At 45.2% G+C, this 57671-nt stretch carries 54 protein-coding genes, 1 tRNA gene and 1 other RNA gene; 29 read left to right on the top strand and 27 right to left on the bottom strand.

Annotated features, from left to right (window positions below; all coding sequences use genetic code 11):
* The first annotated feature begins 63 nt into the window (after positions 1–63).
* Genes ACYVE4_RS08515 through ACYVE4_RS08505 form a run of 3 tightly spaced genes read left to right on the top strand, consistent with a single transcriptional unit; the run spans position 64 to position 2856 of the window.
* On the top strand, positions 64–1023 hold the full coding sequence (locus ACYVE4_RS08515; RefSeq protein ID WP_461039044.1) for an isopenicillin N synthase family dioxygenase: 960 nt from the start codon (positions 64–66) through the stop codon (positions 1021–1023).
* A 44-nt stretch (positions 1024–1067) separates the two neighbouring features.
* Positions 1068–2273 (top strand): chromate efflux transporter, encoded by a 1206-nt coding sequence (gene chrA / locus ACYVE4_RS08510; protein WP_461039043.1) that lies wholly within the window; start codon positions 1068–1070, stop codon positions 2271–2273.
* Positions 2274–2319: 46 nt separating this feature from the next.
* Positions 2320–2856 (top strand): GNAT family N-acetyltransferase, encoded by a 537-nt coding sequence (locus tag ACYVE4_RS08505; protein ID WP_461039041.1) that lies wholly within the window; start codon positions 2320–2322, stop codon positions 2854–2856.
* Positions 2857–2992: 136 nt separating this feature from the next.
* Here the strand turns inward: ACYVE4_RS08505 and ACYVE4_RS08500 are convergent, their stop codons facing one another.
* Complete coding sequence (locus ACYVE4_RS08500) at positions 2993–4372, bottom strand: AAA family ATPase (protein WP_461039040.1); 1380 nt, start codon at positions 4370–4372, stop codon at positions 2993–2995.
* A gap of 64 nt (positions 4373–4436) precedes the next feature.
* Positions 4437–5525: a hypothetical protein gene (locus ACYVE4_RS08495; RefSeq protein WP_461039038.1), complete on the bottom strand. Its 1089-nt coding sequence runs from the start codon at positions 5523–5525 to the stop codon at positions 4437–4439.
* A gap of 275 nt (positions 5526–5800) precedes the next feature.
* Here ACYVE4_RS08495 and ACYVE4_RS08490 point away from each other — a divergent pair, with 275 nt between their 5' ends.
* Entirely contained in the window at positions 5801–6235 is a 435-nt protein-coding gene (locus ACYVE4_RS08490) for a DUF3592 domain-containing protein (protein WP_461039037.1), read from the top strand.
* A 73-nt stretch (positions 6236–6308) separates the two neighbouring features.
* Here the strand turns inward: ACYVE4_RS08490 and ACYVE4_RS08485 are convergent, their stop codons facing one another.
* The 4 genes from ACYVE4_RS08485 to ACYVE4_RS08470 all read right to left on the bottom strand — a co-directional run bounded on the left by ACYVE4_RS08485 (position 6309) and on the right by ACYVE4_RS08470 (position 11496).
* Positions 6309–7007 (bottom strand): hypothetical protein, encoded by a 699-nt coding sequence (locus tag ACYVE4_RS08485; protein ID WP_461039035.1) that lies wholly within the window; start codon positions 7005–7007, stop codon positions 6309–6311.
* A gap of 83 nt (positions 7008–7090) precedes the next feature.
* Complete coding sequence (locus ACYVE4_RS08480) at positions 7091–8392, bottom strand: adenylosuccinate synthase (protein WP_461039033.1); 1302 nt, start codon at positions 8390–8392, stop codon at positions 7091–7093.
* Positions 8393–8584: 192 nt separating this feature from the next.
* Positions 8585–9094 carry a Fur family transcriptional regulator gene (locus tag ACYVE4_RS08475; RefSeq protein WP_460997323.1) on the bottom strand — a complete coding sequence of 170 codons (510 nt, stop codon included), beginning with the start codon at positions 9092–9094 and terminating at the stop codon, positions 8585–8587.
* 131 nt (positions 9095–9225) lie between these two features.
* Positions 9226–11496, bottom strand: coding sequence for a RelA/SpoT family protein (locus ACYVE4_RS08470; protein WP_460997322.1), 2271 nt, complete (start codon positions 11494–11496; stop codon positions 9226–9228).
* Between the two features lie 260 nt (positions 11497–11756).
* Here ACYVE4_RS08470 and ACYVE4_RS08465 point away from each other — a divergent pair.
* The 4 genes from ACYVE4_RS08465 (at position 11757) to ACYVE4_RS08450 (ending at position 15056) form a co-directional block, all read left to right on the top strand.
* Positions 11757–11838: transfer RNA gene (locus tag ACYVE4_RS08465), tRNA-Leu, on the top strand.
* Between the two features lie 107 nt (positions 11839–11945).
* Complete coding sequence (gene tig / locus ACYVE4_RS08460) at positions 11946–13307, top strand: trigger factor (protein WP_460997321.1); 1362 nt, start codon at positions 11946–11948, stop codon at positions 13305–13307.
* A 130-nt stretch (positions 13308–13437) separates the two neighbouring features.
* The gene (gldC, locus tag ACYVE4_RS08455) at positions 13438–13791 is read left to right on the top strand and encodes a gliding motility protein GldC (protein WP_460997192.1); all 354 of its coding nucleotides are present in this window, start codon (positions 13438–13440) and stop codon (positions 13789–13791) included.
* Between the two features lie 62 nt (positions 13792–13853).
* Positions 13854–15056, top strand: coding sequence for a thioredoxin family protein (locus ACYVE4_RS08450; protein ID WP_460997191.1), 1203 nt, complete (start codon positions 13854–13856; stop codon positions 15054–15056).
* Positions 15057–15133: 77 nt separating this feature from the next.
* Here ACYVE4_RS08450 and ACYVE4_RS08445 read toward each other — a convergent pair whose 3' ends face one another.
* From ACYVE4_RS08445 to ispG, 4 genes are all read right to left on the bottom strand, one after another.
* On the bottom strand, positions 15134–15685 hold the full coding sequence (locus ACYVE4_RS08445; protein WP_460996836.1) for a tetratricopeptide repeat protein: 552 nt from the start codon (positions 15683–15685) through the stop codon (positions 15134–15136).
* Between the two features lie 65 nt (positions 15686–15750).
* Positions 15751–16101: an MmcQ/YjbR family DNA-binding protein gene (locus tag ACYVE4_RS08440; protein WP_460996835.1), complete on the bottom strand. Its 351-nt coding sequence runs from the start codon at positions 16099–16101 to the stop codon at positions 15751–15753.
* Complete coding sequence (locus ACYVE4_RS08435; RefSeq protein WP_460996834.1) at positions 16098–16286, bottom strand: DUF6728 family protein; 189 nt, start codon at positions 16284–16286, stop codon at positions 16098–16100. The genes ACYVE4_RS08440 and ACYVE4_RS08435 overlap by 4 nt, the downstream gene beginning before the upstream one ends.
* A gap of 70 nt (positions 16287–16356) precedes the next feature.
* Positions 16357–18375 carry a (E)-4-hydroxy-3-methylbut-2-enyl-diphosphate synthase gene (gene ispG, locus ACYVE4_RS08430; protein ID WP_460996833.1) on the bottom strand — a complete coding sequence of 673 codons (2019 nt, stop codon included), beginning with the start codon at positions 18373–18375 and terminating at the stop codon, positions 16357–16359.
* Positions 18376–18640: 265 nt separating this feature from the next.
* On the opposite strand from ispG, the gene ACYVE4_RS08425 reads away from it, so the two are divergent.
* Positions 18641–19024, top strand: a complete 384-nt coding sequence (locus ACYVE4_RS08425; RefSeq protein WP_460996832.1) for a hypothetical protein — start codon at positions 18641–18643, stop codon at positions 19022–19024.
* Positions 19025–19080: 56 nt separating this feature from the next.
* Here the strand turns inward: ACYVE4_RS08425 and ACYVE4_RS08420 are convergent, their stop codons facing one another.
* Entirely contained in the window at positions 19081–19953 is an 873-nt protein-coding gene (locus tag ACYVE4_RS08420) for a lysophospholipid acyltransferase family protein (RefSeq protein WP_460996831.1), read from the bottom strand.
* 121 nt (positions 19954–20074) lie between these two features.
* Here ACYVE4_RS08420 and ACYVE4_RS08415 point away from each other — a divergent pair, with 121 nt between their 5' ends.
* A complete protein-coding gene (locus ACYVE4_RS08415; protein ID WP_460996830.1) occupies positions 20075–20722 on the top strand; it encodes a WbqC family protein in 648 nt (215 codons plus the stop codon).
* 70 nt (positions 20723–20792) lie between these two features.
* Entirely contained in the window at positions 20793–23321 is a 2529-nt protein-coding gene (locus ACYVE4_RS08410) for an ATP-dependent Clp protease ATP-binding subunit (RefSeq protein WP_460996829.1), read from the top strand.
* 116 nt (positions 23322–23437) lie between these two features.
* Here the strand turns inward: ACYVE4_RS08410 and ACYVE4_RS08405 are convergent, their stop codons facing one another.
* Both ACYVE4_RS08405 and ACYVE4_RS08400 read right to left on the bottom strand, forming a co-directional pair.
* The gene (locus ACYVE4_RS08405; protein WP_460996828.1) at positions 23438–25192 is read right to left on the bottom strand and encodes a GMC oxidoreductase; all 1755 of its coding nucleotides are present in this window, start codon (positions 25190–25192) and stop codon (positions 23438–23440) included.
* 112 nt (positions 25193–25304) lie between these two features.
* A complete protein-coding gene (locus tag ACYVE4_RS08400; protein ID WP_460996827.1) occupies positions 25305–26063 on the bottom strand; it encodes a phosphatidylinositol-specific phospholipase C/glycerophosphodiester phosphodiesterase family protein in 759 nt (252 codons plus the stop codon).
* A 236-nt stretch (positions 26064–26299) separates the two neighbouring features.
* On the opposite strand from ACYVE4_RS08400, the gene ACYVE4_RS08395 reads away from it, so the two are divergent.
* From ACYVE4_RS08395 to ACYVE4_RS08385, 3 genes are all read left to right on the top strand, one after another.
* A complete protein-coding gene (locus tag ACYVE4_RS08395) occupies positions 26300–27508 on the top strand; it encodes an outer membrane beta-barrel protein (protein WP_460996826.1) in 1209 nt (402 codons plus the stop codon).
* Between the two features lie 206 nt (positions 27509–27714).
* Positions 27715–28461 carry a 3-oxoacyl-[acyl-carrier-protein] reductase gene (fabG, locus tag ACYVE4_RS08390; protein WP_460996825.1) on the top strand — a complete coding sequence of 249 codons (747 nt, stop codon included), beginning with the start codon at positions 27715–27717 and terminating at the stop codon, positions 28459–28461.
* A 131-nt stretch (positions 28462–28592) separates the two neighbouring features.
* Complete coding sequence (locus ACYVE4_RS08385; protein ID WP_460996824.1) at positions 28593–30710, top strand: VWA domain-containing protein; 2118 nt, start codon at positions 28593–28595, stop codon at positions 30708–30710.
* Between the two features lie 56 nt (positions 30711–30766).
* Here the strand turns inward: ACYVE4_RS08385 and ACYVE4_RS08380 are convergent, their stop codons facing one another.
* From ACYVE4_RS08380 to ACYVE4_RS08370, 3 genes are all read right to left on the bottom strand, one after another.
* Complete coding sequence (locus tag ACYVE4_RS08380) at positions 30767–30952, bottom strand: CsbD family protein (protein ID WP_460996823.1); 186 nt, start codon at positions 30950–30952, stop codon at positions 30767–30769.
* A gap of 58 nt (positions 30953–31010) precedes the next feature.
* Entirely contained in the window at positions 31011–32174 is a 1164-nt protein-coding gene (locus ACYVE4_RS08375; RefSeq protein WP_460996822.1) for a flavin-containing monooxygenase, read from the bottom strand.
* A gap of 71 nt (positions 32175–32245) precedes the next feature.
* On the bottom strand, positions 32246–32692 hold the full coding sequence (locus ACYVE4_RS08370) for a DUF2147 domain-containing protein (RefSeq protein WP_460996821.1): 447 nt from the start codon (positions 32690–32692) through the stop codon (positions 32246–32248).
* Positions 32693–32893: 201 nt separating this feature from the next.
* Between ACYVE4_RS08370 and ACYVE4_RS08365 the strand changes: the two genes are divergently transcribed.
* From ACYVE4_RS08365 to ACYVE4_RS08350, 4 genes are all read left to right on the top strand, one after another.
* Positions 32894–33415 carry an acyl-CoA thioesterase gene (locus ACYVE4_RS08365; protein ID WP_460996820.1) on the top strand — a complete coding sequence of 174 codons (522 nt, stop codon included), beginning with the start codon at positions 32894–32896 and terminating at the stop codon, positions 33413–33415.
* Between the two features lie 67 nt (positions 33416–33482).
* Positions 33483–34754, top strand: a complete 1272-nt coding sequence (locus ACYVE4_RS08360; protein WP_460996819.1) for a dicarboxylate/amino acid:cation symporter — start codon at positions 33483–33485, stop codon at positions 34752–34754.
* A gap of 171 nt (positions 34755–34925) precedes the next feature.
* Positions 34926–35387, top strand: coding sequence for a hypothetical protein (locus ACYVE4_RS08355; protein WP_460996818.1), 462 nt, complete (start codon positions 34926–34928; stop codon positions 35385–35387).
* A gap of 242 nt (positions 35388–35629) precedes the next feature.
* Positions 35630–37684: a M3 family metallopeptidase gene (locus tag ACYVE4_RS08350; protein WP_461040365.1), complete on the top strand. Its 2055-nt coding sequence runs from the start codon at positions 35630–35632 to the stop codon at positions 37682–37684.
* Positions 37685–37866: 182 nt separating this feature from the next.
* On the opposite strand, the gene ACYVE4_RS08345 is transcribed toward ACYVE4_RS08350, so the two are convergent.
* Both ACYVE4_RS08345 and ACYVE4_RS08340 read right to left on the bottom strand, forming a co-directional pair.
* Positions 37867–38412 carry an HD domain-containing protein gene (locus tag ACYVE4_RS08345; protein ID WP_460996817.1) on the bottom strand — a complete coding sequence of 182 codons (546 nt, stop codon included), beginning with the start codon at positions 38410–38412 and terminating at the stop codon, positions 37867–37869.
* Positions 38413–38455: 43 nt separating this feature from the next.
* The gene (locus tag ACYVE4_RS08340; protein ID WP_460996816.1) at positions 38456–41122 is read right to left on the bottom strand and encodes an MGH1-like glycoside hydrolase domain-containing protein; all 2667 of its coding nucleotides are present in this window, start codon (positions 41120–41122) and stop codon (positions 38456–38458) included.
* Positions 41123–41511: 389 nt separating this feature from the next.
* Here ACYVE4_RS08340 and ACYVE4_RS08335 point away from each other — a divergent pair, with 389 nt between their 5' ends.
* Positions 41512–41730 (top strand): VF530 family protein, encoded by a 219-nt coding sequence (locus ACYVE4_RS08335; protein ID WP_460996815.1) that lies wholly within the window; start codon positions 41512–41514, stop codon positions 41728–41730.
* Positions 41731–41767: 37 nt separating this feature from the next.
* Here ACYVE4_RS08335 and ACYVE4_RS08330 read toward each other — a convergent pair whose 3' ends face one another.
* Together ACYVE4_RS08330 and ACYVE4_RS08325 are read right to left on the bottom strand one after the other, a co-directional pair.
* Complete coding sequence (locus ACYVE4_RS08330; protein ID WP_460996814.1) at positions 41768–42949, bottom strand: serine hydrolase domain-containing protein; 1182 nt, start codon at positions 42947–42949, stop codon at positions 41768–41770.
* A gap of 87 nt (positions 42950–43036) precedes the next feature.
* Positions 43037–43594, bottom strand: a complete 558-nt coding sequence (locus tag ACYVE4_RS08325; RefSeq protein ID WP_460996813.1) for a DUF6580 family putative transport protein — start codon at positions 43592–43594, stop codon at positions 43037–43039.
* Between the two features lie 287 nt (positions 43595–43881).
* On the opposite strand from ACYVE4_RS08325, the gene ACYVE4_RS08320 reads away from it, so the two are divergent.
* The 3 genes from ACYVE4_RS08320 to ACYVE4_RS08310 are packed head-to-tail and all read left to right on the top strand — an operon-like array spanning position 43882 to position 45886.
* Entirely contained in the window at positions 43882–44184 is a 303-nt protein-coding gene (locus ACYVE4_RS08320; protein ID WP_460996812.1) for an autorepressor SdpR family transcription factor, read from the top strand.
* Positions 44185–44214: 30 nt separating this feature from the next.
* Positions 44215–44868 carry an SdpI family protein gene (locus ACYVE4_RS08315; protein ID WP_460996811.1) on the top strand — a complete coding sequence of 218 codons (654 nt, stop codon included), beginning with the start codon at positions 44215–44217 and terminating at the stop codon, positions 44866–44868.
* A gap of 49 nt (positions 44869–44917) precedes the next feature.
* Entirely contained in the window at positions 44918–45886 is a 969-nt protein-coding gene (locus ACYVE4_RS08310; protein ID WP_460996810.1) for an alpha/beta hydrolase family protein, read from the top strand.
* Between the two features lie 11 nt (positions 45887–45897).
* Here the strand turns inward: ACYVE4_RS08310 and ACYVE4_RS08305 are convergent, their stop codons facing one another.
* Positions 45898–46539: a hypothetical protein gene (locus ACYVE4_RS08305; RefSeq protein WP_460996809.1), complete on the bottom strand. Its 642-nt coding sequence runs from the start codon at positions 46537–46539 to the stop codon at positions 45898–45900.
* 167 nt (positions 46540–46706) lie between these two features.
* On the opposite strand from ACYVE4_RS08305, the gene ssrA reads away from it, so the two are divergent.
* From ssrA to ACYVE4_RS08285, 4 genes are all read left to right on the top strand, one after another.
* Positions 46707–47081: a transfer-messenger RNA gene (ssrA, locus tag ACYVE4_RS08300) on the top strand.
* 127 nt (positions 47082–47208) lie between these two features.
* On the top strand, positions 47209–48399 hold the full coding sequence (locus tag ACYVE4_RS08295; RefSeq protein ID WP_460996808.1) for a tyrosine-type recombinase/integrase: 1191 nt from the start codon (positions 47209–47211) through the stop codon (positions 48397–48399).
* Between the two features lie 131 nt (positions 48400–48530).
* Entirely contained in the window at positions 48531–49433 is a 903-nt protein-coding gene (locus tag ACYVE4_RS08290; protein ID WP_460996807.1) for a hypothetical protein, read from the top strand.
* A gap of 206 nt (positions 49434–49639) precedes the next feature.
* On the top strand, positions 49640–49843 hold the full coding sequence (locus tag ACYVE4_RS08285; RefSeq protein WP_460996806.1) for a hypothetical protein: 204 nt from the start codon (positions 49640–49642) through the stop codon (positions 49841–49843).
* A gap of 153 nt (positions 49844–49996) precedes the next feature.
* On the opposite strand, the gene ACYVE4_RS08280 is transcribed toward ACYVE4_RS08285, so the two are convergent.
* Entirely contained in the window at positions 49997–50869 is an 873-nt protein-coding gene (locus ACYVE4_RS08280; RefSeq protein WP_460996805.1) for a lysophospholipid acyltransferase family protein, read from the bottom strand.
* A gap of 125 nt (positions 50870–50994) precedes the next feature.
* The gene (locus ACYVE4_RS08275) at positions 50995–51219 is read right to left on the bottom strand and encodes a hypothetical protein (protein ID WP_460996804.1); all 225 of its coding nucleotides are present in this window, start codon (positions 51217–51219) and stop codon (positions 50995–50997) included.
* A 395-nt stretch (positions 51220–51614) separates the two neighbouring features.
* Between ACYVE4_RS08275 and ACYVE4_RS08270 the strand changes: the two genes are divergently transcribed.
* A complete protein-coding gene (locus ACYVE4_RS08270; RefSeq protein ID WP_460996803.1) occupies positions 51615–51815 on the top strand; it encodes a hypothetical protein in 201 nt (66 codons plus the stop codon).
* 107 nt (positions 51816–51922) lie between these two features.
* Here the strand turns inward: ACYVE4_RS08270 and ACYVE4_RS08265 are convergent, their stop codons facing one another.
* Entirely contained in the window at positions 51923–52198 is a 276-nt protein-coding gene (locus ACYVE4_RS08265) for a hypothetical protein (RefSeq protein WP_460996802.1), read from the bottom strand.
* 298 nt (positions 52199–52496) lie between these two features.
* On the opposite strand from ACYVE4_RS08265, the gene ACYVE4_RS08260 reads away from it, so the two are divergent.
* Positions 52497–52775 (top strand): hypothetical protein, encoded by a 279-nt coding sequence (locus tag ACYVE4_RS08260; RefSeq protein WP_460996801.1) that lies wholly within the window; start codon positions 52497–52499, stop codon positions 52773–52775.
* A 227-nt stretch (positions 52776–53002) separates the two neighbouring features.
* Positions 53003–53203 carry a DUF4113 domain-containing protein gene (locus ACYVE4_RS08255; RefSeq protein WP_460996800.1) on the top strand — a complete coding sequence of 67 codons (201 nt, stop codon included), beginning with the start codon at positions 53003–53005 and terminating at the stop codon, positions 53201–53203.
* Here ACYVE4_RS08255 and ACYVE4_RS08250 read toward each other — a convergent pair.
* The 3 genes from ACYVE4_RS08250 to ACYVE4_RS08240 all read right to left on the bottom strand — a co-directional run bounded on the left by ACYVE4_RS08250 (position 53154) and on the right by ACYVE4_RS08240 (position 57305).
* A complete protein-coding gene (locus ACYVE4_RS08250; protein ID WP_460996799.1) occupies positions 53154–53627 on the bottom strand; it encodes a response regulator in 474 nt (157 codons plus the stop codon). The two genes, ACYVE4_RS08255 and ACYVE4_RS08250, sit on opposite strands and share 50 nt — an antisense overlap.
* Positions 53628–53679: 52 nt before the next feature.
* Complete coding sequence (locus ACYVE4_RS08245; protein ID WP_460996798.1) at positions 53680–54120, bottom strand: hypothetical protein; 441 nt, start codon at positions 54118–54120, stop codon at positions 53680–53682.
* A gap of 926 nt (positions 54121–55046) precedes the next feature.
* Positions 55047–57305: an esterase/lipase family protein gene (locus ACYVE4_RS08240; RefSeq protein WP_460996797.1), complete on the bottom strand. Its 2259-nt coding sequence runs from the start codon at positions 57303–57305 to the stop codon at positions 55047–55049.
* Positions 57306–57671 lie beyond the last annotated feature (366 nt).

The raw sequence follows: 57671 nt of genomic DNA, 5'->3' as shown, positions 1-57671 counted from the left end.
CGCTAGGGATTGCGTCTCTATTTTTGGTTAACTTTTGTATTTTTGTAAAAATTGAATTAGTCTATGTTGACCGAAGAATTATACAATGAAATTCCGTCGTTAGATCTGGCGGATTTCACTTCAGGCGATCCTGATCGTAAGGCTAAATTCGTGCAGGATCTTGGCCGGGCTTTCAATCAGATTGGTTTTGTTGCAATCCGTAATCATGGTCTGACAGATGAATTGACCAAACGACTATACGACTCGTCTCAAAAATTTTTCTCTTCGCCCGATAGTGTCAAGCAGAAATACGAACATCCCGAACTCAATGGGCAGCGCGGTTACATTGGAAAAGGAAAAGAAACGGCGAAGGGTTTTAAAGTAGCTGACTTAAAGGAGTTTTATCACATTGGCCAGCCCGATCCAGAAGGAGATATGCCTGCCAATGTTTTTCCCGAAGAATATCCGGAATTTAGTGAGGCAACTGTAACCGCTTATCGTACGCTCGAAAACGCTGGGAAACAATTGTTGAGAGCCATTGCGCTTTATCTGGAACTGCCAGAGAATTATTTTGACGATAAAGTCCGGAATGGCGACAGCATTCTCCGGGCGCTACACTATTTCCCGCTCGATCCCGAAACCACGCCAGACGGAGCCGTTCGGGCAGCCGCGCATGGGGATATTAACCTAATTACACTATTAATGGGCGCATCGGCTGATGGATTGGAAGTACTCCGCCGGGATGGGAAATGGATTGGCATTACAGCGTTGCCCGATCAGGTTATCGTAAACGTTGGAGATATGCTCGACCGATTGACAAATCACAAACTGAAATCCACGATCCATCAGGTAGTGAACCCGCCACGCGAAAAAATGAACCAGTCGCGCTATTCGATTCCGTTCTTCATGCACCCACGCGCCGAAATGGATTTAACCAGTCTGGAAAGTTGCATTGATGCCCAGCACCCAAAAATCTATGTTGACATGACGGCGGGTGAATTTCTGGATGAGCGATTAATGGAGTTAGGACTTAAAAAGAAATAGTCAAAAATAGTCAGGTCAATCCTGACCGTTTTAACTCCTAACCCATGATCCCATACCTGACCGCTACTCCTCCCGTGCGACGAATCCGATACATCATCTTTCTGAAGGATGTACTGATTCTGGCTGTCACGACCTTTGGAGGGCCGCAGGTGCATCTGGCCATGTTCTACGAACGGCTGGTAAAAAAACGTCGCTATCTGACGGAAGAAGAACTGTTGGAATTAAATGCGTTAGGGCAGGTATTGCCGGGGCCAACATCCACACAAACCATCACGGCGTTAGGGTTTAAAATTGGTGGTCCAAATTTGGCCTATTTAACGCTACTCATATGGATACTGCCCGCTGCGAGCATTATGACCGTAGCCGCTATTGGGATTTATTATCTGGAACGGCATCAACTGTCGCTACACTTTACTCGTTTTATTCAGCCGATGGCCGTTGGCTTTATGGTTGTAGCCGGTTATCGGATCGGGCAGAAAGTGATCAATGATAAAATCAGTCTGGCTTTAGCACTTACTGCAACCCTGGCAGGATACGTATTTCACTCGCCGTTTATGACACCTGTTGTCATTGCTTTAGGTGGACTTACTACGGCACTCACTTACGAAAAACAACAGCGAATGACAAAAGAGCCCCTGCGTGTGCAGTGGGCTAATTTTTTTCTGTGGCTGGGTGTGTTTGTTACGGCGGCTTTATTAGGGGCTTTTACACATTCATTACCTGTTCGGCTATTCGAAAACTTTTATCGGAACGGCAGTTTTGTATTTGGTGGAGGACAGGTACTGACGCCGATGCTGTACAATGAATTTGTCGCCTTTAAGCGATATCTGACGCACGAAGAGTTTTTGTCGGGGCTAGGGCTGGTTCAGGCTATGCCGGGTCCCGTTTTTTCGTTTGCTTCGTACATCGGAGCACTCTCCATGCGCGGGGCTGGTATTAATGGGCAGCTTTGGGGAAGTTTAGTGTCAACAGCCGGAATTTTTCTTCCCGGTACATTTCTGATCTTCTTTGTTTATCGCTTTTGGGGACAATTAAAACGATATCGGGTCGTGCGGGCATCGCTGGCTGGTATCAATGCCGCTAGTACAGGATTAACAGCAGCAGCAGCGATTGCCCTCTTCGAACCAATGGCTCCGCACTGGCCATCTGTTGCGGTTGTGGTGATAACGATCGCCATGTTGTTGTACACCAAAACTCCGCCCTACGTACTAATTCTCTGCGGTTTAATTGCCGGATTTTTTATTCCGTAGAGGCTATTAGTTGATTCGTTTCTTTCGTGTCGCCTTATCTTCGGGCATGAATTCAATTCTTCTCTTTTCTAAAAGGCTTCTGTTCATCGCGGCCAACCCTACATTGTTAGAAGCTGAATTATCAGGAGCACACTCGTTGGCAAAACTTCTAAATGTGGCAATCCCAACAGACTGGCCTCCCGGCGAATACGATCAGGGCGCTATTCAGTTTTTTCTAGATCAATTATCGACTGGAGGACAGGGAGCCGAAGGGTGGTATGCCTGGTATGTGATTTCCTATCCGACGAATGCGATTCCAGCTACCTTAGTTGCGAGTGGAGGGTATTTTGGCCCGCCGACTACTGAGGGGACGCTTGAAATTGGGTATTCAGTTTCCGAAGAATGGCGACGAAAGGGTATTGCTACAGAACTTGTTGAAACACTAATTAATCACGGCTGGAAACAGACAGGCGTCAAGCAAATTATTGCCCATACATTGCCTGACAATCAAGCTTCAATAGGTGTTTTAACGAAAAATGGATTCTTACAAATCGAAAGTGACGATCCCGAAAAGCTTTGCTTTGAGTGGAAGCCAGTAGGATAACCAATTTTGTCATGCGGAGAAACGAAGCATCTTAACGTCTCCTTGCGCTTGGATATAGCTACTTTGAGATGCTTCGTTTCTCCGCATGACAAAAACAATTTTAACTAGGTATGTTGATCTACCTAATCATTAAGTTCTAAAGCTCATCTGACAAAAACTTACGAATGGTTTGATGAGGTCGTAACCCATTCGTTTTGCCGTTGGCGCCGTTAATGGGTTGATTTCCATTACCGTTGGTACGAGGTTCGTCTGTACGCTTACGGCTACCATTCTGTAAAGAAAGCATTTCTTTACGAAGCTGCCGGTGCTCATCGTCGCTCATGTCATTCCGAGTGGCTTCTCCTTGTCCGTATCCATCGTTGAAATTGCTGATTCGGCTGTCAGTTTGCGCCAATTTGAGTTCAGCCAGTAATTCGGCTAAATCCGCAGTAATCGACTGACGTTGCGCTTTCAATTCGCTGAGTTCAGGCAGTAAATCGAGCTCGTGTTGAAGTACATTTTGTTGGGTACGTTGTTGAGCAAGTTGCTCTTCAATAGGAGCGATTTTTGCATCTAATCGCTTGATACGCCGACGCAATTTCCAAAGCTTAATATCAGCCTGAAGCCATCGGAACCAGAATGCCGATAATACAGGCAAGGCAATTCCTAAACAAACTGCCCCTGCCAGCGCGAAAAGAATACCACTTAGCACGAATGACAGCAACGCCCATGGACTATTCACTAAGGCTAGATTCAATTCACTGGATTCGCTTAACTGCTTCTCAATCTGATTCATCGTCCTTGGACTCAAAGCTTGAGTTGCCGACGTAGGATCAGGATTTACCTGAAGCTGCCGAATGGATTTGTTAATAGCTGCTTTTAACTGATCAGTTCGATAAGCTTCGTAACGGAACCAGCCTAATACAGCCAGGGTCAATACAGAAAATACGGCTAGGGCCATTTTAAAGCGACTGTATTTCTGGGTATTGTGTTCCGGATCTTCCTGATACGGTTTCTCGATCAGTCGGTCATAAGCTGGTTTCAGTAGAATCGATACCATAGCCAGACCAACCGCGAAGGCCCAGGCTTCATTCGTATTTCGAATGTTGAGAGCGTAGGCAACAATTTCGTGTGAGATAATCAGATCACCCGCCAAAAACGAAATACCGGCAATCAGAAACAGAATTCCAGCTAGTAACGAGTAGTCGGGGGCAGCTTTGGTTCGGCGTTCACGCAGATTATCCCGATCTGTTTCTAAGGCTTGTTTGTCTGATTCATACTGCTTTACCTGCCTGTCCAGACGATCGACTTCGAGCGTGTGCGTTTGCAGCTTACCAAACGCTGTCCGATTCGCTTCCGTCGTTTCAGTTAATTTTTGCTCCGTATTGGCCAGTTCGGTTCGCTTTTCCTGAATTCGTTCGGAAAGCCAATCCGTATTGATCTGGCTCGATAAATAGCCTTCGTATGTTTCCCGATTGACTCCCTCCACACCACTCGCGTAGCCATGTTGGAAATCGGGATTATTTGTTGGTTCCATATTCAATTATAAGTGATGAATGATAATCAGGCATTCTTATTAAAACTAAGTAGCGTAGAATTCATCAATCATAATTTATCAGTAGGTTTCGTTGGCCTTCCGAAAGCCGATCACGCAGGCTTCGGGCGAGTTCAAACTCGCTTATAAATAGATGAACAAACGCATCGCGCTGAGTGTTCAAACGGGCCAATGCAGCTTCTGCCTGATTTAGATCTGTTACCACGGGCCACTTCTGGGTTCGTATGTGGTCAATCTCCTGATTCAGCCGCGAAATCTCTCCTTCCCAAATGGGTAGATTTTGGGCTTTGTTAACTACTAACTCGCGATTTTGCTGGATAATTGAGAAATCGTGCTGGAGAAGTGACAATGTGCTAAGTAGTAATTTCCCGGAGAGTAGAAAAACGAAAAATACGAATACAAAAAGGCTAATCGCTTGCCATAGGGGTTTCGATTGTAGGGCATGAGCCAAGACAAACAAGGAAGCCGCCAACGGAAGCCCTATTTCTTCGAGCAACCGACGGAGACTCAATCGTGAGTTTAGCTCATAAAAAAAGGAAACCTGCCCAAAAAGATTGAACATCCCGGCCAGAAATACGCCAATTGCAATCCAGTGGTTTGGGAAAACCGGGCGGAGAGTCTCGTCAATTAAAAAGAAAGCTCCAATGGAAAGAAAAACAGACAATGTAAAACTGAACCCATTTCGAACCAGGTTGTTTGTAACTGGTTTCTTACCGCGTAAATCATTAATCTGATCGCGAAGCGTCGAACTATGGTGTTCACGTTGCTCAATCAATCCATTCAGCTCGCGAATTTTTTCTGTATGTTGTTCTATAGATTCGGTCAGTGGAGCAGACTGCTGACCAAAATAAGCTCGTATCTGCGCAACCTTAGTATCAGGTCGTGCTTCTGAAAGTCCGAACAATACACCTTCGTCGCGTAAACTAGCTTCGTCAGCCAGCCAATCCGGTAAGACTTCTACCTGATAAGTAGGAATAGGCGGTGTATAGGCAAGGAGCTCACTGGTTAGTTGGCCAATAGCTGAATTATCCAGAGATGCAGAGATGGGTATGGACGCAGCAACGGGTGCTGCTGAAACAGACGCAGACTTATTGCGGGTAGAAAAGAAGGAACGAAGTCGTGTAATTAGAGTCATTCTCGAAGCCGGAAAGCTACCGGGCGACTGGGTCAGGTTGTTAACAAGAAAACGACTGTAAATTCGCAAATAGTACCCTATTGATGCAAGCGATTTAGGGATAGGTGGGGAATATTTTCGTTCGATGTGCAGTCAATAGCGAAAATGGTTATTGACAGGGAAATACGACAACTTATTGGTTCAAAGCAGCTAGTTGTTGACTTTCCTTCGTTTTTAGGCTCATTTTAGAAGAATTTCGTGGCATACTCCCTTCTCCGGGAAACACGCTATCAATCATGAAATTACCTGCCGGTGACTTGTTTATTTTCCTCTTCTTTTCAATTGGCGTACTGTTTCTCAGTATTGCGTATTACATCTATTATTCAAGTCAGCAGTTAATTAAGGAGTGGATAATGACCAAAGGAGTCGTCATTGGCATGCATCGAATGAAACCGCGCGAGTATCCGGTGGCTCCCTCCATTCGCTATCAGACACAAGATGGACGCGAGCGGGTTTTTCATAGCTCGGAGGGCCGAAATCCACCAGCCTATCAGATTGGCGACGAGGTTACGATGTATTACGATCCGGGTAATCCCGAAAAGGTGCAGTTGGAAGGTGATTATTTGATGGTGTACGTGATGGGAGGTTTTGGAATAGTATTTCTACTATTCTCAGTATGGGAAATTGGAAGTTCTACGGCTGCTATCTGGAAATGGCTATTTTCTACCTGATCGGATTTATTTGTTGACCACGTTCTCTCACATTCGATCCCTTTCCCGACTGAAAGCCACAATAATTAGCTAATTAGCGGAGGAAGATACGTTGTAAAGCGCCCCAGAGACGTTTCTTTAATTGCTGATCAGCTTCGATAGTTGGCAGCGAATCGGCCATAAGAAAGGTAATTCCCTCAAAACGAACCGGTGCATAGCGGTCCATCATAATATCGAGATTAATTCGCTCAAAGGGTACACCAAATGTAATGAAGTGATTAATGTATTTGCCACGCAATAATTCCGGGAAATCCATCTCGTGAACTCCATGAATATTTAATAAATCGACGCCCGCAATATTCAGATTTACGGCTTTCAGAATCTTTTCCAGAAAAAGCAGATTGCTCGGATCTAACTCTTCGTCAGCGAGTAACAATACTTTATGGTTTAAAGGCGGCAATTTTGGTTTTTGCTGAATAGGTGGAGTGATAGAAGGCACTGTTGGGCGAGGAGTAGATGCAGGTAATACCTCTGGCTGCTTTGATTCTTGTTCAGTATTGATCGAAACTGGCGTTTCTGGCAAGATCGTATCCACTAAAATAGTCTCTTCAACGCCCACTTCTTTGAATGATAACGCATCAAGATCAGCCAACAAATTAGATGTATCAGCTAAATCTGCTTGTTCCTCTAAGACAATTGTAGAATCGACAGTCTGGCTACTCCACGACTCATTCGCCAATCGATAAAGTTGATCGGTCTGATAAAAAGTCTGGTAAAAGTTTGTTGCTGACATGTCGGAAACTCAAAGAGAAAGTACACACTTTAGAAAGTGTTCCCCTCTCCTAAAACAGGAGAGGGGCTAGGGGTGAGGTGCTGCTACGCAATAACTGCCTGACGGTGAATAATGGCCTCTCGGTCAGGGCTGGTAGAGATAAAGTTGATTGGCAATCCCAGCGTGTCTTCTAAAAAATAAACGTATTCGGCCAGTTCTTCAGGAACGTCGCTAAAGGAACGAATATTGGTCAAATCAGCCTGCCAGCCTTTGAATGTTTTATAAATGGGTGTTACTGCTGTATCACAAAGATCATAGGGCAATTGCTCTGTAGTACTTCCATCCGGTAATTGATAGTGCGTACAGACCTTTATCTCGTCGAATATATTCAACACATCGACTTTCATCATCACTAATTGAGTCACCCCATTAATCATGATGGCGTATTTTAACGCTGGCAGATCAAGCCAGCCACATCGCCGTGGTCGACCCGTCGTTGCGCCAAACTCACGCCCTTCCTGCCGAATTCGCTCTCCGGTTTCATCAGAAAGTTCGGTTGGGAATGGACCACTACCAACCCGTGTGCAATATGCTTTAAAGATGCCGTATACTTCACCAATCTGCCGGGGAGCCACGCCCAGACCCGTACAGGCACCAGCAGTCATGGTATTAGACGACGTTACGAAAGGGTACGAACCAAAATCTATATCAAGCAGCGACCCCTGAGCGCCTTCGGCCAGTATTTTCTGACCAGTCGATAAGGCGTCGTTGATCGTATATTCACTATCGGTCAATTTGAATTGCTTCATGAACTCGACGGCGTCGAAAAACTCCGTTTCGGCCTGAGGCAAAACAGAAGCATAATCGAAGTTATTCTGCTCCAGAATGACTTTATGAATTGACACTAACTTATCGTATTTCGCTCGAAAATTTGGCGAAAGAATATCCCCGACACGTAATCCTTGACGAGCTACTTTGTCCTGATACGTTGGGCCGATGCCACGTAAGGTTGAGCCAATTTTTGATTCTCCTTTTGCTTGCTCATAAGCCGCATCGAGCAATCGGTGCGTAGGTAAAATAATAGATGCTTTACGGGAAATCTGAAGCTTGTCTGTCGGTGTATCCTGGACAAGGCCAAGGTTGAATTTGGCTAGTCCGTCAATTTCTTTTTTGAAAACAATTGGATCGAGAACAACTCCATTGCCGATGATATTCAGGATATCATCCCGAAAAATGCCAGACGGAATCTGGTGAAGAACGTGCTTCAAACCATTAAATTCGAGTGTGTGGCCAGCATTCGGACCACCCTGAAAACGGGCTACTACCTGATATTGGGGAGCCAGAACATCAACAATTTTACCCTTACCTTCGTCGCCCCACTGGAGGCCTAATAAAACATCAATCATTCTAATTGGGCCGTAATACGGCTATGGTTACGCAAATTCTTGAATACTAGTAAACTGAATAGTTAGCTTTTGATGAAGGTCCCAAAGAGTAAGCGCCATTGGGATGGAGTAAGCAAAAGAGATGTATGATATAGAATGTATAAGGTGGGTTGCTGGTCATACATCATACATTCTATATCATACATCTCTTTCCTATTCCGCCATAGAAGCAGAGATGCCCTGCGGCTCTTTTTCTGCTAATTCCCGATTTTCACAGAAATCGCGGGCGCAGGAGCCGTAGAAAATTAGCGAGTGGTGCATGACGTTGAATTTCAGCATCTCACCAACCATGTTCTGGATATTCTGGACACGTGGATCACAGAATTCCATCACTTTATGACAGTCAGTACAAATCAGGTGATCGTGCTGGCGATAACCATATGATTTTTCGTACTGAGCCAGGTTCCGACCAAACTGATGTTTTGTTACCAGATCGCAGTCAACCAATACATCTAAGGTATTATAAACGGTTGCCCGGCTAACCCGGTACTTTTTATTTTTCATAGAGATGTATAACTCATCGACATCAAAGTGATCCTGACGATTATAAATCTCTTCGAGTATGGCGAACCGCTCTGGGGTTTTTCGCAGGCCTTTCCGTTCAAGATAAGCCCGGAAAATCGATTGGGCAGCGTCTAAATTTGATTGTGTCGGCGCAGGCATATCCGATTTCGATTAAATGAAAGTACAAAGGTAGAAGTTTATGGTTCTAGGTTTCAAGTTTCAAGTTCAAAGTTTCAGGTAGCTCTACAGACTATGAAACGTTAACCCTGAAACCAGAAGCTGGGAACAGACTAGGAGTCAAATCGTACCACCTCAAAGACTCCCTGCACTCGTTCTAGTTTGTGCATAAGGGTTTCCAGGTGAGCCGTGTCGTGAACGTAGAGTCGGATATGGCCTTCGAAAATTCCATCTTTAGAGTCGATGGCTACAGATCGCATATTGATGTGTAACTCGTTACTAATGACTCGTGTCACGTCGTTGATCAGGCCCACACGATCAGTGCCAGTGATGCGAAGTCCAGCCAGGAAAGCGAGTTCTTTTTGAGAAGTCCACTTGGCTTTTATGATCCGGTTGCCATGATTCGACATCAGTTCAACAGCGTTTGGGCAGGTAACGCGGTGAATTTTAATGCCTTCATTGATGGTCACAAAACCGAATACGTCATCACCTGAAATGGGATTACAGCATTTGGCCAGTGTGTAATCAATCCGATCCATATCTTCACCGATAAGGAGCATATCGGCGTCAGCTCGCTCCCCGTGGATCTTTTTAAGTTCTTTTACGAAGGCTTTTGCATCAGGTAGCGCATCCGTATTGAGTTTATTCGTGCGATTTTCTTTGGCTTCTTTATCGGCCTTGAATTTCTTTAGTTCACCAACATCAATGTGCCCTTTGCCAACCCGGTAGAAAAAATCGTCGGTCGTTTTTGAGCCGAAATACGCCCGTAACTGATTGATGATTTCGTTGGTCATTTCCATTCGAAGCAATCGTAGCTTCTTGTTGACCATTTCGCGACCATCGGTCACGTAGCGTTTATTCTCCTCCTTAATTAAGTCCTTGATCTTGGTCTTGGCTTTCGACGTGACGACAAAGCGCAGCCAATCTTCGTTTGGTTTTTGTCGGTTGGAGGTAATTACCTCAACCTGATCGCCATTTTGCAGGACATAACTCAGCGGCACTAACGTATTATTGACCTTAGCGGCCATACATCGGGCACCAACTTGAGTATGAATGTCGAAAGCAAAATCGAGTGCTGTGGCACCACGTTGTAGTACCTGTAAATCGCCTTTGGGCGTAAAGACAAAGACTTCTTCGCTATACAGATTGCTTCTGAAATCGTCAACGAACTCGATAGCCGCTTTTTTGCCGTCACTACCTGCCGATTCGATCATATCGCGAACCTGACTAATCCAGGCTTCAATACCTGCGCCAGTCTGCGTATCATTGCCTTTGTATTTCCAGTGGGCCGCATACCCTTTCTCGGCAATTTCGTTCATCCGTTCCGAACGGATTTGCACCTCCACCCACTGGCCCTGTCGGCTCATAACTGTTGTGTGAAGCGACTCATAACCGTTTGCCCGTGGAGTACTGATCCAGTCTTTCAGCCGATCAGGGTTAGGTTTGAAATGGTCTGTAACGATGGAATAGGCCCGCCAACAAGCTGCCTTTTCTTCGTCCTGAGGAACATTCAGAATGATTCGCACGGCAAACAAATCATAAATTTCCTCAAATGGCTTTTTCGATTTGTTCAGTTTATTCCAGATTGAATAAATGGATTTCGGCCGCCCTTTGATTACATATTTGATTCCGGTTTCGGACAGATCCTTTTCAATTGGTTCAATGAATCGGCTGATAAACCGATCGCGGGCAAGACGAGTGTCGCGTAGTTTTTTAGCAATATCCTTATACGCTTCTGGCTCAACGTGTTTCAGATAAAGGTCTTCCAGTTCCGATTTTATCGCATACAAGCCTAGCCGGTGAGCTAAGGGAGCATAGATATAGATCGTTTCGGAAGCAATTTTCAGCTGCTTATCGCGGGGCATCGAGTCCAGCGTCCGCATGTTATGAAGCCGGTCGGCCAGTTTGATCAGAATTACCCGAACATCGTCGGATAACGTCAGCAGCATTTTTCGGAAATTCTCAGCCTGTTGCGACGAACCGTACTCAAAATAACCCGAAATCTTAGTTAATCCGTCGATAATACGGGCAACTTTAGGGCCAAAAGCTCGGTCAATATCGGCTATTGTTGTATCTGTATCTTCAACAACGTCATGCAACAAAGCGGCTACAATACTGGTTGTTCCCAGCCCAATTTCTTCAACGGCTATTTGTGCAACAGCCAGAGGGTGGTATATATACGGTTCGCCCGACCGTCGACGCATATTTTTATGCGCTTCTGCCGACGTGTTAAAGGCTTTCTTAATCAATTTGGCGTCGTCGCCCTTGAGCATCGGTTTTGCGGCCCGCAACAAGCGTCGGTAGCGTTTCAGGATCTCCTGCCGTTCCAACTCCAAATCGATCACGGGTTCGGCTTCGGGTCGACGTTCGATTGCATTTGTCATAAATGGCTTCTTTGCAGTAATGGCTTATAGGTTGTACTCGTACTACCAAGATAACAAATTATTCAGCGAAAAATGAGTCAAGATTAACTAAAAATAAAACCTTTGATCAATTTGCTTGATCTGTTCATTTTTTTTCATACTTTTGCACTCCCAAACACAGAGACGAGTTATAAAGTTGTAGCGTTTTAGGGTTGCAAAGGTTTAGGACTGACAACCACATTACAACTACCAGACTATATAGCTTTCCACCTGTAGGCCATGCGGGCGTGGCGAAATTGGTAGACGTGCCAGACTTAGGATCTGGTGCCGCAAGGCATGGGGGTTCGAGTCCCTCCGCCCGTACAAAGTACAAAAGCGAAAGAATGAAAGAGCGAAAGAGCGTTGTCTATAACAATTCACTCTTTCGCTTTTTCATTCTTTCGCTCTTTCATTTTTAAACAGACATACCCGTGGATATTACGCTCGAAAAAGCTAGCGACACCAATGCTTCGCTGAAAATTACACTAACCCCTGCTGATTATAAACCTGAAGTTGATAAGAAACTGAAAGACTACGGTCGGAGAGTTCAATTGAAAGGATTCCGCCCTGGTCATGTGCCAGCCTCGCTCGTTCAGAAAATGTATGGCAAAAGCATTTTAGTGGACGAAATCAATTCCATGCTAAGCAAAACGGTCACTAATTACATCCGTGAAAATAAATTGCAGGTCGTGGGTGATCCGATTCCTGATCGGGAGCAGGCTGATACGATAGATTGGGATAACCAAACCGATTTTGCATTTAGCTACACCTTAGGTCTTGCTTCTGAGTTTGACATTGATTTCAGCGATCTGCCAAGCGTAACCCAGTACGAAATTCAGGCTGGTGATGCAGAGATCAATTCGACGATTTCAGACCTACAGCAGCGTTTCCATACCCATACGCATGGTGAAGAAGTAGGTGATGGAGATACTATTTATGGTGAACTGAAGCAAGTGGCTACACATGAAGGTGAAACTGGTTTCTCAGCAAAAACCGCTCTGCCAATGAATAAAATGGCCGAAGAAGCAAAAGGGCAGTTTATTGGCAAGAAAAAAGGTGATGCAGTAACGTTTGTATTGGATCAGGCTTTCCCCGATGAAAAATCACGGGCTAATGCAACGGGCGCTAAGCCAGAAGAAGCCGCAAATCTGACAGGCGAATTTACGTTCGAGATCGACGATATTACCCGTCATGAGCCAGCTGAATTAAATCAGGAATTTTTCGATAAAGTATTGGGTGCGAATGCAGTTGAAGACGAAGAACAATTCCGTACGAAAGTGGCAGAAGTCATTCGGGGTAATTACGCTCGTGAAGCCGCTCAGTTGCTGCGTTTAGATATTGAGAAAACGTTGCTCGACAATACTCCAATTTTATTGCCCGACGAGTTTCTAAAAAACTGGTTGCTTGAAGTAAACGAAGGGAAATTTACGCCGGAGCAGATTGAAGAGCAGTACGACGATTTCACGAAATCAGTGAAATTACAACTGATCAAAAATAAAATCGCTGAGAAAGCCGACATCAAGGTGGAGAATGAAGAACTATTAAACGCAACCCGCCAGATGGTTCGTGATCAGTTCGGATTTGCCGATAGTGACAATGAAGAGATGAATAAAACCATCGACCGAATTGCGCAGAACTACCTGATGGATGATAAGAATAATGGTCAGAATTACACCAGCACTTTCAATCAGGTGTATGACAATAAAGTGATCGATTATGCAAAATCTCAATTGACAATTGCAACTCAAGACATAACAGTCGATGAGTTTAAAGCATTGGTTGAGAATCGTTAACAGAGTACTCTTTTTTGAAAACAAAAACGGCCCCGTCAGCAGATTGGGCCGTTTTTGTTAAAATGGAAAATAGGTAGTCAATATAAATTTTCCGGATGGGTTTCCGGTTGCGCTCCGTAAATTTGTCTCTATGAAAAAATCAGATATTCATTTTTCGGTTGAGTTAGACAACCAGAACATTCCCGATAAAATCTACTGGGAAGCTACTGATAATCCCAACGAGGGACTCAGCGATACGCGTGCCATAGCCATTGCTCTCTGGGATCACTACCATAACAGTACACTCAAAATCGACCTCTGGACAAAGGATATGGAGGTTGTCGACATGAAACGGTTCCTGATTGAGATGATGAGTGGTATTGCCGACACAGCCGTAAACGCAACTGGCGATCAGCGCATGGCCAATGATATTGAGAACACCTGTCGAGTACTGAGTAAGCGGCTGGAAGAGGAGATTAAACAACAGGAAAAACAGCAAAAATAACACGAAGCCAGCATCCTGGTCGTTTATTTGCTAATGCCTGTTTATCACTGATTGTACGATTCATGAAAAAGATTTTTCTGCTGCTTTTTGTTGCAAACATAGCGCTTGGTCAAAAGGGGGCATCCACTCCGGGAGGAATTAATTTCCGACAGATTCCACTTGCGGCTGTTTTTCAGGAAGCCCGACGAACTGGGAAGCCCGTATTTGTCGAGGTTTTTTCGCCAACCTGCCATGTTTGTCAGAGTTTTATACCCACGCTGGAAGATAGTCGGGTAGGGAAAGCTTATAATAGTAAGTTTATCAGCACAAAACTGGATATCAATCAGCCAGCTACCCAGTCATTTCTAACGAGCCATCATTTGTTTGTGCCTTCGCTGCCGTTATTTCTTTATTTCGATCCGCAGCAAAATATGGTTCACTTCGCAATGAGCAATAACTCGACGGACGAAGTGATCCGTCATGGCAATAACGCGTTAGATCCACAGACGCGGAGCCAGACCATGAAGTCGCGCTTTCAGCAGGGTGAACGATCTACTAATTTCCTGATCGACTATGGCATGTATGCCCGCATAACGCGTGACACAGTAGCTAATATGGCCGCTATGAACGAGTACGCCAAGCAACAATCACCAGCAACTTATGCGAATCAGACAAACTGGCTGGCATTACAAAAACTGGTGTTGGATTATGAGAATCCGATGTTTCAATATATGCTCAATCATCTGGATACCTATCGAAAATCGTACGGGGTTCAGGAGACGCAGCAAGTGGCTGAAAATATTCTGATGTCGTCGTTGTATAGCGGACGTGGAGCGCAGTTTCCGGTCGCCAAAATACTGGAGGTAAAACAGGGATTGATCAAAATTGGTATTGATCCTAAAGTGGCTGCCAATCGAACGCTATTGCCCGAAGTAAACGCTTATTTTCGCGCCCGCCAGACAGCAAAAGCCGTTGATCGGATGGATAATCAGGTGAATTCGAATGCCTTAACTATACCCGAGTATCTCTACATTTCACGGCTGTTTAATCGAAGTAGTCCCGATGCCAGTGATGTGCCAACGGTGGCCAAATGGGTCAATAAAGGATTGGCTTTAAAACCAGGTCCTAAAGATCAGGCTGATTTATATTTTGAACTAGCCGAAGCTTACCGTCGGGGAGGAAAAAGCGCTGATGCTCAGAAAGCAGCCCAAAAATCAATGGAATTAGCTCAGGCCAGCCATATCGACACTCGCCGAAACGTGGAGCAAATGGGAAAAATAAAATAAATAACGGCTTACGAGTTACGATTTATATGTGTTAAACCTTATACATAAATCCTAACTCGTAAGCCGTATTTTGTAAATTACTTTTGATATACTGGCCGGGTAAAAGGAGGCTGGAGGAGTAAGTGGAAGGAATTTTCGTCGCCAAGAGCAACAGCTCTTCGTAAGTCATTCTCTGCTTGAGGAAGCTGGCGAAGCTGAATCCGGGCAATCGCACGCCAACGGTAAGCGTCGGGTTGCTCATCGCGATAATGCCAGACGGCCTTATCAAACTCACGAAATGCCTGCTGAAATTCATCCGTTTTATAATAGGCAATACCGCGATCTAAATAGCATTCGGCCAATGTATTATCGCGACTAATGGCTTCCGTCAAATCGTAGATGGCTGAATAATAATTCTCCTGAATCAATTGACATTTTCCCCGATAAGCGTATGCAATCGCCGATTTAGGATGTTGACGAACGGCGTTGTTGAAATAAAGATAAGCTTCGGAGAGCTGGCGATTCTGGATTAAATCAATTCCTTTACTGAATCGCTTCAGGTCCTTGTCCGACGCGGTATCATGATCGACCAGAAAATAGCGAACGGTCAAATAAATCCCGAAAAGCAGACATAACGCAGTTACTTCCATATCTCTCTGGGTTTTCCTAATTCTGCGAATTTAGTAGTTCAAGAATGCCTGAACAAGCCGTCGAATTAGTTTAATGTAGCCTGTACGGCTTTAGGTAGACTTTTTCGAACCAATTCATACGAGTGATCAATCCAGGCCTGTAGATCGGTTGTTCGAACGGTTCCATTAATCGTGATTGTATTCCAATGCGTCTTGTTCATGTGATAACCGGGCGCCACTGCTGCGTGTTCTTCACGTAGTTGGACGGCCAACTCAGGATCACATTTCAGGTTAATTGTAGTGGGCTGACTTTCAGTTGAAAGAAGCGCAAACATCTTTCCCCCGACCTTAAACACCAACGCATCTCCCCCAAACGGAAAGGATTCGGTAGCCCCCACTTTGGCAATGCAGTACTCGCGAATGGTTTCGGTATTCATCGGCCGCAGTGACGAACAGTGTACACAATAATGGCAATCAGAAACATAACAATCGAAATCCGATTGATGCCATGCATCATACGAAGGTTTACGCTCGTCGGATGGGCCGGATCGGGTTTGCGGAATACCCGTAGGAAATAGGCGAAAACAGGCCCGATCTTTAAATAATCAATGAATCTGTTCACAAGTAGTTGGGTTTTGGGCGATCGGCTTACAGTAGTAGATATACAATTGATTACTGTAGACGACCAGCCATCATACGTTTTCTAAAGTCGGTTCAATCCAGCGTTTATCTTCACGAATGAGTTCAATGAGCTCATCAACGGCCCGATCTGCCGGGACTGATTTCTTGATCACCTGCTGTCCTCGATACAATGCAATTTTGTCTCGACCGATGCCTACATAACCATAATCAGCGTCGGCCATTTCACCGGGGCCATTTACAATACAACCCATAATGCCGATTTTAACTCCTTTTAAGTGATCGGTACGTTGTCGAATGTGTGCTGTTGTTTCCTGAAGATCGAAAAGAGTCCGGCCGCAGGAAGGGCAGGAAATATATTCGGTTTTGGTGATGCGCGTTCGGGCTGCCTGCAAAATACCAAATGCCAGACTATTCAGCGTTTTGAGCCTATCCGATTGGGCTTCTGATGCCATCGCAGAAAGCATAATTCCGTCGCCCAGCCCATCAATCAACAACCCGCCAACATCCGTAGCTGCATACAGTGGAATATCATTGTTCGCAATAGTTGAATAATCCCGTTGTACAACTACAGGAACCGTAATCGACCGATTTATTAACTCAACAAATAGACGACGCAATTCGGGCATGGCATGTGCATTGTCCGTTTTAATCAGCAGAACGATGGTTGAGTCATTGCTGATGCTCGTAGTCAGTTCTTCCGAAAATTCAGGGAGTGATACCTGAACGAAATTCAAACGTTCATGCAAGAAATTGCCGTTTGAACGAGCTAATAAATAGTCATCAGCAGTCAACAGAGGAAATATATTGAACTGATCTGCCATGGTTCTCCAGACAGAGTAATCCAGGATTTGTTTTAAACCGTTGGGCAACATGAAAGCCGCAGGCTGTGAACCCGTGTAGATGTAATCAGCACCAAGATCATTCATACGCCATTTGTCCGGTTCAGGCAAGTAAAAATGACCGATGGGCTTTAAATCATCATGTTCATGAACAGGCGCATGACTGAAATCGGCAATGACACGCGGCACATTCTGGCCGCCAAAGTTAGCCACTTCGTGCGTTGCCCGACGTATGTATTGAAACGGATTGATCGGGTAGGAGGTAACTGCCGGAATTGGTTTACTGATAGATGCTCGATTCGTATATCGATCGATTAAAGCCTGAGCAACAGGTGCTTCTCGCTCTGGTTCCTCGGTTAATGACACACGAACTGTATCGCCAATCCCATCTTCAAGCAATGTTCCAATGCCAAGTGCCGATTTTATACGCCCATCTTCAGCCTCGCCCGCTTCCGTAACGCCAAGGTGAAGAGGATAGGGTTTCAGCCCTTCTTCGGCCAATCGCTGAACCAGCAATCGGTAGGCCTGCACCATGACCTGTGGGTTGCTTGACTTCATCGACAGAACTATATTATAATAGTTCTCGTCCTCACAAATCCGCAGAAACTCCAGGGCGGACTCGACCATGCCGACAGGGGTGTCGCCGTACCGGCTCAGGATTCGATCGGAAAGCGAACCATGGTTGGTGCCGATACGCATAGCCGTACCGTATTCTTTACAGATTCGAACCAGTGGCAGAAATTTACTTCGAATACGCTCTAGTTCTGACGCATAGGCGGCATCGGTGTAGTCAATAAACTCAAAACGTTTCCGATCAGCGTAGTTTCCGGGATTGATGCGTACTTTTTCGACAATTCGGGCTGCTAATTCGGCGGCATTGGGTGTAAAATGAATATCGGCTACCAGTGGTGTTGTGTAACCTCGTGCTCGAAGTTCTTTCCGGATATTCTCCAGATTCTGAGCTTCTTTTACGCTCGGCGCCGTAATGCGTATATACTCACAACCCGCTTCAATCATTCGGATCGATTGCTCCACAGATCCTAACGTATCCATCGTGTCGATAGTTGTCATCGACTGTACTCGAATTGGATAATCAGATCCAAGCGGCACATCCCCAATGGTTACTGTACTGGTTTTTCGGCGGATGTATTGCGTGAGCGAAGGCGTGTAAAAAACGGGTAAATCAGGCGAAGTGACTGATGGAGAAGGAGTAAGCAGCGAATCGAGCATACAGATAGCGGCAGAACCGTTTGACCAGACAAAGGTACGGAAAATCCGCCTTTTCGGTTTCCTGCTGCTTAGTTAGAAAACGTTGTCGCTTCTATAAATGTTCGCTTTTGCATCGCCAATCATAAAAGACTCTGCTTATCAAATTGAGCCCTTTAAATGGAAATCAGGAACAAATCATAGCTTGATCAGTTGAATGTAGTAGATAATTAACCCAGTCAATGGTTTTTAATTACTGTACAACCTATTAATTAACTCAAATAACGTTATGAAAACCAAGGTATTGAGTGCATTTGCAGTTGCTTTTATGATTAGCCTGGGAGCATATGCGCAGGATTCTACAGCCGCTATGACTAAGCAGGAACGGAAAGAAATGCGTAAGCAGGAAAAGGCGGAACGAAAAGCACGTATGAAAGAAGATCTGAAAAATACAGGTCGGGCAATAGGAGAGACCGCGGACGAAGCTGCTCAGGGAGCGAAAAGTAAAGCAAAAGTTGCGGGCGAGGCTGTTGATAGTGCGGCCACTAAAACCGGACGTGCTGTTAATAAAGGATTGGATAAAGCAGAAGGAGCGATTGTTAACGAACGCGATCGCATCAAAGCAAAACGCGACTCTACAAAAGCCGAAAAAGCGCGTCGGGATACGCTATAATACTATCAGTTTTCAGGCGAGTTTGATCAAACTCGCCTGAAAACTGATACGAAATTTTATTCGAGTTTTACTTCAATTTTAGGGTATTTACCTCGCCAGTGTTTCCATCTTTTGTGTGACCAGAGCCAGTCTGATGGATTCTTACGAATTGTGGCCTCAATTAAATCGCGGTATCGATCCATAATAGCCCCAAGTGGTAAATCAGTATATGGCGGCTCGGCTATGGGTATAATTGTAACTTCATAATAGCCCCGGCGTAGACGAACCGAGTCGACATAAAACACGGGCATCTTTCGGCTACGGGCCAGTCGCTCAGCGCCTGGATAAAATGGTGAATCCCGGTGTAAAAAATCAGTCCAGTAAGCTTGCTCTGGAACGTTTGGCATTTGATCCGACATGAGCCCAATCATGCGAGGGACGTGTTTTCTGATTACCATTTGGCGGGGTAGGGCATTCATCGGCGTCGGAACAGCTCCGAAACTGGATCGCACCTCTACCATCAACTTCTCGAAAAAAGGGTTTGTTAATGGCTTATAAATGCTGTCGATTGGGATGCCATTCAACACTAGCATTCCTGGCAACCACTCCCAGTTTCCCTGATGTGAGGTCATGCCAATAACTGTCTGACCATTATTTATATATTCTTTGAGAAGTTCGGGGTTGGTTATCCGAACGCGTTGCAACATCTCTGCGGGCGAAAGAGATGGCAATTTTACAATTTCTACGAATAAATCAGCCAGATTTCTATAAAACCCTCTCATAATCACCTTAATTTCAGCAGGTGACTTTTCTGGAAAGGAAAGTCTTAAATTTTCGAGGATTACTTGTCGCCGGTAGCGGATAATATAGGCCAGTAAAAAATAGGCTATATCAGAAATACCATATAAGAGACGGAGCGGTAAACGAGATAAAAGGCGAAAAAAAGTCATTGAATAATCCTAAACAGGGCCGAAGTCAAAACCGGGTTTCAGCCAAAAATTAAAAAAATACTAAATTTAGTTGGTTGTATTGTTTTTTTGCTTTACTTGTGAACAGATACATGAGTGTTGATTGGAAACGTACCCATTAACGTCTGGCTCGGCTGGTTTGCTCATTGAACTGCATTACCTGCCCTGTATTGATTACTTGTCAGGGTTACTGAAATTCGGTGAGGTGTGGATCGAAGCACAGGAGCATTACCAAAAGCAAAGTTACAGAAATCGTTGCTACGTTCTGACGGCCAATAAGGTGGATACCCTAACTGTGCCGGTGCAACAGGGAACCCACCACTTACCCATTCGGGATCTTCGAGTGGCAAACGACCAGAACTGGCAATTGCATCACTGGCGATGCATACAGTCGGCCTACGGGAAAGCACCCTTTTTTGACTATTATGCACCCGAGTTAGAACCGATTTATCGCAAAAATTGGGCGTTTTTATTCGATCTGAATTACGAGTTGCTGACAATTTGTCTGAAATTGATGCGGGTTCGTAGCCAGATAAACCTGACAGAATGGTACTTGAAAAGCCCGTCTGCTGATTTATTGGATGCTCGATCCAGGCTAAATCCGTCAAATAGACCAGAAACGTATATATTCCATCAACCTGTTGTCTATCCACAGAATTTTGGACCCGATTTTGTACCTAATTTAAGTTGTATAGACCTGTTGTTCTGCCAGGGACCGGCCGCTTTGGACGTGTTGAAGGCCGGCCTATAGGAGTGAACAAATCCTTAAAACTCTTCGTTAGGCCAGTATAGTACGCTTACCTAAGGAGACCCTAAAACGAATGGAAGCAAAATTCTCAAACCGTGTCAAGGAAGTTATCACGCTGAGCCGAGAAGAAGCCTTGCGCTTAGGCCACGATTATATAGGCACAGAGCACCTCTTGCTGGGTATGATTCGTGAAGGTGAAGGTGTAGCCGTCGGTTTACTGAAAAAACTCGGCATTGCACTCGACGATCTCCGGGTCACAATTGAACAGGCCACGAAAGGAACTGCTACCAATAATGTGAAAAATCTGGCGAATATTCCGTTGACTCGTCAGTCGGAAAAAACCCTGAAAATCACCTATTTGGAGGCTAAGATTTTCAAAAGCCCACTCATTGGCACGGAGCATTTATTACTTTCGATTCTGCGCGATGAAGACAATGTTGCCACGCAGATTCTAAACAAATTCAATATTAATTACGAAGTCATTAAGGAGATGCTTGAATATCAATCTTCGGGAAGCCGTCCTGTGATGGGCCCCGAAACCGACGATGACGACAATGACCGAGGCATGTTTGGGGGAAGTGGCTCCAGTTCGGGCAAAGACCCAAAGGGTTCGGAGAAATCCCGGACACCTGTACTGGATAATTTCGGTCGCGACTTAACCAAACTGGCAGAAGTCGGTAAACTCGATCCTATCGTTGGTCGTGAAAAAGAAATCGAACGCGTGGCTCAAATCCTGAGTCGCCGGAAGAAAAACAACCCAATTCTGATTGGAGAGCCGGGCGTTGGTAAAACAGCTATTGCCGAAGGTCTTGCTCTACGTATTGTTCAGAAAAAAGTATCACGCGTCCTGTTTGGCAAACGTGTCGTAACCCTTGATCTGGCATCGCTCGTAGCTGGTACGAAATATCGTGGACAGTTTGAAGAGCGCATGAAGGCCGTGATGAACGAGCTGGAAAAATCGCCGGAAGTAATCCTGTTTATTGACGAATTGCATACCATCGTAGGCGCTGGTGGTGCCTCTGGATCGCTCGATGCTTCGAATATGTTCAAACCTGCTTTAGCACGGGGTGATATTCAATGTATCGGTGCTACCACGCTGGATGAATACCGTCAGTACATCGAGAAAGATGGCGCTCTGGCCCGTCGTTTCCAGATGGTGATGGTCGATGCTACGTCGATTGACGAAACCATCGAAATCCTGAACAACATCAAGGATAAATACGAGGATCACCACCACGTAAACTACACTAAAGAAGCGATTGAAGCGGCCGTGAAACTATCGGAGCGTTATATATCTGATCGTTTCCTTCCTGATAAAGCGATTGATGTATTGGACGAAGTTGGCGCTCGTGTTCACATATCCAACATTACCGTTCCTGAAGATATTCTGAAGCTTGAAGAGCAGATTGAGAATATTAAAAAGGAGAAAAATCAGGTTGTAAAGAGCCAGAAATACGAAGAAGCCGCTCAGCTTCGCGACAAGGAAAAACGCCTGATCGATCAACTGGAACGCGCTAAAGTGGCTTGGGAGGAAGATACTAAAAAGCGTCGCTACACGGTTACAGAAGAAAATGTAGCCGAAGTGGTAGCGATGATGACAGGTATTCCAGTAACCAGCGTTTCGAACGACGAAGGCAAAAAACTAGTCAACATGGGCGACGAGCTGAAAGGTCGTGTCATCGGTCAGCAGTCGGCGATTGATAAACTAGTAAAAGCCATTCAGCGGACACGTGTTGGTCTGAAAGATCCGAAGAAGCCAATTGGTTCATTCATTTTCCTCGGTCCTACGGGCGTCGGTAAAACTGAATTAGCGAAAGTACTGGCAACCTATCTCTTCGATAAAGATGATGCGTTGGTTCGGATTGATATGTCGGAGTACATGGAGAAATTCAGCGTTAGCCGACTGGTCGGCGCTCCTCCAGGCTACGTCGGTTACGAAGAAGGTGGTCAGCTGACCGAGAAAATTCGTCGGAAACCTTACAGTGTTGTGTTGTTAGATGAAATCGAAAAAGCACACCCGGATGTATTCAACATTCTGCTCCAAGTGCTCGACGATGGTATTCTGACAGACGGGTTAGGTCGACGGGTAGATTTCCGGAACACGATCATCATCATGACTTCGAACATCGGCGTTCGTGATTTGAAAGATTTCGGAGCAGGTATTGGTTTCGCGACCAAGCGTTCAGCTGAAAGCCAGGATGAATTGATGAAGAGTACGATCCAAAGTGCACTTCGGAAAGCGTTCTCGCCTGAATTCCTCAACCGTCTGGACGATGTGATCGTGTTTAATTCGCTCCAACGCGAAGACATCCACAAAATCATTGATCTTATGCTAGGCAAACTGCTGGGCCGTGTTATCAATCTCGGTTACAAAGTTGAACTGACAGATAAAGCAAAAGATTTTCTGGCTGAGAAAGGATACGATCAACAGTATGGTGCTCGTCCGTTGAGCCGGGCCATCCAACGCTATCTTGAAGATCCTGTCGCTGAAGAAATTTTGAAAGGCGAACTGAAAGAAGGAGACGTTATCATGGCCGATTACAGTGGCGAAGGTGAAAACCTGACCATTACGGTTAGAAAGCCCGAAGCAGTTGTTGAGTAAGCTTCAGACAGATTCATATAAAAAAGACCAGTCGGAAACGTCTGGTCTTTTTTGTTACGGTCAGTATAAAAAAAGCCCAATGTCAGTGGGCTTTTTTAAAATACGGTTACTCTGGATTAGATATTCTTCTGCTTCACTTGATCAATCAAGTATTCGCTGGTACGCATAGAAGCCGCAAGAATCGTCCAGGTAACGTTTTTATCACCCTGAGAAACGAACGGAGCTGCATCGACGACGAACAGATTTTTCACATCGTGTGCCTGCTGATACTTATTCAGAGCCGATTTCTGTGGATCGTTACCCATACGAACAGTACCTACTTCATGAATGATTCGGCCGGGAGCGGCTAATCCATATCCATGCGCTGTGTTAGGCCCAGGTTTATTCCCTAAAGCAATACCACCCATTGCATGGATAATTTCTTCGAATGTATCCTGCATGTGTTTGGCCTGCTTCACTTCGTAATCCGACCATTTGTAATGGAAGCGTAAGGTAGGAATTCCGTATTTATCAACTTTATCAGGATCGATTTCGCAATAGTTACTCTCGAGAGGAACCGGCTCACCGCGACCGGACATGCTGATGTAAGCACCGTAGAATCGTCGGTAATCATCTTTGAGACCTTTACCGTAACCACCTCCCGGCTTCTTTTGCCCGTCGCGGCCGGGAATCGTACCATTTAATGCTTCTATGCCACCACCAAAACCGGCGCCCGGCATGCCCATGCCACCGCCGTATTCAATATGGTACCCGCGTGGGAAGTCTAATTTTTTGTTATCAAGCCACCAGGGAGTGAAGACGTGCATACCACCAACGCCATCCTCATTGTATCGTTTCCGATCCATCAGGGCGGGCACAAATCCAGAGCGGCTGGCTCCCGTTGAATCGTTCAGGTATTTACCGACAACACCACTGCTATTAGCTAATCCATTCGGAAAACGAGCTGATTTGGAGTTTAGTAAAATACGCGCTGATTCACAGGTGCTTGCACCGAGCATAACCGCCTTAGCTCGTATAGTGATTTCAGCTAAAGTTGCCTTATCGACATAGCTAACGCCCGTTGCCAAGCCCGTAGCTGGATCGGTTAGCACTTCACGAGCCATGGCGCCATTAATCAATGTAACATTACCCGTTTTGACAGCCGGAATGCAGAGCACAGATGAGGCCGAGAAGTCGGCATACGCCTGACAGCCTCGATTACACTGGTGGCAATAAAAACACTGTCCCCGTTCTTTATTGATTGGTTTCGTCAGGATGCTCAACCGTGATGGAATAACGGGAATACCGATATTTTTACCCGCCTTACGAATCATTAACTCGTGAAGACGAGGTTTAGGTGGGGGGAGAAAAATACCATCCGGTTCGTTTGGTAAATTCTCAATCGATCCAAAAACGCCAATTAGCCGGTCTACCCGGTCGTAAAAGGGCTTCATGTCTTCGTACGTAATCGGCCAGTCGTCACCAACACCGGAAATTGAACCACGACGGAAATCGTCAGGGCCAAACCGCATCGAAATACGACCCCAGTGATTAGTTCGGCCACCGAGCATGCGGGAACGAAACCAACCGAATTCTGTACCTGGTTTGGTTGAGTAAGGTTCTCCCTCAATTTCCCAACCGCCCCAGGCCGCGTCGAAATCACCGCCTGAACGGAATTCGGTTGAAGCACCCCGTCGAGGAGATTCCCATGGCCATTTCAATTGGGTAATGTATTTCGGATCAGCTGGGTCATAATAGCCTCCTGCTTCCAGCAGCGCAACCTTGGCGCCCGCTTTGGCAAGCATATAAGCGGCCATACCGCCCCCCGCGCCAGAGCCGACGATCACGACATCGTATACGGTAGGTGCTTTTTTGATTTGTGGGATATCCATTGTCAAGGAATAAGATTAGGAAAGCGAGAGATTAATATGTTTTAATAAGTCGGATTTCTGGTAAGTTTACTGTTTTAGCTTACGAATAAGCGGCTTGTTTGCCCAAAATCGTTCATCGCATGGCTTGTACGTATTCGGTAACTTTATCCGTGTTGATGATATCAATCCCGAGTTTCTTCAACTGTTTCCAGGCATTAGGCGAATCGGGAATGGCCCAGAATCGAATGGGTTTTTTATCGTTGTGGGCGCGCTTAATAACACGCTTCAGCTTTTCGCGATCCTCATCCGACAGTTCCCCGTTCCCATCCCAGCGAGAGTATAGTTGAAAATTATCGCTAATAAGGGCAACGCGCTGGAGCGTTTCATCATCGTATACCTCGCTGGGGCGTCCGTCAAACTGAAGAAGCGGGTAATCGAAATAGTTTGGTATTTTAGGCCGATTACCGCTAATAATCACCTGGATCGACTTTGGATTGGCTGCTCGATTAAATACCGGTAGATTTTGCTGGAGCAAATTTACCAGCATAGGCAGCACCTCCGCCGGGTTGTCTTTTACATCTACGACCAAACTAAAGGTATAATCCCGATCGGCGCTGGGTTTGTCTTTATATTGCTGAAATAACTTTACGATAGGTTGCAGATATAATGAATCAAGCGTTGGCGCATTAGCCGTTGGTTTATCGTGCGAAACAACGAGTTTGCCATTTTGTAGCCAGACATCCGCTTCGATGAAATCGGCACGCTGCTCATACGCATTCGTAAATGGCTTAGGTTTTGTATAGTCGTTGTGCGCATGAATTTTTTGCGCAAGTGTAGGTAAGGGGAATAAGACCGATATTCCAACGAATATGATAAACAGAATGCGTAGCATGATGGAATTCTGAAAGATTAAGACAAGGGATGACAAAGTAAAAGGGCTCGTTTGGGAATTGCAAATAAGCTAACGAACCAGCGATTGGTCTGATTAAATTCAGTCAATATTAACAAAAATTAAGAAGAAATTGGATAAATCCTTGAGAAGAAAAAGTAGTTTACTCACCGAAAAGTAACGATCAAATTTAGGCAGTTAACTGATCTGACCTAATTAATTATTAATCACTAAATGTTATGAAAACAAAACTATTGCTCCTCTCTGGTTTACTTTACGTTAGCTATGGATTTGCGCAGACTCAAAAGGGAAATGGCATTCTGAGCGGAAATGTATCACTTAATTACAGTCAACAAACGTTGCCATTTATTGCAAGTCCTGCATCTACCAATGAAGCAACAAGATGGAACCCGATCCTGTCAATAACAGCAGGCCGCTTCTGGACTGATAACTGGATGGTTGGTTTGTCAGTATCTGGCACATATTTACGTAATAGCCAGAACCTGGAATCGAACCCGAATCAAACGTATTCTGCCTCTCAATTGTCAATTTCAGCAACGCCGTTTGTACGTCGATATTGGGAGATAAACACCTTTTATCTGTTTGCCGGAGCAGGTTTGTCTGCTGTATTTGGTAACAATAAGCAACCTTATTTTAACGCGAATGGGCAATTGATCGAGGTAAGACGAAAGGAGTCCTTTGTCGCAATTAGCCCAAAACTAGAGGTGGGGGTGAATTACTTTGTAAGCAATCGATTGGCGCTTCAACTTTTGGCCAGTTCGAATGCTATGCCCATTACTATTTCGGGGCTCAGTGCCGGACTAATATACTGGACTGGCTCCAGTCGAAGGAATGACCAGCTGGAGGAACGAGCTAATCCCCAAACTGAACCGGGCAGGTGGGTTCTGGAAGGTGGCTTTTCGATGAATAGGCAGAATACGAACCAAGTGGCAACACCTGGCAACGTGGCGTATGAATCGACGTATGGTAATTACAATGTCAATCCATCTATTGGGTTTTTTATCAAAAAAAATAGTCTCATCGGCTTAACAATTCCCGTTTCTTATGTGACAAATAAAGTTGTAACGTCTAGTTCGCCAACTACCACATCCAATACTAATGAGACATGGGTAGTTGGTCTTTCACCCTATTTTCAACATTACTGGAGTTCGACACGATTTACCCCATTCACTCGCGTAAATGTTGGTTACGCGAACTATAGTTCGGGGTCATCCAATGGCCAATACATGAATGGCGGACTGGCCGTTGGATTCGCGTACATGGCTGGAGAGCGATTCATTATCGAAACTTCATTTGCTGATGCGTCAATCGTCTATCAGTTATCAGACCAGTCATCTAGTCAGACTAAAACAAAGACGTGGGATGCAGGTATTAAGGTCGGGCTGGCTGGGAATTTTGCCATTCGTTATGTACTTCGTAACAGATAAAAGAGGTAAGCTATCAGCTCAAATTCTTGGTCTGAACATGCCTGTTTTTGACTCCCTTATCTTTTACCCATTCATGGAAATTGTCTTGCTGTTTGCCTCTAAAACGCTATTTTTGACCTTAGTTACCTATAGAATGGCAATTCAGAATGAGTAAGTATGTATCGTAATTGTCATTATATAGTAATCATTTACCTTATTCGTTAAAAATGAGTTTACTGCAAGGAAAAGTTGCTTTGATTACGGGCGCATCGCGCGGAATTGGTCGGGCTATGGCCCAGAAATTTGCCCAGGAAGGCGCTACTGTTGCCTTTACCTACCTATCGAGTGTTGAAAAAGGGCAGGCGTTGGAAAATGAACTTAAGGAATTTGGCGGGCAGGTAAAAGGGTATCGTTCAGATGCGTCCAATTATCAGGCAGCCGAAGAGCTTGTTGCTCAGGTAATTGCTGATTTTGGCAAGCTGGACATTCTTATCAATAATGCCGGTATCACCAAAGATGGCCTACTGATGCGTATGTCTGAAGAACAATGGGATACCGTAATTAACGTTAATTTAAAGTCCGTCTTTAACCTGACAAAAGCGGCTACTAAGCCGATGATGAAAGCAAAAGCCGGTTCTATTATCAATATCACATCCGTTGTAGGTATCCGGGGTAATGCGGGGCAGGCTAACTACGCAGCTTCGAAAGCTGGGATTATTGGTTTTACTAAATCGGTTGCACTAGAGTTGGGTTCGCGGAATATCCGATCCAATGCTATTGCACCCGGATTTATCGAAACTGAAATGACCGACGAAATCAATGAGAAGGCCCTCGAAGAATGGAAACAACAGATTCCAATGAAACGTGGTGGCCAAGCCAGTGAAGTAGCCGATTGCGCTGTTTTTCTGGCGTCTGATCTCTCCCGATATATTACTGGCCAGGTACTTCAAGTGGATGGCGGAATGCTTACTTAGTAATGAGTGATGAACGATGAACGATAAGTGATGAATGATGATCAGACCGTTCGAAGAGTACTGTCTAGATAGAAGCTTATTTATCAATTATCACTCATCCTTCATCGTTCATCGCTTATCTCTCATTTAGAATGGATTTTATTTTTCAATCGTCGCCCTGGTGGATTTTTGTATGCCTGCTTGTTGGGGCAGCCTATGCATTTGCGATGTATCAGCCGTTGCCTCGTTTAGCTGGTAGTGGTGTGACAGTTGGTGGTTTCGACAAGCGGACAACATATGGTCTAGCGGCCTTGCGCTTTATCATCGTCAGTTTTCTATGCTTTTTGTTAGTCAATCCACTGATTCGCAGCCTACGAACGCTAACCGAAAAGCCGAAGGTTGTATTAGCCATCGATAACTCGGAATCCGTAGCAGCAGCCGGGCGTCCTAATCTAAATCGGGCGTTGGCTGGCGTACAGACATTGCGTCAACAATTAGCAGATAAAGGGTTGGATGTGTCAGTCCGAACGTTTGGCGATACCGTTACCGACGGCGATCTGACACAGATTCCATTTACAAGACGAACCACGGACCTTGCTGGTTTGCTATCCGGTATCCGGTCCGATTTTGAAGGGCGAAATCTAACCGATGTTGTTTTAATTTCTGATGGAATTTTCAACCAGGGCGTGTCGCCTACGTTTGGGCAATATCCATTTGCGATACAGACGGTTGGCTTAGGCGATACAATACCTAAACGCGATATTCAGCTTAAAGGCATTATTGCGAACCGAATTGCCTACTTGGGAAACCAGTTTCCAGTGCAGGCTGAAATCGTCAGCAATGGGTTTCAGGGGCGGAGCGCTGCCGTCGTATTACGTCAGAATGGAAAAGAGCTGGGCCGCCAGTCGGTTAATTTCGGAAAGAACGATACGTTTAATCAGGTAACGTTTCAGACAACAGCTACCCAAAAAGGTGTTCAACATTATGTGATAGAGGTGTTGCCGCAGTCGGGTGAATTTAGCACACGAAATAATCGGCAGGATGTTTATCTGGACGTGATTGATGGGAAAGAAAAAGTACTATTGCTGGCACTGGCTCCCCATCCAGATATAAAAGCAATCCGCAATATTCTGGAACGGAATCAAAATTACGAACTGGATATCCGGATTTTAACGGGTACGGCTGCCGATGCGACCCCTCCTGCTGAGAAAACCTACGATCTGATAATTCTGCATCAAATTCCTGATAATGGGGGAGTAGGAAATGCCCTGGTTCAGAAGTATTTTGCTAACAATACCCCCGTATTATTTGTGTTAGGGAATCAGTCTTCACTGGGGCCGTTTAATACATCGAATTCGGTAATGCAGATAAATGCACAACCGAACCAGAGTGATAAAGTGACAGGGTTCTTTAATCAGGAATTCCGTCAATTGAATCTTGATCCGTCCCGGCTTGATATCCTGTCTAAATTTCCCCCTTTGTTGGCTCCTTACGGCGATTTCCGACTTCAACCGGGTAGCGAAGTTGTCTTGTGGCAACAAGTAGGAAGTGTTCGTACTACTAAACCATTGTTGGCACTCAATGTGACGAGTCCTCGTAAAACAGCTGTATTGGCAGGAGAGGGGATATGGGCCTGGCGGCTGGAGGAATACGCTCTAACCGACAAACAGGAGGTGGTCGATGAATTATTTCAGAAGGTTATTCAGTTGATTTCGGTAAAAGAAGATCGGCGGAAACTACGTGTATATCCGATTCGTAATGAGTTTGTGGCGGGCGAAAAAGTCATTTTTGAAACCGAATTATACAATGATATTTATGAGCGGCTGTTCGATAAACCTGTTCGACTGGAAATCAGCGATGAAAAAGGGGTAACTCGCTCGTACAATTATACACCTACGGCGGCCAACAGCCGTTTCGAGATCAGTCGATTGCCCGAAGGAGCTTACAGGTTCAAAGCGACCGTGAGCATTAACAATAAAGCCGAACAATCGTTGGGGCAATTCGTCGTTCGGGATCTTCAACTTGAAGCCGTTAACACGACTGCCGATCACGGCTTGCTTCGGCAACTGGCTCAGCAAACAGGCGGTCAATTTTACACGACCAGCCGAATCGATAATTTAGTCAATACCCTGACAAATCGGTCCCACCCAGCCCGGTTGACCAGTACAGAAGAGATGAACGAGCTGATTAACTGGCGTTGGTTATTCTTCGTAGTGCTTGCATTGGCTGCCGTGGAATGGGGTTTACGTAAATTCTATGGTGGCTACTAAAAGCAAAACGCCGAAACTTGAGAAAGTTTCGGCGTTTTTATGTATAAATAAGCGGATTATAAGTCAGCAACTGCTTTCTTAATCTCGTCTTTGGTTTTACCTGTTTTTTGCTGGATTTTACCCCACATTTCATCTTCCTGCCCTTCCTGATAGGTTAGATCATCATCGGTAAGATCGCCGTAGGCTTGTTTGATCTTTCCTTTCATCTCATTCCAGGCTCCTTTTACTGTGGTCTCATTCATGACTGTAGTGTTTATAACGTTGATTAATTTAAGTAATCTTCTGATTACATAAATAGAACTATGCAGAGATGAAATTGTTTTCGACCAGGTGATTCGCAATACGTTCCGAATCAATATTCAGCTGATAAAGAACGCCCGTAACGGGTACCGAAAAGCCCAGAAAATATAATCCTTCTAATGGTAGTTTATTGAACCACAGACTTTTAGGATAACCGCGCTCATTTAGAATTTGTGTAGTGATTTTCTCGTCGAAAAAAGCGGAAAGTCCCGGTCGATAGCCTGTCGCCAGAATCATGGCATCGAACGGAAATTCGCGACCATCGACGAACGTAACCGATTTCGCATTAATCTGAGAAATATCTGGCAGCACCGTAATGCTTCCTGCTTTGATCTGGTCAAGGGTGCCGATATCGATAAGCGGTGTTCGACCGCGACGACTATCGTAAGATGGTGGATGCGCTGGTTTCCCTAATCCATAAGCTGAAACGTCACCAACGGTCATCTTTTGCGAGAAGCCGACCAATATATCACACAGCCAGTTCGGAAGCTTCCCTAAGAGAATGGCTGTTTTCTGAACAGGGCGACCAAATATTTCTCGTCGGATAATATTAATTGGTCTACGCACCGAAATAAACGGGTTTGCTCCATGCTCCAATAAATCAAGAGCTAGTTCTGCTCCTGTATTGCCCATTCCGACAACCAGCACATTTTCCTCGCGAAACGCAGCCCCATTCCGATATTCATGGCTATGCCAGACTATGCCCCGAAAATTTCGCTGACCTGGCAATTCTGGTTTATTGGGAACACGATTGTAGCCGGTAGCTATGATAACCTGTCTGGCAGTAAATGTATCGGTTTCAGTTTGTACGGTCCAATCAATTGAATGGTCATTCGCTGAAGAATTGCGCTGAATACGAACGACTTTCTGATTCAGTAGCGGCTTAATGGAAAAATGCTCGACATAACGTTCAAGGTATTCCACAAACTCCAATCGCGACACATACTGCGGATAAGAGGCAGGGTAAGGCAAGTGGGGCAGGGCCGAATGCTCTTTGACCGTATGCAGGTGAAGCCGGTCGTAGTGATTCCGCCAGGAATACCCGATGTATTCACTCGCTTCCAGAATCGTGAAGGGAATACCCCGATGAGCCAGTTGACCAGCAATCGCCAATCCTGCTGGCCCTGCGCCAATGATTAACGTTGTTGTGTTGTGAAGTGGCATAGTTGTAAAGTTATTGTCTGTACTAGTTGATGCAGCAACTTGACAACTTTATGATTCTATAACTTTAGAACTTATTTAATGCGCGTCCAGGTCTGGGTTTTGCCCAGGAGAGAAATGCCTACGTAGCCTCGTACCAGAAGTGTATTTGGATCCTGGAGTGTCATTTTGCAATTGTATTCCTTACCATCTTCAGGATTGTAGATCTTTCCATCGCTCCAGACATTACCACCATCGTACTTGAAATTGTACATCAGGACCATATTCATCAATGGCCGGGATCGTTTGGAGGCATCTGTATTTTTTTCATCGGTTCGGGGCTTGCCATTGGCATCCGTAGGCTGTCCCAGCCAAACGAGCTTCCCAAAATACGTACCTCCCTGTTTATAAATCTGGACATGCCCTTTTTTTGTGCCGTTCAGCCAGGTACCTACTACAGCATCGGAATCATCAGAAGGAGCAAAAGCGGTGAGGCCAAGGAATAACACAAGCAGGGGCAATACATAACGAACAACTTTCATAAGTGCTTAGGAATTAAAAGAAACCGGCATTTTTGATGTACTAACGTAAATATTGCACAAAAATTCTGAACCAGGATTTGTATGAGTAGACTGATTTGCCAGATTTTGTTTAACATTGACTTTGGATGTTAGTTTCGACAAATCCTCATTTCGACAAAATCATAGTCTTCAGTTAAATCATGCAAATCCTGGTTCTGACTTATGTTTCATCGCGATCCTAACCGTATCTACCCAACCGAAACGGAATCGAGGGTTATTATCCGTTTCCAGGATTGTGATCCCCTCCAGCATCTTAATAATGCTAAGTATTTCGATTACTACTTTAATGCTCGTGAAGATCAGGTGGCTAAATTGTACGATTTTAGTCCCGGCCAATTGTTTCGGGAGTTGAAAACGAGTTGGGTCGTTTACCAGCATCAGATTGCGTATATCCGGCCAGCATTAGTGAGTGAATGGATTCGGATTATGTCGCGGCTTATTTACTTCAACGAAGACACGACCGTAACGGAATACATCATGACCGATGATGGTAAAACCCATCTCAAAAATGCACTTTGGGTAACGTCGAAATACGTCAGCGTAGCAACGGGTAAACGTATTCCGCATGACGAGCGCGTGACGGAACTGCTCCAGACGATACTGGTTCCTAACATTGACTTTTTGAATCTCAACTTTAACGACCGAATTCGCGAAATCAAGCATCAGGTTTTACCCCTTAAATAGTGATGAGCGATAAGTGATGAGTAAATAAAACTCATCGTTCATCACTCATCGTTCATCGTTTCCCCTTATGAAACTCCTCAATAATCTCACCGTACGTGTGCTGATTGCCATTACGTTAGGTATTCTAACCGGCTATTTCTTTCCGGAAACAGCCTCGAAATTGAAGCCACTGGGCGATCTGTTCATTAGCCTGATTAAAATGGTCATTCCTCCCATCATCTTCCTGACCATCGTGTTAGGAATCAGTAATATGGGAGATTTGAAAAAAGTGGGTCGCGTAGGAGGAAAGGCGTTACTTTACTTCGAAATCGTAACAACGGGGGCCTTAGCGATTGGGTTAATTCTGGCCAATCTCATTCGCCCTGGTGATGGAGTGCAAACTGCTGCGGTAAAAGGTGGGGATATTAGCAAATACACTGAGCAGGGCGCTGAAATGGACTGGACAGAATTCTTTCTGCACATCGTTCCAGGCAACGCAATCAAAGCTTTTGCTGATGGTGATATTTTGCAGGTATTGGTTTTTTCGATTCTGTTCGGCGTTGGCTTAACTCGCATGGGCGAAACAGGAAAACCACTGATTCAGACGTTTGAGCGACTTTCGAAAGTGTTTTTCAATATTCTGGGTGTGGTCATGGTATTGGCTCCGCTGGGCGCTTTTGGCGGGATGGCCTTCACCATTGGCAAATATGGGCTTAGTACGTTGCTACCATTAGCCAAGTTGATGGGAACGGTATATGCCACGATGATCCTGTTCATTTTTATTGTCCTGAATTTGCTGTTGCGGTACTACAAAATCAGCCTGTGGGCGGTTCTGAAATTCATAAAGGAAGAATTGCTGATTGTGCTTGGAACCTCATCGTCAGAGTCGGCGCTTCCTCAGATCATGGACAAACTTGAATCGCTTGGGTGCTCGCGATCTGTGGTGGGGCTAGTGGTGCCAGCGGGTTACTCATTTAATTTGGATGGGACAACCATCTACCTCGTTATGGCGACGGTTTTTCTGGCCCAGGTTTTCGGAGTAGATCTGACTTTAGGTCAGGAACTAACAATTATTGGTATTCTGATGGTGACTTCAAAAGGGGCAGCAGGCGTAACAGGGAGTGGTTTTATTGTATTGGCCAGTACATTGACAGCCATCAAAGTTATACCAGTAGAAGGGCTTGCCTTACTTTTGGGCGTAGATCGGTTCATGTCGGAAGCGCGCTCGATCACGAATATTATTGGCAATACAGTTGCAACAATTTTTATTGCCAACAACGAAAATGAATTCGATCGGGAGAAATACAATCAGGTGTTGAAAGGTCAAAACAAGACTGAATTGGCGGAGTATAAGTATTAGATTGACATTTGGTCATTGTGAGGGTTGAGATTGGTTGATGCATCAAGCATTGTTTGAGCATTAGCCAATCTCAACCCTCTACCTTTTTTATACATATTCAGAGATTAAATTAAACCATTTCGTGGCAGATTGTTCAAAGAGGCAAATACAACCTGAAAACAAGTAACAGCCATGAAAAAAGTACTGCTGACAGCCGCAACCCTGATAGCCCTTCTATCCACCACCTCTTTTGCCCAACGTTACGGTTACCCAAATCCTACTAATTACCCTCCGCAGCCTGGGTATAACCAAGGTTATGGCCAGCCGAACTACAACTACGACTATGATGATTACCAGTTCGACCGCCATCTTGACTGGTGGGATCGAGAATTGAATTTGTCTCGTCGCCAGGAGCGTGAAATCCGACGGATCCGGAATCGTTTTGAACGAGAAACCCAGGGAATGGATTTTCGAAACCCCCGTCAACGTGATTTCCTTCGCCAGGCCCGTCAGCAAGAATTTTTTGATATGATGGCTGTGCTAAGCCCTGATCAACGAGATCGGGTAATTGATCGGATGCGTCCTTATGATCGGTCAGCTGGCCGCGGACGTGGATATGGAAACAGACCTGGTTATGGCCCGTATCGCTATTGAGTATAGGAAGGGAGTGTTGAAAAAGCCGACCAAGTTGGTCGGCTTTTTTTGTTTCCAGTCAACCTGAATAGCAACCGTCTGGGCAACAATGCGTTGATTAATTTGTCTTTCCTTCGTATTTTTTCAGGAAACTCATTTTGCAAAACTGTATGTTTATCCATCAACGAATTAAACAAATTGGCATAGGGCTGTCTGTTGTTGCTACGGCAACGTTTGCTCAGCCATCGCCACCTCAACTCAAAATGCCGCAAAATCCATTTTTAGTACCGTATTCAACCCCTCACCAAACGGCCCCATTCGACAAGATTAGCAATGCCGATTATTTGCCTGCTTTACAGGAGGGTATGACGCAGGGTCGTAGCGAAATCGCTGCCATTGTCGCTAATCCGGAGAAACCGACGTTTGAAAACACCATCGTTGCCCTGGAACGCTCGGGCGATTTACTCAGTAAAGTAACCTCGGTGTTGTTTAACTTAAATAGCGCTGAAACTACGCCCGAACTCCAGAAAATCGTAAAGGAAGCCTCTCCATTGCTGAGTGAATACCGGAACGATATTTCGCTAAATGATAAGCTATTTGCGCGCGTCAAAGCCGTTTACGATCAGCGTGCTAGTCTGAAACTGAACTCTGAGAGCGCAATGCTGCTGGAGAAAAGTTATAAAGGCTTTGCCCGAAACGGGGCTAATCTGGATGCAAAAGGCAAAGAACGTTTACGGGCCATCGACAAAGAACTTTCGCAGTTATCGCTTCAGTTCAACGAAAATGTGCTGAACGAGACGAATGAGTTCATGATGCACGTAACGAACGAAAAAGACCTTGCCGGACTACCCGAATACGTTCGCGAAGCGGCTAAAGCAACCGCGAAACAGAAAGGGGAAAAAGGCGAATCCACGCCGGGCTGGGTGTTTACGTTGCAGGCTCCAAGTTACGGGCCATTTATGCAGTATGCCGATAATCGTGAGCTGCGTAAAAAGATGTTTATGGCCTTCAACGCTCGTGGTTTTCATGGCGATAAAAATGATAATTCAGCGATTATCGAGAAAACGATTAATCTGCGTTACGAACGAGCCAACTTACTGGGTTACAAAACTCACGCCGATTTTGTGCTGGAGGAAAGCATGGCTGGTTCCCGAGCCAAAGTGCAGGGTTTTCTGGACGAGCTGGTCACCTACGCCCGCCCAGCCGCTGAACGTCAGCTAGACGAATTGACGACCTACGCCAAAGCACATGGATTCACTGAAGATAAATTGCAAGCCTGGGACAATAGTTATTTTGCCGAAAAACTGAAAAAGGAGAAATATGACCTCGACGATGAAACGCTGAAACCGTATTTCAAGCTCGAAAATGTGCTGGATGGTGCGTTTATGGTGGCTAATAAATTGTACGGTATCACCTTCAAAGAGCGCAAAGACATTCCGGTGTATAATTCCGAAGTGAAAACGTTCGACGTATTCGACAAGGATGGCAAGTTTCTGGCCGTGTTTTACGGCGACTACTTTCCCCGTCAGGGCAAACGCAGCGGAGCGTGGATGAACGATGTGCAGGGGCAAAAAGTGGAAAAAGGTGAAAATATCCGCCCACACATTGTAAATGTCTGCAACTTCACCCGCCCAACCGAAACCAAGCCTTCACTGCTGACTTTCCACGAAGTTACAACGCTGTTTCATGAGTTCGGGCATGGATTGCACGGTATGCTGGCCAACGGCACCTACGAGAGCCTGAGCGGTACGAGCGTTCCCCGTGATTTTGTTGAGTTGCCTTCACAGGTAATGGAAAACTGGTGCTATGATCCTGAAGCACTAAAACTCTTTGCGAAACATTACCAGACGGGTGAAGTCATTCCAAATGAGTTGATTGAAAAAATCCGGGCGAGTCAAAACTTCCTGGCTGGATTGGCAAACTTACGTCAACTACGGTTTGGCCTTGTTGATATGTATTATCACGGTCAGAAACCAACGGGCGAAACCATTTCTCAGGTTGAAAATAAAGTAGATTCAGTAGCAAATTTATTCCCTCGTGTTGAGGGTGTTGCGTTCAGTCCATCGTTCCAGCACATTTTTGCCGGTGGGTATTCTGCAGGCTATTATAGCTACAAATGGAGCGAAGTATTGGATGCCGATGCTTTTGAATTCTTTAAAGAAAAAGGCGGACTGGAAAATAAAGCAGCAGCTGATAGTTTCCGAAAAAATGTATTGGAGAAAGGAGGAAGTGAGAAACCAATGGAATTGTATAAAAAATTCCGTGGTCGCGAACCATCGCCAAAAGCAATGCTTCGACGAAGTGGATTGATTTTATAAACGAAATGGGGTGTCTGAAATCAGACGCCCCATTTCGTTTAGGACTGTTTTTTTAATACAGTTTTTTGTCATTCATACGTGAGGAGTAATCTCAAATTTGACTAATACGCGACTTCGAGATTCCTCCTCTCATCTGAATGACAAAATGCCCTACAATAAGTATTGAGAATGAGTAAAACAGCCTACTCCTGAACATACACTTCGTAATCGGCGATTTTTTGTGCCAATCGGGTTTCCAGATAGTTATTTCCCCCTTTCAACGATTCCAGAATAAACACGGCTTCGCTTTTATATTCTTTCTTTTTAGCGGTTGTCCAATGCAAAGGAGGGACTTGTAAATTGGTAATTCGATCAGCCAGTTTAACCGCCCAAACCTCGGATCGTTGACTTTTTATTCGGCTTAAACTGTCAGTCATACGTTCGAATTTGGGGAGCGCTTCATTTTTAGTCAGTGACAGTACGCCATTCGCAACGTCAACCCCAAATTGTACAGATAATTCAGAAAAGGAAGTTTCCGTATCTTCCAGTGTATCATGTAAAAGAGCGACTTGTATTGCAAATGCTAAATCAAAATTATCAGTGTACGGAGCCGCTATCAGAATTTCCATGGCAACGTTGCTTAAATGAACAACATACGGAAGTTCGGTGCCCGGAATTGTCTGTGACTTTTGGAGATGTTTTAAGGTTGCAAACTTTATTGTTTGCTGATAGATAGTCTGGCAATCCATATGTTTTTAAGCAAAAAAGCCGGGCTATCAACCCGGCTTTGATTTATTTTTCGACAGCTACGCTCGCCGATTGGTACTTATACCTGTATTCGATTAGATCAGCGATTAATCCCGTCCAACCCGTCTGATGATTAGCGCCAAGCCCCATTCCGTTGTCGCCGTTGAAATATTCATAGAATAAATACAGCCCCTGGAAATGCGGGTCATTCTGCATTTTCTGATCGGCGCCATAGGCAGCTACACGGCCAGACTCATCGCGTCGGAAAATATTGATAATACGCTCGGTGACTTGCATAGCGGCTTCCTTCAAGCTCATCACTTGGCCCGAATTGGTGGGGTATTCCACTTCAAAATCATCACCATAGTATTGATAGAACTTCAATAGCGAATCAACCAGTGGGAAATTAAGCGGGAACCAGATGGGGCCTCGCCAGTTGGAATTACCGCCAAACATGCTCATTTCAGACTCTGCTGCTACGTAGCGTACTCTGAAAATCTCGCTGTTTAATTCAAACTGATAAGGTGTTTTTTCGTGATACTTCGATAATGCACGAATGCCGTAATCCGATAAAAATTCGGTTTCGTCGAACATCCGTTTCAGAATCATTTTCATCCGGTGCCCACGCAGTAAGCTTAACAAGTGCGTTTCGCCCTTCCCCGGCTCGTGCCAGCGCGACACAAGCGATGCCAGATCAGGGCGGTTGGTCAATACCCACTCAACCCGACGTTTGAAATCCGGTAGTCTCGACAGTAGCGATTCATCCAGAATTTCAACGGCAAAGAGGGGGATCAAGCCCACCATCGACCGGATTTTAAGCAACCGGGCATTGTGGTCGGGCATGTGCAGTACATCGTAATAAAACTGGTCTACTTCGTCCCACAGGCTTATATTTTTACCACCCAGGTTATTCATTGCAGCAGCAATGTGCAGGAAGTGCTCGAAAAACTTACTGGCCATGTCCTGATAACTAGGCCGGGTCAGAGAGATTTCGCAGGCAATACGAAGCATATTGAGCGTGTACATCGCCATCCAGCCCGTACCATCGGCCTGCTCGATACGGCCACCCATTGGCAACGGCTGGCTTCGATCAAACACTCCGATGTTATCCAGTCCCAGGAAGCCACCTCCGAAAATATTATTGCCCGATACGTCTTTCCGGTTTACCCACCAGGTGAAATTGAGCAGCAGTTTATGGAAAACCCGTTCCAGGAAATTAACGTCACCAACGCCATTTAAATCACGGTCAATCTCGTAAACTTTCCAGGTAGCCCAGGCGTGAACGGGAGGATTCACGTCGCTAAAATTCCATTCGTAGGCCGGAATTTGCCCATTCGGGTGCATGTAATACTCCCGCAGGATAACCGCCAGTTGACGCTTGGCAAAGTGAGGATCTAATCGGGCCAGTGTCAACGTATGGAACGCCAAATCCCAGGCCGCAAACCAGGGGTATTCCCATTTGTCGGGCATCGAAAGGATGTTTGCCGTATACATGTGCCGCCAGGTTTCATTGCGTGCATACACACGGCCCTGAAACGGGATCGGCATTTTAGGATCACCTTTGAGCCATTCGTTGACGTTGTAATAGTAAAATTGCTTGTTCCAGAGCATGCCCGCATAAGCCTGACGCTGAATATTCAGCAATTCGGGATCAGTCACATTTTTCTGAAGATCCGCATAAAAGGAATTGGCTTCGTCTAGTCGTTTCGTCCAGATGCTATCGAAATCAGCAAAAGGCTGTGCCAGATGTGTCTGGTCGCTAAACCGTAATCGTATGCTGACACTTTCCCCGGCTGGCACTTTGCGTACATACTGAGCAGACGCTTTGGTACCAATCTGATTAGGGTTGATAAAGCCTTTTTTTCCACCCGAAACGATGTAATTGTTGATGCCATCTTTGGGATATTTCGACACGTTTGGGCGGCCATAGAGCCGTTCGGTATTGGTATCATTATCGCAAAAAAGTAAGGCGTCAGCATCTTCGCAGTATAGTTTGTATTTTCCTAACTGCTTATGACTGACTTCAACCTGATTGTTAGCAATCCCGTTTAGTATAGGTCGAGCATTGTACTGTTCGTATCCCCATGCCCAGGTATTTCTAAACCAGATGGTTGGTAGTAGTGTCAGAGAGGCTTCTTTGTCTGACCGGTTATAGGCAGTAACCTTTACCAGCCAGTCGTTCATGCCTTCTTTGGCGTATTCAATGAAAATATCGAAGTACTCGTCTTTATCGAAAATGCCTGTATCGGTCAGCTCGAATTCCGGAGCCTGTCGATCCCGGCGCATGGTTTCTATCACCAGTCGATTGTAAGGGAACTCCTGCTGCGGGTACTTATACAGCATTTTCATGTACGAATGGGTGGGCGTGCTGTCCAGATAATAATACAGTTCCTTCACGTCTTCGCCATGATTCCCCTCCGGCCCGGAGAGACCAAACATTCTCTCTTTCAGAATATTGTCTTTGTGATTCCAGAAAGCAAGCGCAAAGCAGATATGCCCTTTATTGTCAGAAATTCCGCCTATACCTTCTTCACCCCAGCGGTAGGCGCGTGAGCGGGCCATATCGTGCGATACGAAATTCCAGGCGTCGCCATATGGGCTGTAATCTTCACGCACAGTTCCCCAGGCTCGTTCGGTAAGATAAGGGCCCCATTTTTTCCAGCCTTTATTATCGGCTCGTTCGTAAATACGTTCGCGTTCAGCGTTGGGCATAGTTATTCAGCAATTTCGCCGTCTACGGTGGATAAAGACAGATTATTTATAAGTACAGACATCAAATATAGTAGGCATGCCGAGGATTTCTCTGAAATTTTTTGTCCTGCTTATTCCCGTAATTAATTACAATTCCTTTGCCAATTACTAAAATGCAATTAATTGTTTGCAATGAACTATTGATTGGAATTAGACCGATGAATCTGAAAAATTGATACAATTATGAGTTATTAGACTCACCCATGAGTACGCTTGTCACAGCCAGAATGTACATTTGTTTCGTAAACGGTATCAACGGAACGATTTTGCGGAATTTTGAATTGCCGAAAAGTCCAATAATTTCCCGGTAATTCCTGCTTATTTTTGATGCCAATTTAAATCACTTATCAATGAATTCTCAGCCGAACAATCCCTTACATGGTAAAACTTTAGAAGCCATCTTAACGGAGTTGGTTGAATTCTATGGTTGGGATCAATTAGGCCGAAAAATTCGAATCAATTGTTTTTTGAATAACCCCAGCCTCAAATCAAGTTTGACGTTTTTGCGCAAAACAGACTGGGCCAGAAAACAGGTCGAGGAACTTTACCTGAAAACCGAATTTTACTGAATCCCACCCAAAATCTTTCCCCTTTAGGGAGCCCCTATTATTTCTTAACGGCTGCTAAAACCCGTTTGATTAACTCATTTGGATTACCATTATGCCAGCGCCATACGATGACAATGTCGTGTTCTGGATCGACCCAAATCGTATTGGAACCTGCACCGACAGCGGCAAAACTTGTGGTAGGCGCATCCGGCCAAGCTTTCTTACCCGTTGAACTGGTTCCGGTGTTGAGCCACCACAAATAACCATAATCCGGACCAAACGGACTTGGTGTCGTTGCCTGTTTAACCCAGTTTTCAGAGACTATTTGCTGATTACCCCAACGTCCTTTTCGCAAAAACAAGTAACCAAAACGAGCTTCGTCGCGCGTGTTGATCCACAAACCACCACCCCAACGTGTACCTCCACTCACTGAAGGCATCTGCTTCCCATTTACATCGGCGACTGCGTTTGGATAAGGGATATACTTCCAGGTATCCGAAGCGCCAATTGGATTCATAATTTCATCGCGGACGACATCTGGAATGGGTTTCTTCCACAAACGAAGTAGTGACAGCGCTAAACGGTTGATTCGTACATCATTATACTCGTAATAGCTACCCGGTTTTTGTAGTGTTCGGGGTTTTCGTTCGCCTTTGCCAAAAGCCTCTTTCCCAACAAAATCGCTGTTTTTACCCCATAAACTTCCTTCCCATTCACTGGTTTGCTGCGCGTGATTTTCCCAGGTAATTAATCGATTCTGAACAGAATCGTATCCGCCATCATGAATCAATTTGGCAACAGGCTCGTGAATATCAGAAATCATTCCTCGTTCAACGGTGATACCTAAAACCGTCGAAAGTACGCTTTTCGCAACGCTATAAGTTGGATCTGGATGTTGCGTATCTCCCCATTCGGCTACTATGTACCCATGACGAAGCACGATTCCGTTGGTTGCCGCCCGACTGGTAGGCATTGGACCAAGCAGTTTGCCGAATATTTCTTCCTGTGTTGAAAAATTAGGCGTCATCTGCGTGGTTTCCTGTGTTTTGGCGAACGCAACGGCTTGGTCAAGCAGAGTCGCATCCATACCTACTTTTTCTGGTGCCCGATGTTCCCAGGTGTCGCCATCGCCTTTAGGAGGGAAATACGCTGATTGACCCGTTGGTGGACGATGACAGGCAATCAGCGTCGCTAGCAACAGTGTGTAAAATGGTAATCTTCGTAGGAGAGGAAGTGCCATATAAGTTAAGGAGTTAGTACATACCAATAAAAAAGTCCCTCGGTTTTGAAACCGGGAGACTTTTACTTTATGCATTTAATCAATTATCTATTTCCGGGCAGTACGTAAGGCCCAAAAACGTTGCTGGAGAAGATAATAGCCACCAAAGAGGATTCCACTGAAGAACAGATCACCAAGCACGCCATTCAGGAAAAAGGAAGTTCCATTATAGAAAGCCAATCCGGCCGCGTAACTGCCCAGCAAACCTGGAACCGTTTGCGGATAATACGAGCTACCGTACCAGACCGCAAAATTGGTAATCAGGAAAAACAGAATTGAAGCGGAGAGGGATGCAATGGCAATCCGCCCTGCTGCCGGACGTTGAAAACTTGTGCTGCCAATTGCCCAAAGGCCTATGAGCCAGGTTAAAAAGAAGCTGACATAGACAGCCCCCATATTGCCATGAAAACCGATTATTGAATCACTCAGGAGCATCGCGAGGGCAGGAACCACTAATCCAAGCCATTTACGCTCGAAGGTAGCCGCGCCAAACAGAGCTACGGCCGCTACTGGTGTAAAGTTCGGCCAGTGGGGTATTATACGGAATATCACAGTCGTCAGGACGATGAGTGTAAGGGTAATTAATCGAATCTGGAGCGGCTTCATGAGGTTAAATCAACGATAACTGGATGTATAAAGTAATCGATTCGTCCGATGACTATATTTCTGCAAAGGTAACTTCCTGAACAGATACCGCAAAACCCAAGTTTCTGCGATTATTGAGTACTAAGTACTTCGAGCAAAACTAGCCTTCATAACACGACAGGTAATCTAGTTAGCAATCCATTCATCATATATAATTGCCGTTTATCCCTAAAATTTACCGTCTGATTTTATTTAGAAAGTTGTCTAAATATTTAATTAGATATTTGTCTAACTATTTAATATCCAGTATGAATAACCTGTTTAAGGCTCTAAATGATCCAACTCGTCGGCAGATATTGGACCTGCTTCGAGAGGGTGATCTGAATGCGGGGGAGATTGCTGAACGGTTCGACATGACGAAACCCAGTATTTCGCATCATCTCGATTTGCTGCGTCAGGCTGGTTTGGTAGAAGCGACCAAGCAGGGCCAGTTCATCAACTATACGCTCAATACGACAGTCATGGATGAATTACTGGCGTGGCTGATGAGCTTTCAAAAATCGGAAACGCAAGTCGCTACAAAGAGCACAGAATCAACGAGCGGACATTAATCTAAAACCTTTTTAACTCCCTTACGAAACATGAAAACCAAGGTACTTTCTACAGAAATCCTGATGATTGGCACACTGCTAATTCCGTTTATCTATCTGGGAATTATCTGGAATCAACTTCCTGCCGAGATTACCACGCATTACGATTTGTCGGGAACGCCCAATGGCTGGATGCCGAAAGGAACGGCTGCCTTGTTCATGGGCGGCTTATCCGTATTGATATATTGTGTACTCCGATTTCTCCCAGGCATCGATCCGAAAGGGAGTTTGTTATCGTCTAATTATAATCGTCTTCGGTTTGTGGTTACTCTAACGCTTGCTACAATTACGGGCGGGCTGTGGTATATGGCTGGACATCAGGGAAGTGGGCCGAGCGCAGTAGGCGGTTTATTTGCTATTATGGGGGTTATGATCGCTGGCATCGGGAACTACCTCACCACCGTTAAACCAAACTGGTTTGTCGGTATTCGCACTCCCTGGACACTTAGCAGTGAAATTGTCTGGCGCAAAACTCACCGTATGGGTGGGCGCTTACTGGTCGCAGGGGGGTTGTTGAGTGCAGTGCTGGCGTTGGTGGTGCCAATGCCCTACACCATTGGCGTTGTTACAGGGGTTATTCTGCTTGTTTCGGCCATTCCTGTTGTGTATTCGTATATCTATTTCCGTCAGGAAAATGCTCATTAATCCAATTAATTAGTTCTCACCAATTAGTTACTGACCAATGATTACATCCATGCTACGCTTAGCAATGGGCTGGTTTTTGCTTGTCAATACGTATGTACAAGCTCAAACGGAAGAGCCCATTCACTACAAAATTACGGAGCCAGCGGGGGCTGATCTGACACTTGATGGCACGCTCGTTGTACCGGATCAAGCGAAAAAGCCTGTGCCAGTCGTGTTGCTGATTGCGGGGTCGGGGCCTACGGATCGCGATTGTAATAGTATTTATGGACTTAAATCGGATGCGTTTAAAATGTTGACCGACAGTCTGGTTCAGAAGGGTATAGCCGTTGCCCGTTACGACAAGCGTGGTTCTGGTACGAATCTCAAAATGGCGGCAACTGTTTTAAAATCTGAGGAGCATCAGTTTAGTTTTTATGTGAATGATGCCGTTGGATTTATTCGTCAGTTACAGGCTGATAAACGTTTTTCACGTGTGTTTGTGGCCGGACATTCTGAAGGTTCGTTGGTTGGCATGTTAGCTGCCGAAGAAACGAAAGCGGCTGGATTTATTTCGATGGCTGGTTCCGGGCGAAATATTGCAGACGTGATGAAAGAGCAGGGGCGTATGGCTGGTAATCCCAAAGAACTTCAGGCGGAAGTCGATGGTGCTTTGGATTCTTTACGAGCGGGTTATACAGTGCATCCTAAAAATCCAATCCTGCGCGCACAACTGTCACCAAAAGCTCAGCCTGGTATGATTTCCTGGATGAAATACGATCCGGCGGCTGTCATTAAAAAATTTAAAGGCTCCGTACTTATACTTCAGGGAAAGCAGGATTTACAGGTTTCTGTAACTGATGCCGAATTGTTAAAAGCGGCCCGGCCAGATGCCAAACTGGTTCTTTTCGACCAGATGAATCACATTCTGAAGAATGTAAAAGGAACCGATAAAACCGAGAATTTTAAGACATACAATAATCCAGCGTTACCGCTTACACCTGGATTTGCTTCAGCGATTGTGCAGTTTGTCAAGCCATAACTCCCAGCCGATTAATTTGCCGAATAATGCTGTAGATAGGCAATCAGACGTTCAAAATGCATCTGTTCATACGGATTCTGCGTCTGGCGAATCAACAAATAGCGATACCGGTCAACCAGCCCTTCAAAATACGGGTTGTGATTTAACCGGGCTGCAATCAGACCTTTATAGCAGCGATGCATTTGGTTGTACAAATACTGGCAGGGCTCTCCGGGTGATTCGTTCAAAAGCTGGTCGAGAGTCGATAAAGTTGAACTGGTTGTCAGGAAGTCGAATCCGTAACTGGTAAAAAATTGCGTAATCTGACCGCAAACGACGGATAGATCCTCTTCGGAGTGAATTTTATACCGAAACGTCTGTGAACCACTAAATCGCCCGATGGAAAGAAGTAAAGTATTTGCATCAGAACGTAAATCAGGAATGTTATTCAAGAACTGTTGTGCGATCTGCTCGACCTGCTCATGCCGACACCCAAAATTGACTTCCAGCATCGTATCGTCTGGATAAAAAACGGACGAAAGAATAATGTTCTGAAAACCACTGGGCGTGGCTCGGCGAAACTGCTTTTTATCGCTCAGTAACGAAAATCCATAGCCCATAAAAAAAGGTGCTAGTTGCTGATAGAGGCTCGTTTCAAAAGAGGTAGTAGTCATTATACATCGACGAGCTGACCGATTTAGATTAGTTCATGACAAGATAACTGAGTGCTAGTTCTTTTGTTAGTAAGATTTGATGAAAAATATGAATTATTACTGTATGAAGAACTAAATTCTCCACACTTGAGTTAACAACTACGCACGCTCCTTGTGGGTGTCGATCTGGGGACGACCGGAATTGACAGCTTGCTGAGGTCGCGGGTAAGCATGCCGGGAGTTGACGGAATTTCCCGACCCGAACAAATCGTCAAAACAATAACTGGCGAGTATAACTACGCCATGGCTGCTTAATCCGGAGGATTAATCAATAGCCATTGTCTCCCCGGCCTACGTGCTGCTGGCTGGATCAGGAGGCATCGACTCGCAGCGCTGGCTCGGTTTATGGTGTTAACGGCCGAGTGAGAAACAAGCACCTACGGATGATGCTTGGTCTGGTACACACCGGGCTGATTCCCGACAATCCTAAGGGTACCTAAGCATGTAGAAAGCACGACGGTTTCCTTGACTGGACGAGGGTTCAAATCCCTCCGTCTCCACTAATTAAAGGTCTGTAATTCAGTGAGTTACAGACCTTTTTTATGTTGTTTTTTAAAAATGGCAGTACGTGTGGCAGAACGCGAAGCGGAAAAATGGCAGTAAAAACGTAGCAACTGCCACTACATCCAGATGAAATCGAATAAAAACACGAATGGAAAATACCGTTTAGCCCGTCTTTCCGATGCGAATGAAGACCTGACTAAGCAATGGGTCGTTGTTTATTACCTATGGTCGGAAGAGCATCAGAAGCTGAAGCGATGCCGGGTTATTGTAAAAGGTAATACAGGCGAGGAACGGAAGAAAGATGCCGCCAAAGTCATTCGGGAAATCAATCAGGAATTAAGGCAAGGGGCTATCTACCAAAAACGGTCTGCTATCAGTCAACCGATAGTCCTTAAAGAGCCTGACAAATCAGAAATCGAAAAGCGATCCTATTTGCTTGACGCAATTGAGTACTTTCTAACCGTCAAAAAGCGTAGTCTGAAAAGTAATTCGCATAAAACCTACCGTTCGTCGATTAAACTTTTCGTCCAGTATTTGCAGGAGCAGGGGCTGGGCCGCATTCGTCTGAATCAATTTACAATTAGCCAGGCGAATGGGTTTATGGACTACATTCTAACGGATGTACAGCTGTCGAATAAATCTCATAATAAGCACCTAGGCACCTACGAAACCTTATTCAATTTTTATATTCAGCGGGGACTCCTAAAATCAAATCCCTTTGGGCAAATCAAAACGTTACCGGAACGGGCCAAAAAGCATAAAGCCTTTTCGTTAGAGCAGGTTGCTCGCTTTAAGCAAGTATGCGAGTTATCCCAGGATGCCCAGCTGTGGCTATTTGTGAACTTCATTTACTATACGTTTGTGCGGCCCCAGTCTGAATTACGGTTACTCAAAATAGGGGATATTCTTGGTCGCACCATTCGGATTTCAGCTGAGAACGCCAAAAATAATCGAACGGCCCACGTGCTGATTCCTCCGCCCCTGGAGAAGCTCATTCAACAACACCGTTTACGCGACTACCCGAGCACTCATTATGTTTTTTCGTCCGGAGGTGTGCCCGGTGAAAAGCCGGTTTATGAAAAGTATTTCTACAATCAACATCGACGGGCGTTGATCATGCTGAAAATGGATCATCAAGATTATGATCTCTATGGCTGGAAGCATACCGGCGTTGTCTCCATGTACCGGGCAACAAAAGATGTGAAGCTCATTCAGCAGCAGTGTCGGCATGGTAGTCTGGATCAGACGGATAAATACCTGCGTGACCTGGGGCTTTTCCTGCACGAAAATCAATTTGATGGATTAGAAGGAATATAAGTGCCAATAAAAATTGAAACCACTATGATCTATCTCCATGGATGATGATCGCAAACGGAAGGAGATTGATTTGATGTCCGAATAATTTTACTATTGCTTTATAAACGAATGCTACAAACTCTTTACCAAAAATGAAAGCCCAAAAAAATGATGAACAGCAACCTGCGACAGAAGTTGTGAAGGTTGAACTAAAAACATGCTTTGTTGTAATGCCGATAGCAGACCCATTATCATTAGGTTATGATGGTGGACATTTCCAAAGAGTCTACGATTATATAATAAAACCTGCTTGTTTAAATGCAGGATTTGAACCCAAAAGAGCAGACGATTCAAAATCAGCACATTTAATCATGGTTGATATTTTACAACGCATTTTAAATGCCGATATGGTTGTCTGTGATTTGAGCGCTAGGAACCCTAACGTAATGTATGAATTAGGCCTGCGCCAAGCATTCGATAAACCAGTCACCTTAATAAGAGACGATGTTACAACTGAACCTTTTGATATTCAAGGGATACGATATATTGAATATGATAAAGAGTTGAGGATTGATTTGGTAGAAAAAGCAAAAGCATCGTTAAAGGAAGCAATTGAAGAAACCTATCAAAATAGGGACAAGGATATCTTTTCCTTAGTCCACATACTTGGAAGAAGTGCAGCGAAAATTGACGAATCAAAGGTTGATCCAAATACCCTTGCGATCCTTTCTGAAATACGATCTTTAAAGGATACGATTAATAATACTAGTAGTAGTTCATCTGGGACTGGTGTTGGCAGAGGTAATCAGAAGTTATTACTTAGCTTGAATGTGGTTACAGACCCCAAAATTTATCATACTGGAGAAGAAATATCTGTTTTCGGTATGAATGTGAGAGTGGGCGATAAAATTTCTGTTGCTGGATCAACACCTATGCTTATTACTGGAACCTGTATTTATGCTGGGGATTTAATATTTCTAGTTAACTACAGTGGAATTAATTTTGGTTTGCATCCAGAATTGCTTAAAAACTTTCAATATGTGATAGAAAAATAAGTGACCTAGTTGCATTTTTCAAGGAAGGGGTGAGCTTCGAGCATTTTAGCAATTTGCTAACGTTTCTTTTGTTTTTCACATAACATAATGTTCATTATAAAACGCCCCTCGGAATCGTCCTATGGTTTGGATTTTCCCGAGGGGCGTCGCTTTTCTGGTATTTTTCAAATTCAGCCCTTCTTTTTCCTTGTTACATTTGCCCAGCTATGGAAGGAGATCCGCTTTATTTTCACGATGCCCAGGTCCGGTGGTTTCGGTACCATGATAAATTTTATAAATGGAAGACCGGCACTGGCTGGCATTCGGACTTTACCGATCAGGTACCAGACATTACTCTCTTTCACGTACCTCATCCCAACGGACTGGAGGCAATCCTAAAGGGACTTCGGGAGCAGAAGCTGATCGATTAATCGACTTCACTTTCTTCCCACTTCTGCCACTTGCTCTTTTCAGCCTAGGCGACCAGGTAGATTGTAACCAGCAGGTCACCCTTGCTCAGCTGGCTAGGGGACGGCTTTCAGGCTCGTGGGGAAGACTGGCTAACCGTTTTTTGAACGCTGATGTTAGGCCAATTTGGTTTCAATTTTAGAATACTTACCTCGCCAGTGTTTCCAGCGTTTATGCGACCAAAGCCAGTCCGAAGGGCGGATTTGGAGGGAGTCTTCTAGCAGATCCCGGTAGCGTTCGACAATTGCCCCTACAGGCAGGTTTTCATAGGGTGGTTCGGCAATAGGGCGAAATGTTAATTGATACCGACCACGGCCCGTTCGAATCATCTCGATGTACACCACCGGCAGGTTATGGGTACGGGCCAGCCGCTCCCCTCCTGGTAAAAAAGGAGTGTCCTGATGTAAAAAATCAATCCAGTAGGCCTGTTCGGGTTTTTCCGGTACCTGATCCGACACCAAGCCAATTAACCGGGGAATGTGCTTACGAGCGGCTAATTGACGCGGTAAACTGTACATGGAGGTAGGGAAAGGCCCGAAACGGGATCGAATAGTATGGACCAGGTTCTCAAAAAATGGATTGGTCAAGGGTTTGTACACGCTATCAATGGGCATCCCGTTTAAGCAAAAAACCGCCGGAACCCATTCCCAGTTGGCCTGATGGGAGGCCATCACCACGACGGTTTGCCCAGCCTTAATTTTTGATCTGACGGATTCGGCGTTTGAAAAGGTAATTCGCTTCAGCAACTCATCCGCTGACATACCCGGTAGTTTCAGCGTTTCGACGACGATGTCGGCCAAGTTCCGATAGAAGCCTTTGGCAATGAGCCAAAGTTCATCAGCGGATTTATCGGGGAAGGATCGTTGTAAATTATCCAGGATAACCTGCCGTCGGTAGCGCAGAACATAACACAAAAAAACGGAGAGTGCGGTGGCAATACAGTATAAAAAGCCTAAGGGCAGGCGGGAGAAAAGTCGAAAGAAAAGCATTAGACAACAGTCGAGATCCTATCAAGGATCTTTGGTTTGCCGTAAAGATGCCAATTTATGAGCAGTTTCAACAGCCTGCCCTCCCTCTTGTTGTCAACTAAAGCCCGGTGATCCGGGCTAACTTCCTAATCGACTTCACTTTCCTGGGTCTTCTGCCACTTGCTTTTTTCAGCCTGGGCTACCAGGTAGATTTTATCCAATAAATCATGACGTTCGGCTACCCGGAGCAGGGATTCGTTTCGGCCCCTGGGCAAGCCAGGCAGGTAGATATCATATAGAGCATGCACCTGGTCATAAATCCATTGCCAGACTTCGGATTCGGACTGCCCTGAGATGCGGGCAATCGCCACGACTTGCAGATAGACCTGCGTGCGGTAGCTGTGACCCCTGGCCGGGGAGCTTGCATAGGAAGCCCTACCCACATACATTTGCGTTGTAAGCATTTTAAATGAGAGTTTATGTGTTTACACGCCCCTTCACTGCGACCGTCGGAAGTTTTAGTGTCGGGGCATTTTCTTTGTTGTAACTCGCTGAATTACAGTATAATATAGAAACGAAAAACCGCATCTACAAGCCGTAAACGCGGTTTTTTTCCTAACCTAAGATTCAGTTAATGGCCCAAAGTACAAAATCTATAGGGAAGTACCTTCGTGGATGTTGAAACCGGTAGACTACTCCCAAAATTGGCATAGTTGATTGGCATAAATGTTGCCCGATTGGGCGTGTATCGTGTAACTCAACTTCTATGCAAAAAAGATACTTTATTCAACTCAAAGACCTGGAGGGCGAATGGCGATTCATCGCCAACTGTAGCCGGCAGGGAGATCACTTTCTGTATGAAGAACGAAAGCTTTATTTTACCGAAGAGAAAGCTGATGAACTGCTCGCTGTCTGGAGTAAAGAAAATCCCAGTCGCCGTTTTCAAAAAATAAGGGCGACTTCCTAGTAAGCGCCTGTTGCCGTGATTTTTCTAAAGATAAACGTTCCCGCTTTGGCGGCTGACTCCTTCGTGCGCAAGATCCACCCGTTCAACCGCCATAGAACAATGCGCCTTTAAAAAGGAGACAACCTGCACCAGATGGCGCTTAACAATCGGTAGGGTATCCCCATTTGCCATTGCCACAAGGCCGGTTCAGTTGCCATGTTCCCGCCAGCTGGGCTACCTGGTCCGGATTGATCAGCGTGGGCTTTAGAATGCGCAGGAAATCCGGAAAGGCCTGGGCGTGCGGGTGGGAATAACAACCCGCCATCGGCGTAGTGAATGTTGGAGTAGCTATAACCCCCACTCACGTAGAGAATTTGGCTGGGCGAAAACCGGTAATGGGGCATAGGCTAAATGTACTTTTTTTAGCATTTCTCACCAAAACATTTCACGACTGGGTAGTTTCACGCACGTTTATCGACTACCAGTGAACACGCGAGTTAGAGAGTTAATAAGTTACTAAATCCCATTGTTTAGTTTATATATTACTGCGTTTTACGGGTTCTACCAGGCGTTTGGCCGATTTTTGATAGTATTTGGGTTATTTTTTATAGTCCTCTGGGGCCGGCTGGGACCACCTTTGTGAACGATTTGCGAGGGCAAGTCAAACGTTCATAAACTAATAATGCTAACAGTCTCAAGATCATGAAAAAGTTAAACGCACTGCTATTGCTAAGTCTGATTTGGATGAGTATCGCTTGCAATCATGAGCAAATCACCCCCGCCCCCCGCACACCTAGTGAGGCCAGTGCCAGAGTAGGAAGTGGCGATGACGAAAAGGAGGATGACGAAAAGAAGGATGACGATAAAAAGAAGGATGACGATAAAAAGAAGGATGATAAAAAGAAGGATGACAAAAAGGACGATGACAAAAAGGACGATGGCAAAAAGGACAAACCTAAAAAAAAGGCAAAGGCCAAATAATAAGTAGTCGGTGGGTCTTCGATCATCACAGCAAGCAAAGTCTCGGTACTCATCCTGGCTTTGCTTTTTTGGTTTGTATGCGATCTAGTAAAACTTCTTAACGAAGCATCAATCCAGGTAAAATACAGCTGATTTTGCAACAGCCAGCATCTCTAGGTTAACCAGCAACATGTATTGTCTGAAAAAGTACTTGCTTATACCTCTTACTCAATGCGTTTGATAAAACGGTGGCCAAGGTGAACCTGCGCCATGGGCGGGATAAGCTCAGGCTGGCCAGCCAGCTCTACAATCCTGAGTGGCCGATGGTGCGCAAGTTCCTTTCCAAACGCTATACCACCAGCTGGGACGATATCCTGAATCTTAATGCTCAGCTTTTGGTCAGCGCAACAGTTCCTGTTGATTCTCGAAATAAGTTTGGGGGAGTGTAGCGGTCTGAAACCAGTACAAGCGAAGATCAATCATAAATTGTTTCCACTCTGCATACGAGAAAGGCTTGACGTAGTACGCAGCTGCTCCCGATTGATAGGCTTCTTTGGCATGTTTGGCATCGTTCCGCTGCGAGAGTACAATCGCCGGTAACAGCTTACCAAGGGGATGTGCCTTGAGCAGATGCAGAAAATCTAAGCCGGTGCGATCGCCGGGCAAAAACACATCCAATATGATTAAGCGAGGCCCTCTGCCCTCTAAATTATAGAGATAAACCACCGCTTCCTCAAAAGTGGTAATGGCCAGGATTTCTGCTTCGGGAAAGCAGGTTTTCGCGGTGCGCTTAAGCACATCAATAGTGGCCAGATCATCCTCGACTAACAGGATCGGAAACCTAGGACCACTGGGTATTGGCAGTGAAGGCATAGAGGATTTGTTTAACAAATATGGCTAAATTATCCCATAAAGCTCCACAAGTTTACTGCTGTCCAGGTTCTACGTGGATGGTACTCAGTATTTTTTCCTGTTGTTGCTGATAGGTTAAGAGTTCTTTGAGTTTTACCAGCAAATCCCAATCCGTTAACCGATAAGCCTGGTTGCTGACGATCTCAATCAGTTGCTCTATTTGATGACTAGCCAACATATAGCGGGACTGCTCGGCACGTTGTTGACGAAATTCCTCCAGACACATCCGTTCAATATGCTGACGCTCAAAGATCAAGTTATTTGAGAGACTGTCATCGGCTTTAACATTATTAATTTCCTTAAAGAGTTTGATTTGAACGCTAGGCGTGTCAGGCCGAACAAGTTCCAAGCGGATCAGTTCATCATAAAAGCCATTCCAACTGGTAAACTGCGCGGGTAATTCTAGTTGATAGCGCTGTAGCTGTTGAGTGGTCTTACGCTCTATTTTGTCCATTCTATGAGATGTAGCCCAGCAGGTTCACGCCGTGCAGGGCTATCGATTAAGTTGTACAAGCTTATAAGAGCTACTCGGGAGAGAGCCTTAAAAAGGATACCTGGCTAAATTCTGATTATAAAAACCTGCTGGGTATCCTAGCTATAGATTGCAATAGATACCTAGAGTTTAATGCACTTGCTTAGGATGTGGATTGTAGAGCTAGCAGTAGCTGAGTGCTAAAATTGGACTAGTAAATAGTCAGATGGTCATTGTTGCATTTGGTATTTTTCTAGGTTAAGCCTCTGTGAACTGGTTCCGTGATAAGACTTCGCTGGCACTTTACGATAGCGTCCACTTTAAAAACAGTGGCCCAGCCAGTAGCCGGACCCTGTTCATCGTAAGACTTGAACTTTAATACACCAATAACTGCATACATTGTGCCTATTGGCTGATTCCAGGCCGGAAATTGTGTGAGCGGTCAATCCCTGACCCGGTATCCTCCGTATATACTGTGTTTTTAGTCCCTGTCATCGTAAACTTGAAAGAAGTAAAGACAGCCAGACCGCGATGGACTGGCTGTTTGCTATTTTTTTTCTCTCCGGCATAAATCCATACGCTGCCCGCCTGCGTATATAGGCCACAGCTACTTTTCTTTTCAACGCAATGTAAAAACCACGGCCTCAAGCGAAGTCGTGGTTTTTGTTTGTTCTTAACTCCAACTAAGTAAAAAACTAGGTACTAAATCGCTTAAAGGCGTTTGCAAGTTTGGCCTGTAGTTGAATGTGATTAGTTCAGACCTGACTCTTTTTTGTGGTTCGAAAATACGTTAGTTTTTATCTGTAACGCCCTGATTCATTTTAGGATGCGGGCATCGGAGTCGGGTAGTACAGGCATGCCAGCAAAGGTAAGTTTTCATTCAGCCATCAGCAGCTACCCGTCAGCGTTTATTGAGAATCAAAAACAAGCTTTGAATTACTTGTATGGATAAGCTTTGTATTCTGCTCGGCGGTTATCCGGCGTACTTCCGCTGGAATATTGGCAGGAAGAGTAATGGTATGCCCCGTTTTTATAGTGGCATCAAATTTAGCGGCCGGAATTTGGTTGTCTAGCCAGGTGGTCGGATCTATCCAGGGGCCACTGCGAATCGTTTCAGCATACCGATTGTTAACGACAACTGTTGAATAGGCCGTTATGTAGTGAGTCCCATTGACAATCCCAATGGCAAAGATATCGCGTTCTCCGCTCAGGGTGTCGATGGTAAGCATAAACGTAGTGGGTCCTGACACGGACCGTTTAGCCAGATAAGCCGTATCCTGCTTCATGCCCACGTACAGATACACATCACTGACACCACTGCTGGCTACGGTAATCGCCACCTGTTTGCCCCCTTTTACGACCGTTCCCAGTTGTGGAGTGGTGATGGAAAGTGATGCAGTAGGCGTGGGTATACCCCCTTGCTGCTTCCCAGATAGTGCTGACGGGTTTGTTTTTGGGAGCACTACCGGATGAAAGCCATCTAGGGTGAAGCTGGGACTGGTAGGGCTTTGTCGGAATAGATCTTTGACCCGGCTGATAACCGCTACATTATCCGAGGAGCCTACGTGCCCCTGGTTATTCAGTAACGAGTAATGGGATTCCGATAAACCACCTAACTGGCTAATTTGGGGGACAATGAAATCATGGGTTGACTCTCCGTACAGTGTGTTTAGGTCAATTGAGCAGTTGACGTAAACAAAAGCCATATGAAGACCAAACCCCGCGTTGAGGTCTTCTAAAAAGGTGTAGGGTTGCGTATGAATGACCCGCGTAGCAATGGCGTGGGAAGGAACCATATGGCGATTTAAATTCGGTGCTGTATTTAAGCTACGGATGGCTGGGCTTTCACTCTGTAGGTCCGGAATAGCAAGGGCCCAGTTGAACAACTCTCGTTTCGTAAGCGGCTCATAAAACACTTGCACCCTTGTCAGTAAGCAATCGGTACCATAATCGGCCAGCTGGGTACCTGAGTGCGGGGTGTTGAGGGTTATCAGTTTATGTATATCGTCCAGATACGCAGCATTTTGTAAGTATAATCTAGCCAAAATCCCCCCCATACTATGGCCAACAACATCCGCCTTACCCGCTGCTACGCCCGCATTTCGTAAGTTGTTTATTACTTCATCGATGGCAAGGGGTACAACGGGTGCATTGGTACTAAAGGAGCTGGCATTAGTGAGGGAATAGTCCACGGCCAGCACCGATTTAGGGTGCCAAACAGACTCTCCGGCAATCGTTGGCTCCAGCAATTTATCCGCCATGAGCTTAAACGTTTTGCCACCTCCAAATAAACCGTGCACGAGCACGGCGGGGGCCTGATAGAGTTGTATGTCCCGGGTAGCGATAATGGCAGCCGGGTTATCTTTCCGGTAAATGTAGAGGGATACACTGCGCCGGGAACCGAGATAGTCGGGGTGTTTATAATAATAGACCAGTTCAGAGTTAGTACTGGAACCCTGGGTTAAAACCCCTCCAGTTGCTGCGTCCATTTGCTCCAAGCGGACAGCATAATCGGACATGCTGCCGTTACGTTTTGAGATTCGAAAAACGGATGCGTTGGCTCCGTCCGAACAGACTTTAAAAGTGGAATCTGTTGTTAGATAGGTTTCGGCTTGAAAGCCCGGCTTATTGGCCAGCCGTTGGAAATGTTGGACCTGGAACGAGAAATCTTCGGGAAATTGGGTAGTGATGTCAATATCGATAGTAGCATTCGTCCGATAAATCGTATGCGAAGGACCACTGGTGTTACACGGGTTATAGCCTTTATCTACACGATATTCCCAGGATAATGTATACCTACCTGATCTTTTTGGCTTTACAATAGCAAAGGGCCTTGCTGGATACTGGTAGGGAAAAACTTCAAAAGTCGATCGGCCTTCATTGCCAGTATATAAGACCCCGGACCCAGTGCATACGGGTAAGGCACCATCACTGTATTCATTTTGCTCAAGGCACATATAAAACATATTTCGGTTGTAGGTAGTCGAAGTACCGCCCGATTGTCTAAGAACCCGTGTTCTGATTTTAATGATTTGGGTACCTGCTTCATCAACCCCTTCACTGGCCAGCTCAAGGCAGTTGTTGCAATTGTTTTCTATAATGGTTTGTGCATGGCTGATAAAACTAATATTGAAAATCAAGAACAGTGTTCGTAGAGCGGCTTTCATCGTGTTTCGTGGAATTTTCTTACAAATTAAGCCAAGTCGTTCTTTCAGCTTTGACTGTTTGTAAAATATCCCGATGTCTGTGGGTAAAATATATTATATGGGCCAATTTGTTGAATAGAATTGCAGAGTTCTCTGGTCCGAAAATACGGTCGGTTGTCTGGACCATTCGGCGCACCGCCCAAACCTCCGTTTGTCTTTCTTTTCTGGTTCGATTAACCGGTTCGATTAATTTGTCCAGAATTTTGTATCTTGTAGTCAGTTAATCGAACCAAAATCAATGTCAAATCACGATCCATTAGACCAATCACAAGACTATGACGATTGGTTTGATGAAGTGCTCAAGGAGTTAGGGGAATTAGGCCATAC

It is taken from the genome of Spirosoma harenae (genome assembly GCF_054776975.1).
This window is presented reverse-complemented; position numbering and strand designations above follow the sequence as displayed.

Bases quoted from the DNA above. Each gene is read 5' to 3' on its own strand.
- ACYVE4_RS08380 (WP_460996823.1), bottom strand. From the start codon at position 30,952: ATGAATGAGACCACAGTAAAAGGAGCCTGGAATGAGATGAAAGGAAAG.
- ACYVE4_RS08290 (WP_460996807.1), top strand. From the start codon at position 48,531: ATGAAAGCCCAAAAAAATGATGAACAGCAACCTGCGACAGAAGTTGTG.
- ispG (WP_460996833.1), bottom strand. From the start codon at position 18,375: ATGCTCGATTCGCTGCTTACTCCTTCTCCATCAGTCACTTCGCCTGAT.
- ACYVE4_RS08500 (WP_461039040.1), bottom strand. From the start codon at position 4,372: ATGGAACCAACAAATAATCCCGATTTCCAACATGGCTACGCGAGTGGT.
- fabG (WP_460996825.1), top strand. From the start codon at position 27,715: ATGAGTTTACTGCAAGGAAAAGTTGCTTTGATTACGGGCGCATCGCGC.
- ACYVE4_RS08335 (WP_460996815.1), top strand. From the start codon at position 41,512: ATGAATTCTCAGCCGAACAATCCCTTACATGGTAAAACTTTAGAAGCC.
- ACYVE4_RS08450 (WP_460997191.1), top strand. From the start codon at position 13,854: ATGAAAAAGATTTTTCTGCTGCTTTTTGTTGCAAACATAGCGCTTGGT.
- ACYVE4_RS08245 (WP_460996798.1), bottom strand. From the start codon at position 54,120: ATGGACAAAATAGAGCGTAAGACCACTCAACAGCTACAGCGCTATCAA.
- ACYVE4_RS08505 (WP_461039041.1), top strand. From the start codon at position 2,320: ATGAATTCAATTCTTCTCTTTTCTAAAAGGCTTCTGTTCATCGCGGCC.
- ACYVE4_RS08250 (WP_460996799.1), bottom strand. From the start codon at position 53,627: ATGCCTTCACTGCCAATACCCAGTGGTCCTAGGTTTCCGATCCTGTTA.
- ACYVE4_RS08410 (WP_460996829.1), top strand. From the start codon at position 20,793: ATGGAAGCAAAATTCTCAAACCGTGTCAAGGAAGTTATCACGCTGAGC.
- ACYVE4_RS08375 (WP_460996822.1), bottom strand. From the start codon at position 32,174: ATGCCACTTCACAACACAACAACGTTAATCATTGGCGCAGGGCCAGCA.
- ACYVE4_RS08490 (WP_461039037.1), top strand. From the start codon at position 5,801: ATGAAATTACCTGCCGGTGACTTGTTTATTTTCCTCTTCTTTTCAATT.
- ACYVE4_RS08440 (WP_460996835.1), bottom strand. From the start codon at position 16,101: ATGAATACCGAAACCATTCGCGAGTACTGCATTGCCAAAGTGGGGGCT.
- ACYVE4_RS08385 (WP_460996824.1), top strand. From the start codon at position 28,593: ATGGATTTTATTTTTCAATCGTCGCCCTGGTGGATTTTTGTATGCCTG.
- ACYVE4_RS08350 (WP_461040365.1), top strand. From the start codon at position 35,630: ATGCCGCAAAATCCATTTTTAGTACCGTATTCAACCCCTCACCAAACG.
- ACYVE4_RS08240 (WP_460996797.1), bottom strand. From the start codon at position 57,305: ATGAAAGCCGCTCTACGAACACTGTTCTTGATTTTCAATATTAGTTTT.
- ACYVE4_RS08315 (WP_460996811.1), top strand. From the start codon at position 44,215: ATGAAAACCAAGGTACTTTCTACAGAAATCCTGATGATTGGCACACTG.
- ACYVE4_RS08365 (WP_460996820.1), top strand. From the start codon at position 32,894: ATGTTTCATCGCGATCCTAACCGTATCTACCCAACCGAAACGGAATCG.
- ACYVE4_RS08355 (WP_460996818.1), top strand. From the start codon at position 34,926: ATGAAAAAAGTACTGCTGACAGCCGCAACCCTGATAGCCCTTCTATCC.
- ACYVE4_RS08260 (WP_460996801.1), top strand. From the start codon at position 52,497: ATGAAAAAGTTAAACGCACTGCTATTGCTAAGTCTGATTTGGATGAGT.
- ACYVE4_RS08320 (WP_460996812.1), top strand. From the start codon at position 43,882: ATGAATAACCTGTTTAAGGCTCTAAATGATCCAACTCGTCGGCAGATA.
- ACYVE4_RS08485 (WP_461039035.1), bottom strand. From the start codon at position 7,007: ATGTCAGCAACAAACTTTTACCAGACTTTTTATCAGACCGATCAACTT.
- ACYVE4_RS08265 (WP_460996802.1), bottom strand. From the start codon at position 52,198: ATGCCCCATTACCGGTTTTCGCCCAGCCAAATTCTCTACGTGAGTGGG.
- ACYVE4_RS08345 (WP_460996817.1), bottom strand. From the start codon at position 38,412: ATGGATTGCCAGACTATCTATCAGCAAACAATAAAGTTTGCAACCTTA.
- ACYVE4_RS08395 (WP_460996826.1), top strand. From the start codon at position 26,300: ATGAAAACAAAACTATTGCTCCTCTCTGGTTTACTTTACGTTAGCTAT.
- chrA (WP_461039043.1), top strand. From the start codon at position 1,068: ATGATCCCATACCTGACCGCTACTCCTCCCGTGCGACGAATCCGATAC.
- ACYVE4_RS08330 (WP_460996814.1), bottom strand. From the start codon at position 42,949: ATGGCACTTCCTCTCCTACGAAGATTACCATTTTACACACTGTTGCTA.
- ACYVE4_RS08295 (WP_460996808.1), top strand. From the start codon at position 47,209: ATGAAATCGAATAAAAACACGAATGGAAAATACCGTTTAGCCCGTCTT.
- ACYVE4_RS08280 (WP_460996805.1), bottom strand. From the start codon at position 50,869: ATGCTTTTCTTTCGACTTTTCTCCCGCCTGCCCTTAGGCTTTTTATAC.
- ACYVE4_RS08425 (WP_460996832.1), top strand. From the start codon at position 18,641: ATGAAAACCAAGGTATTGAGTGCATTTGCAGTTGCTTTTATGATTAGC.
- ACYVE4_RS08475 (WP_460997323.1), bottom strand. From the start codon at position 9,094: ATGCCTGCGCCGACACAATCAAATTTAGACGCTGCCCAATCGATTTTC.
- ACYVE4_RS08445 (WP_460996836.1), bottom strand. From the start codon at position 15,685: ATGGAAGTAACTGCGTTATGTCTGCTTTTCGGGATTTATTTGACCGTT.
- gldC (WP_460997192.1), top strand. From the start codon at position 13,438: ATGAAAAAATCAGATATTCATTTTTCGGTTGAGTTAGACAACCAGAAC.
- ACYVE4_RS08405 (WP_460996828.1), bottom strand. From the start codon at position 25,192: ATGGATATCCCACAAATCAAAAAAGCACCTACCGTATACGATGTCGTG.
- ACYVE4_RS08325 (WP_460996813.1), bottom strand. From the start codon at position 43,594: ATGAAGCCGCTCCAGATTCGATTAATTACCCTTACACTCATCGTCCTG.
- ACYVE4_RS08480 (WP_461039033.1), bottom strand. From the start codon at position 8,392: ATGATTGATGTTTTATTAGGCCTCCAGTGGGGCGACGAAGGTAAGGGT.
- ACYVE4_RS08400 (WP_460996827.1), bottom strand. From the start codon at position 26,063: ATGCTACGCATTCTGTTTATCATATTCGTTGGAATATCGGTCTTATTC.
- ACYVE4_RS08515 (WP_461039044.1), top strand. From the start codon at position 64: ATGTTGACCGAAGAATTATACAATGAAATTCCGTCGTTAGATCTGGCG.
- ACYVE4_RS08340 (WP_460996816.1), bottom strand. From the start codon at position 41,122: ATGCCCAACGCTGAACGCGAACGTATTTACGAACGAGCCGATAATAAA.
- ACYVE4_RS08360 (WP_460996819.1), top strand. From the start codon at position 33,483: ATGAAACTCCTCAATAATCTCACCGTACGTGTGCTGATTGCCATTACG.
- ACYVE4_RS08495 (WP_461039038.1), bottom strand. From the start codon at position 5,525: ATGACTCTAATTACACGACTTCGTTCCTTCTTTTCTACCCGCAATAAG.
- ACYVE4_RS08270 (WP_460996803.1), top strand. From the start codon at position 51,615: ATGCAAAAAAGATACTTTATTCAACTCAAAGACCTGGAGGGCGAATGG.
- ACYVE4_RS08305 (WP_460996809.1), bottom strand. From the start codon at position 46,539: ATGACTACTACCTCTTTTGAAACGAGCCTCTATCAGCAACTAGCACCT.
- ACYVE4_RS08470 (WP_460997322.1), bottom strand. From the start codon at position 11,496: ATGACAAATGCAATCGAACGTCGACCCGAAGCCGAACCCGTGATCGAT.
- ACYVE4_RS08285 (WP_460996806.1), top strand. From the start codon at position 49,640: ATGGAAGGAGATCCGCTTTATTTTCACGATGCCCAGGTCCGGTGGTTT.
- ACYVE4_RS08370 (WP_460996821.1), bottom strand. From the start codon at position 32,692: ATGAAAGTTGTTCGTTATGTATTGCCCCTGCTTGTGTTATTCCTTGGC.
- ACYVE4_RS08310 (WP_460996810.1), top strand. From the start codon at position 44,918: ATGCTACGCTTAGCAATGGGCTGGTTTTTGCTTGTCAATACGTATGTA.
- ACYVE4_RS08420 (WP_460996831.1), bottom strand. From the start codon at position 19,953: ATGACTTTTTTTCGCCTTTTATCTCGTTTACCGCTCCGTCTCTTATAT.